Annotated in this window: 56 protein-coding genes, 1 tRNA gene and 3 rRNA genes (2 of these 60 cut by a window edge); 40 read left to right on the plus strand and 20 right to left on the minus strand. The window is 69.2% G+C overall.

Annotated features, from left to right (window positions below):
• The 6 genes from KZJ41_RS11395 to prfA form a co-directional block, all read left to right on the plus strand.
• Positions 1-152: the end of a homoserine dehydrogenase gene (locus tag KZJ41_RS11395; protein ID WP_006944383.1), read on the plus strand. It extends 1,174 nt beyond the left edge of the window; only the last 152 of its 1,326 coding nucleotides appear in the window; its start codon lies off the left edge, out of view; its stop codon occupies positions 150-152.
• Entirely contained in the window at positions 149-1,243 is a 1,095-nt protein-coding gene (gene thrC / locus KZJ41_RS11400; protein WP_006944382.1) for a threonine synthase, read from the plus strand. The genes KZJ41_RS11395 and thrC overlap by 4 nt, the downstream gene beginning before the upstream one ends.
• Before the next feature lie 35 nt (positions 1,244-1,278).
• Positions 1,279-2,208 carry a homoserine kinase gene (gene thrB, locus KZJ41_RS11405; RefSeq protein ID WP_029542933.1) on the plus strand — a complete coding sequence of 310 codons (930 nt, stop codon included), beginning with the start codon at positions 1,279-1,281 and terminating at the stop codon, positions 2,206-2,208.
• 356 nt (positions 2,209-2,564) lie between these two features.
• A complete protein-coding gene (gene rho / locus KZJ41_RS11410; RefSeq protein ID WP_251550796.1) occupies positions 2,565-4,529 on the plus strand; it encodes a transcription termination factor Rho in 1,965 nt (654 codons plus the stop codon).
• 141 nt (positions 4,530-4,670) lie between these two features.
• Positions 4,671-4,904: a 50S ribosomal protein L31 gene (rpmE, locus tag KZJ41_RS11415; protein ID WP_006944378.1), complete on the plus strand. Its 234-nt coding sequence runs from the start codon at positions 4,671-4,673 to the stop codon at positions 4,902-4,904.
• 111 nt (positions 4,905-5,015) lie between these two features.
• Positions 5,016-6,095: a peptide chain release factor 1 gene (gene prfA / locus KZJ41_RS11420; protein ID WP_006944377.1), complete on the plus strand. Its 1,080-nt coding sequence runs from the start codon at positions 5,016-5,018 to the stop codon at positions 6,093-6,095.
• Positions 6,096-6,119: 24 nt separating this feature from the next.
• Here prfA and KZJ41_RS11425 read toward each other — a convergent pair whose 3' ends face one another.
• Positions 6,120-6,590 carry a hypothetical protein gene (locus tag KZJ41_RS11425; protein ID WP_006944374.1) on the minus strand — a complete coding sequence of 157 codons (471 nt, stop codon included), beginning with the start codon at positions 6,588-6,590 and terminating at the stop codon, positions 6,120-6,122.
• 119 nt (positions 6,591-6,709) lie between these two features.
• Between KZJ41_RS11425 and prmC the strand changes: the two genes are divergently transcribed.
• The 13 genes from prmC (at position 6,710) to KZJ41_RS11490 (ending at position 17,935) form a co-directional block, all read left to right on the plus strand.
• Positions 6,710-7,630: a peptide chain release factor N(5)-glutamine methyltransferase gene (gene prmC / locus KZJ41_RS11430; RefSeq protein WP_029542938.1), complete on the plus strand. Its 921-nt coding sequence runs from the start codon at positions 6,710-6,712 to the stop codon at positions 7,628-7,630.
• Positions 7,631-7,666: 36 nt separating this feature from the next.
• A complete protein-coding gene (locus KZJ41_RS11435) occupies positions 7,667-8,329 on the plus strand; it encodes an L-threonylcarbamoyladenylate synthase (protein ID WP_029542940.1) in 663 nt (220 codons plus the stop codon).
• A gap of 18 nt (positions 8,330-8,347) precedes the next feature.
• Entirely contained in the window at positions 8,348-9,553 is a 1,206-nt protein-coding gene (locus tag KZJ41_RS11440; protein WP_006944360.1) for an MraY family glycosyltransferase, read from the plus strand.
• Between the two features lie 62 nt (positions 9,554-9,615).
• Positions 9,616-10,032, plus strand: coding sequence for a hypothetical protein (locus KZJ41_RS11445; RefSeq protein WP_202917562.1), 417 nt, complete (start codon positions 9,616-9,618; stop codon positions 10,030-10,032).
• Positions 10,033-10,291: 259 nt separating this feature from the next.
• Complete coding sequence (atpB, locus tag KZJ41_RS11450; protein ID WP_170914067.1) at positions 10,292-11,140, plus strand: F0F1 ATP synthase subunit A; 849 nt, start codon at positions 10,292-10,294, stop codon at positions 11,138-11,140.
• An 89-nt stretch (positions 11,141-11,229) separates the two neighbouring features.
• On the plus strand, positions 11,230-11,481 hold the full coding sequence (locus KZJ41_RS11455) for an ATP synthase F0 subunit C (protein ID WP_003935756.1): 252 nt from the start codon (positions 11,230-11,232) through the stop codon (positions 11,479-11,481).
• Between the two features lie 10 nt (positions 11,482-11,491).
• On the plus strand, positions 11,492-12,052 hold the full coding sequence (locus KZJ41_RS11460) for a F0F1 ATP synthase subunit B (protein ID WP_006944352.1): 561 nt from the start codon (positions 11,492-11,494) through the stop codon (positions 12,050-12,052).
• A gap of 5 nt (positions 12,053-12,057) precedes the next feature.
• Positions 12,058-12,897, plus strand: a complete 840-nt coding sequence (locus tag KZJ41_RS11465) for a F0F1 ATP synthase subunit delta (protein ID WP_006944350.1) — start codon at positions 12,058-12,060, stop codon at positions 12,895-12,897.
• Between the two features lie 64 nt (positions 12,898-12,961).
• Entirely contained in the window at positions 12,962-14,605 is a 1,644-nt protein-coding gene (atpA, locus tag KZJ41_RS11470; protein ID WP_006944348.1) for a F0F1 ATP synthase subunit alpha, read from the plus strand.
• A gap of 48 nt (positions 14,606-14,653) precedes the next feature.
• Positions 14,654-15,637, plus strand: coding sequence for a F0F1 ATP synthase subunit gamma (locus tag KZJ41_RS11475; RefSeq protein ID WP_006944337.1), 984 nt, complete (start codon positions 14,654-14,656; stop codon positions 15,635-15,637).
• Positions 15,638-15,641: 4 nt separating this feature from the next.
• Entirely contained in the window at positions 15,642-17,093 is a 1,452-nt protein-coding gene (gene atpD, locus KZJ41_RS11480; RefSeq protein ID WP_006944336.1) for a F0F1 ATP synthase subunit beta, read from the plus strand.
• Positions 17,094-17,099: 6 nt separating this feature from the next.
• Complete coding sequence (locus KZJ41_RS11485; protein ID WP_006944335.1) at positions 17,100-17,465, plus strand: F0F1 ATP synthase subunit epsilon; 366 nt, start codon at positions 17,100-17,102, stop codon at positions 17,463-17,465.
• A gap of 47 nt (positions 17,466-17,512) precedes the next feature.
• A complete protein-coding gene (locus KZJ41_RS11490) occupies positions 17,513-17,935 on the plus strand; it encodes a DUF2550 domain-containing protein (RefSeq protein ID WP_037200752.1) in 423 nt (140 codons plus the stop codon).
• Between the two features lie 19 nt (positions 17,936-17,954).
• On the opposite strand, the gene KZJ41_RS11495 is transcribed toward KZJ41_RS11490, so the two are convergent.
• Positions 17,955-18,527 (minus strand): cob(I)yrinic acid a,c-diamide adenosyltransferase, encoded by a 573-nt coding sequence (locus tag KZJ41_RS11495; protein WP_050036333.1) that lies wholly within the window; start codon positions 18,525-18,527, stop codon positions 17,955-17,957.
• A 56-nt stretch (positions 18,528-18,583) separates the two neighbouring features.
• Here KZJ41_RS11495 and murA point away from each other — a divergent pair, with 56 nt between their 5' ends.
• The 4 genes from murA to rrf all read left to right on the plus strand — a co-directional run bounded on the left by murA (position 18,584) and on the right by rrf (position 25,703).
• On the plus strand, positions 18,584-19,846 hold the full coding sequence (gene murA / locus KZJ41_RS11500) for a UDP-N-acetylglucosamine 1-carboxyvinyltransferase (protein WP_006944332.1): 1,263 nt from the start codon (positions 18,584-18,586) through the stop codon (positions 19,844-19,846).
• 638 nt (positions 19,847-20,484) lie between these two features.
• Positions 20,485-22,006: ribosomal RNA gene (locus tag KZJ41_RS11505) — 16S ribosomal RNA — on the plus strand.
• A 293-nt stretch (positions 22,007-22,299) separates the two neighbouring features.
• Positions 22,300-25,437, plus strand: a 23S ribosomal RNA gene (locus KZJ41_RS11510).
• A 149-nt stretch (positions 25,438-25,586) separates the two neighbouring features.
• Positions 25,587-25,703: ribosomal RNA gene (gene rrf / locus KZJ41_RS11515) — 5S ribosomal RNA — on the plus strand.
• The 16S, 23S and 5S rRNA genes sit together here, the layout of an rRNA operon.
• Positions 25,704-25,799: 96 nt before the next feature.
• Here the strand turns inward: rrf and KZJ41_RS11520 are convergent.
• Positions 25,800-27,341: an adenylate/guanylate cyclase domain-containing protein gene (locus KZJ41_RS11520; protein WP_043797348.1), complete on the minus strand. Its 1,542-nt coding sequence runs from the start codon at positions 27,339-27,341 to the stop codon at positions 25,800-25,802.
• Between the two features lie 43 nt (positions 27,342-27,384).
• Here KZJ41_RS11520 and nucS point away from each other — a divergent pair, with 43 nt between their 5' ends.
• Entirely contained in the window at positions 27,385-28,059 is a 675-nt protein-coding gene (gene nucS / locus KZJ41_RS11525) for an endonuclease NucS (protein ID WP_029542949.1), read from the plus strand.
• 1 nt (position 28,060) lies between these two features.
• Complete coding sequence (locus KZJ41_RS11530; RefSeq protein ID WP_029542951.1) at positions 28,061-28,381, plus strand: hypothetical protein; 321 nt, start codon at positions 28,061-28,063, stop codon at positions 28,379-28,381.
• 44 nt (positions 28,382-28,425) lie between these two features.
• Here the strand turns inward: KZJ41_RS11530 and KZJ41_RS11535 are convergent, their stop codons facing one another.
• Together KZJ41_RS11535 and mce are read right to left on the minus strand one after the other, a co-directional pair.
• A complete protein-coding gene (locus KZJ41_RS11535) occupies positions 28,426-29,511 on the minus strand; it encodes a hypothetical protein (RefSeq protein WP_065922701.1) in 1,086 nt (361 codons plus the stop codon).
• Between the two features lie 107 nt (positions 29,512-29,618).
• Complete coding sequence (gene mce, locus KZJ41_RS11540) at positions 29,619-30,101, minus strand: methylmalonyl-CoA epimerase (protein ID WP_029542955.1); 483 nt, start codon at positions 30,099-30,101, stop codon at positions 29,619-29,621.
• Positions 30,102-30,206: 105 nt separating this feature from the next.
• Here mce and KZJ41_RS11545 point away from each other — a divergent pair, with 105 nt between their 5' ends.
• The 3 genes from KZJ41_RS11545 (at position 30,207) to KZJ41_RS11555 (ending at position 32,851) form a co-directional block, all read left to right on the plus strand.
• Positions 30,207-31,397: an acetyl-CoA C-acetyltransferase gene (locus KZJ41_RS11545; protein WP_050034589.1), complete on the plus strand. Its 1,191-nt coding sequence runs from the start codon at positions 30,207-30,209 to the stop codon at positions 31,395-31,397.
• Positions 31,398-31,492: 95 nt separating this feature from the next.
• The gene (locus KZJ41_RS11550; RefSeq protein ID WP_006938400.1) at positions 31,493-31,864 is read left to right on the plus strand and encodes a DUF3817 domain-containing protein; all 372 of its coding nucleotides are present in this window, start codon (positions 31,493-31,495) and stop codon (positions 31,862-31,864) included.
• A 96-nt stretch (positions 31,865-31,960) separates the two neighbouring features.
• Positions 31,961-32,851, plus strand: a complete 891-nt coding sequence (locus KZJ41_RS11555; RefSeq protein WP_029542958.1) for a tetratricopeptide repeat protein — start codon at positions 31,961-31,963, stop codon at positions 32,849-32,851.
• A gap of 55 nt (positions 32,852-32,906) precedes the next feature.
• Here KZJ41_RS11555 and KZJ41_RS11560 read toward each other — a convergent pair whose 3' ends face one another.
• From KZJ41_RS11560 to KZJ41_RS11570, 3 genes are read right to left on the minus strand one after another with little or no spacing between them, the layout of a single operon-like run.
• Positions 32,907-34,346 (minus strand): metallopeptidase, encoded by a 1,440-nt coding sequence (locus KZJ41_RS11560; RefSeq protein WP_065922699.1) that lies wholly within the window; start codon positions 34,344-34,346, stop codon positions 32,907-32,909.
• Between the two features lie 31 nt (positions 34,347-34,377).
• A complete protein-coding gene (gene glgB / locus KZJ41_RS11565; RefSeq protein WP_006938391.1) occupies positions 34,378-36,576 on the minus strand; it encodes a 1,4-alpha-glucan branching protein GlgB in 2,199 nt (732 codons plus the stop codon).
• Positions 36,573-38,615, minus strand: coding sequence for an alpha-1,4-glucan--maltose-1-phosphate maltosyltransferase (locus KZJ41_RS11570; protein WP_029542960.1), 2,043 nt, complete (start codon positions 38,613-38,615; stop codon positions 36,573-36,575). Before KZJ41_RS11570 ends, glgB begins: the two co-directional genes overlap by 4 nt.
• Positions 38,616-38,921: 306 nt before the next feature.
• Here KZJ41_RS11570 and glgP point away from each other — a divergent pair, with 306 nt between their 5' ends.
• Positions 38,922-41,501, plus strand: a complete 2,580-nt coding sequence (gene glgP, locus KZJ41_RS11575; RefSeq protein WP_044476069.1) for an alpha-glucan family phosphorylase — start codon at positions 38,922-38,924, stop codon at positions 41,499-41,501.
• On the opposite strand, the gene KZJ41_RS11580 is transcribed toward glgP, so the two are convergent.
• Positions 41,502-42,077 carry a TetR/AcrR family transcriptional regulator gene (locus tag KZJ41_RS11580; RefSeq protein ID WP_006938382.1) on the minus strand — a complete coding sequence of 192 codons (576 nt, stop codon included), beginning with the start codon at positions 42,075-42,077 and terminating at the stop codon, positions 41,502-41,504. It abuts the gene before it with no gap.
• Between the two features lie 93 nt (positions 42,078-42,170).
• Here KZJ41_RS11580 and KZJ41_RS11585 point away from each other — a divergent pair, with 93 nt between their 5' ends.
• The 3 genes from KZJ41_RS11585 (at position 42,171) to KZJ41_RS11595 (ending at position 44,182) form a co-directional block, all read left to right on the plus strand.
• Positions 42,171-43,055, plus strand: coding sequence for an alpha/beta fold hydrolase (locus KZJ41_RS11585; RefSeq protein ID WP_065922698.1), 885 nt, complete (start codon positions 42,171-42,173; stop codon positions 43,053-43,055).
• 39 nt (positions 43,056-43,094) lie between these two features.
• A complete protein-coding gene (locus KZJ41_RS11590) occupies positions 43,095-43,601 on the plus strand; it encodes an HPP family protein (protein ID WP_251550798.1) in 507 nt (168 codons plus the stop codon).
• A 116-nt stretch (positions 43,602-43,717) separates the two neighbouring features.
• Entirely contained in the window at positions 43,718-44,182 is a 465-nt protein-coding gene (locus KZJ41_RS11595; protein ID WP_029542966.1) for an ATP-binding protein, read from the plus strand.
• Between the two features lie 154 nt (positions 44,183-44,336).
• Here KZJ41_RS11595 and KZJ41_RS11600 read toward each other — a convergent pair whose 3' ends face one another.
• Positions 44,337-44,534 (minus strand): hypothetical protein, encoded by a 198-nt coding sequence (locus KZJ41_RS11600; RefSeq protein ID WP_050035020.1) that lies wholly within the window; start codon positions 44,532-44,534, stop codon positions 44,337-44,339.
• Positions 44,535-44,579: 45 nt separating this feature from the next.
• Positions 44,580-44,774, minus strand: a complete 195-nt coding sequence (locus KZJ41_RS11605; protein WP_206530813.1) for a hypothetical protein — start codon at positions 44,772-44,774, stop codon at positions 44,580-44,582.
• A 277-nt stretch (positions 44,775-45,051) separates the two neighbouring features.
• Between KZJ41_RS11605 and KZJ41_RS11610 the strand changes: the two genes are divergently transcribed.
• Positions 45,052-45,753: a GAF and ANTAR domain-containing protein gene (locus KZJ41_RS11610; protein WP_029542970.1), complete on the plus strand. Its 702-nt coding sequence runs from the start codon at positions 45,052-45,054 to the stop codon at positions 45,751-45,753.
• A 28-nt stretch (positions 45,754-45,781) separates the two neighbouring features.
• Here the strand turns inward: KZJ41_RS11610 and KZJ41_RS11615 are convergent, their stop codons facing one another.
• The 4 genes from KZJ41_RS11615 to KZJ41_RS11630 all read right to left on the minus strand — a co-directional run bounded on the left by KZJ41_RS11615 (position 45,782) and on the right by KZJ41_RS11630 (position 50,079).
• Complete coding sequence (locus KZJ41_RS11615) at positions 45,782-45,985, minus strand: cold-shock protein (RefSeq protein ID WP_029542972.1); 204 nt, start codon at positions 45,983-45,985, stop codon at positions 45,782-45,784.
• Between the two features lie 128 nt (positions 45,986-46,113).
• Positions 46,114-48,144 carry an ATP-dependent DNA helicase gene (locus tag KZJ41_RS11620; RefSeq protein WP_065922697.1) on the minus strand — a complete coding sequence of 677 codons (2,031 nt, stop codon included), beginning with the start codon at positions 48,142-48,144 and terminating at the stop codon, positions 46,114-46,116.
• A 25-nt stretch (positions 48,145-48,169) separates the two neighbouring features.
• Entirely contained in the window at positions 48,170-48,748 is a 579-nt protein-coding gene (locus KZJ41_RS11625; protein WP_065923497.1) for an isochorismatase family protein, read from the minus strand.
• Positions 48,749-48,753: 5 nt separating this feature from the next.
• On the minus strand, positions 48,754-50,079 hold the full coding sequence (locus KZJ41_RS11630) for a nicotinate phosphoribosyltransferase (RefSeq protein ID WP_065922696.1): 1,326 nt from the start codon (positions 50,077-50,079) through the stop codon (positions 48,754-48,756).
• A 68-nt stretch (positions 50,080-50,147) separates the two neighbouring features.
• Between KZJ41_RS11630 and clpS the strand changes: the two genes are divergently transcribed.
• Genes clpS through KZJ41_RS11645 form a run of 3 tightly spaced genes read left to right on the plus strand, consistent with a single transcriptional unit; the run spans position 50,148 to position 52,268 of the window.
• Positions 50,148-50,531, plus strand: a complete 384-nt coding sequence (gene clpS, locus KZJ41_RS11635; protein ID WP_065922695.1) for an ATP-dependent Clp protease adapter ClpS — start codon at positions 50,148-50,150, stop codon at positions 50,529-50,531.
• Between the two features lie 55 nt (positions 50,532-50,586).
• Positions 50,587-51,165: a DUF2017 domain-containing protein gene (locus KZJ41_RS11640; protein WP_006937528.1), complete on the plus strand. Its 579-nt coding sequence runs from the start codon at positions 50,587-50,589 to the stop codon at positions 51,163-51,165.
• Entirely contained in the window at positions 51,162-52,268 is a 1,107-nt protein-coding gene (locus tag KZJ41_RS11645; RefSeq protein WP_065922694.1) for a P1 family peptidase, read from the plus strand. The genes KZJ41_RS11640 and KZJ41_RS11645 overlap by 4 nt, the downstream gene beginning before the upstream one ends.
• Before the next feature lie 16 nt (positions 52,269-52,284).
• Here KZJ41_RS11645 and KZJ41_RS11650 read toward each other — a convergent pair whose 3' ends face one another.
• Positions 52,285-52,437, minus strand: coding sequence for a hypothetical protein (locus KZJ41_RS11650; protein ID WP_168579503.1), 153 nt, complete (start codon positions 52,435-52,437; stop codon positions 52,285-52,287).
• 168 nt (positions 52,438-52,605) lie between these two features.
• On the opposite strand from KZJ41_RS11650, the gene KZJ41_RS11655 reads away from it, so the two are divergent.
• From KZJ41_RS11655 to rdgB, 4 genes are all read left to right on the plus strand, one after another.
• Positions 52,606-53,232 (plus strand): rhomboid family intramembrane serine protease, encoded by a 627-nt coding sequence (locus KZJ41_RS11655; RefSeq protein WP_065922693.1) that lies wholly within the window; start codon positions 52,606-52,608, stop codon positions 53,230-53,232.
• 124 nt (positions 53,233-53,356) lie between these two features.
• Complete coding sequence (locus KZJ41_RS11660; RefSeq protein ID WP_065923496.1) at positions 53,357-54,118, plus strand: cyclic nucleotide-degrading phosphodiesterase; 762 nt, start codon at positions 53,357-53,359, stop codon at positions 54,116-54,118.
• A 13-nt stretch (positions 54,119-54,131) separates the two neighbouring features.
• A complete protein-coding gene (gene rph / locus KZJ41_RS11665) occupies positions 54,132-54,920 on the plus strand; it encodes a ribonuclease PH (RefSeq protein ID WP_006937538.1) in 789 nt (262 codons plus the stop codon).
• Between the two features lie 10 nt (positions 54,921-54,930).
• Positions 54,931-55,539, plus strand: coding sequence for an RdgB/HAM1 family non-canonical purine NTP pyrophosphatase (rdgB, locus tag KZJ41_RS11670; protein WP_044476031.1), 609 nt, complete (start codon positions 54,931-54,933; stop codon positions 55,537-55,539).
• A 105-nt stretch (positions 55,540-55,644) separates the two neighbouring features.
• Here rdgB and KZJ41_RS11675 read toward each other — a convergent pair whose 3' ends face one another.
• The 4 genes from KZJ41_RS11675 to KZJ41_RS11690 all read right to left on the minus strand — a co-directional run.
• Entirely contained in the window at positions 55,645-56,031 is a 387-nt protein-coding gene (locus KZJ41_RS11675) for a DUF3817 domain-containing protein (protein WP_029542990.1), read from the minus strand.
• Positions 56,028-56,447, minus strand: a complete 420-nt coding sequence (locus tag KZJ41_RS11680; RefSeq protein WP_029542992.1) for a hypothetical protein — start codon at positions 56,445-56,447, stop codon at positions 56,028-56,030. Before KZJ41_RS11680 ends, KZJ41_RS11675 begins: the two co-directional genes overlap by 4 nt.
• Before the next feature lie 69 nt (positions 56,448-56,516).
• Positions 56,517-56,601 (minus strand) — tRNA-Leu (locus KZJ41_RS11685).
• 47 nt (positions 56,602-56,648) lie between these two features.
• Positions 56,649-56,881: the final stretch of an HNH endonuclease gene (locus tag KZJ41_RS11690; protein WP_080688517.1), read on the minus strand. Its footprint extends 250 nt past the window's final position; 233 of the gene's 483 nt are visible here — the last part of the coding sequence; the start codon falls outside the window, past its right edge; its stop codon occupies positions 56,649-56,651.

Consider the following 56,881-nt stretch of genomic DNA (forward strand, 5'->3'; position numbering starts at 1 on the left):
GCCAGGAGGGCGCCGGCGACGGAGCCCGCCTGGTGGTGCTGACCCATTGCGCCACCGACAAGGCGCTGTCGGACACCGTCGCAGCGCTCGACCAACTCGAATCCGTGATCGCTGTGACCAGCGTCCTGAGACTGGAGGGATCCGCCGAATGAGCGCGCCCGAGAAGAACACCGCCACCCCCGTGCACACCCCGTGGCCGGGTCTGATCGAGGCGTACCGTGACCGGCTCCCGATCGGCGAAAACTGGAAGACCATCACCCTCCGCGAGGGCGGCACCCCGCTGCTGCCCGCGGCGCACCTGTCGGAACTGACCGGTTGCGAGGTGCACCTGAAGGTCGAGGGCCTGAACCCGACCGGCTCGTTCAAGGACCGCGGCATGACGATGGCCGTCACCGACGCCCTCGCCCGCGGCCAGCAGGCCGTGCTGTGCGCCTCCACCGGCAACACCTCCGCCTCGGCGGCCGCATACGCCGTCAAGGCCGGCATGGGCTGCGCGGTGCTCGTGCCGGACGGCAAGATCGCGATGGGCAAGCTGGCCCAGGCGGTCATGTACGGCGCGAAGATCATCCAGGTCCAGGGCAACTTCGACGACTGTCTCGAGCTCGCCCGCAAGACCACCGCCGAGTTCCCCACCATCGGGCTGGTGAACTCCGTCAACCCCGTGCGCATCGAGGGGCAGAAGACGGCGGCGTTCGAGATCGCCGACGCGCTCGGCGACGCCCCCGACGTGCACGTGCTGCCCGTCGGCAACGCCGGCAACATCACCGCCTACTGGCGCGGCTACACCGAGTACTTCGCGGACGGCCTCACCACCCGCAAGCCGCGCATGCTCGGCGTCCAGGCCGCGGGCGCGGCACCGCTGGTGCACGGCGCCCCCGTCAAGGACCCCGAGACCATCGCCACCGCCATCCGCATCGGCGCCCCGGCGTCGTGGAACGGGGCGATGACCGCCAAGGAGGAGTCCGGCGGCGCGTTCCGGGCGGCCACCGACGAGGAGATCCTCGAGGCGTACCGGCTCGTCGCCGCCACCGAAGGCGTGTTCGTCGAACCGGCGTCCGCCGCGTCGATCGCCGGTCTGCTCGCCGCCCGCAAGGAGGGCTGGCTCGATTCCGGGCTGAAGGTCGTGTGCACCGTCACCGGCAACGGCCTGAAGGATCCCGACACGGCGCTGCTCGGGATGCCGCAGGTGGAGCCGATCCCGGTCGATCCGGTCGCTGTGGCCGCGGCGCTCGAGCTGGCCTAGTGACCGCCGCGCCCTCCTCCGTTGGGAAAGACGACATGACGCAGACGCTGCCCGTAGGGATCTCCGTGACCGCCCGGGTCCCGGCCTCGAGCGCGAATCTGGGCCCCGGTTTCGATTCGCTCGGGCTGGCCGTCGGGTTGTACGACGAGATCACGGTCACCACAACCGCATCGGGCCTCGAGGTGCGCGTCGAGGGCGAGGGCGCCGAAGAGGTGCCGTGGGGACCGTCGCACCTGGTGGTGCGGGCGGTCGAGCGTGGCCTCGAGGCCGCCGGAGTGTGGGCCGACGGCCTGGACGTGTTGTGCCGCAACGTTATTCCGCACTCGCGCGGCCTCGGCTCCTCGGCCTCGGCGGTCGTCGGAGGCCTGGCGGCCGCCAACGGGCTGGTGCGCAAGGTGGCTCCGGAGCGCGTGCTCGACGAGGCGCAACTCGTCCAGCTCGCCTCCGAATTCGAGGGCCACCCGGACAATGCCTCCGCCAGCATCCTCGGCGGCGCGGTCGTGTCGTGGAGCGAGTCGGTCGTCGGCGACGAACAGCGCACCTACCGCGCGGTGCCCCTCACGGTCCACCCGGCGATCCGGGTCGTCGTGCTGGTGCCGTCGTCGCGCTCGTCCACCGCGCACACCCGCGGGCTGCTCCCCGATCTGGTGCCGCACCGCGACGCGGCGTTCAACGTCAGCCGCGCGGCGCTGGCCGTCGTCGCCCTCACCGAGCGGCCGGACCTGCTGATGCCGGCGACGGAGGACCTGCTGCACCAGGCGCAGCGCGCCCCGGCCCTGCCGCTGACCACCAAGTGGATCGCCGCCCTGCGCGCGGCGGGCATTCCCGCCGCGGTCTCCGGTGCCGGCCCCACGGTCCTCGCCCTCACGACCGAGTCGTTCCCCGCGGACCTGCGCGCGGCCGCGGAGGCCGACGACATGACCGTGCTCGAACTCGACGTCGCGGACGGCGTGCAGGTCGTGTGAGCGAGCCCGAACCTCTCGAGTCGGGCGCGAACCCCCGGGCGACGCGCCCGGGGGCTTCTTCTTGCTCAACGTACAGTTCGTCGCTATTCTGTGCTTAGTCCGCACGTCGTGCGTTTCAGTCGCTGGCTTTTCCAGGGCATTCACTCCAGATCCATCGGGGCGATCGATCCTGGATCGATCCTCACCTGACCTCGTTTCGGGGAGATGGACCGACCGCACCTGCCGGAGGATGGCGTGATGGCGGACGTGCCGACCGTTCGATCCGTGAACACGTACGGCAATCCCAGATCGACGCAAGATCTGCGGAACGAACCCTCGACTCTGCGTGGCGCGAGTGAGGGAAGGAAAGGATCTCCGTGACAGATACGGACCTGATCGCTACGCCTGTTCTCGATACCACGGATTCGTCCGCGGGAGCGCAGGCCACCGATCCTGCACAGACTGCACCGCGTGCCGGGGGGCGGCGTGGCGCCGGTCTCTCCGGCATGGTGCTGGCCGAGCTGCGGACTCTCGCGGCCGAACTCGGCATCAAGGGAACCTCCGGGATGCGCAAGGGCGATCTCATCGCCGCGATCAAGGAGCGTCAGGGCGGCGGAGCCGCCGAGACGGCTCCTGCGCCGGAACAGCCGGCCCGGCCCGTCCGGGCTCGTCGCGCCCGTGGTGCCGCCCAGGACGCGGCCCCGGCCGACACCGCCGCCCCCGCCGCCGAGCCGGCCCAGGCGCGGCCCGCCGCGACGACGGCGCCCGAGCAGCCCGCCGAGGCGGCGGAGCAGCCCGCCGAGGGCGAGGCCGAGGGTGGCCGCCGGGGTCGTCAGCGTCGCGGTCGCCGAGGTGGCGACCAGGCCGCCGAGACGACCACCGCCGAGGCCCCGAAGGACGCCGCTGAGGCGCGGACCGACGAGAAGCCGCGCGCCGAGGAGAAGACCGAGGAGAAGGCCGAGCCGTCCGACGGCGGTCGGCGCGAGCGCGGTCAGCGCGACGGCCAGCGCGACCAGGGGGAACGCCGCCGCGAGGACCGTGGTCAGGGCCCCCGTCAGGACGGCCGCGACGGCCGGGGTGGCGAGGACGACGAGGACGGCCGCGGGCGCCGCGGGCGCCGCTTCCGTGAGCGTCGTCGCGGACGTGACCGCGGCGAGGCCGGCGGTGACACACGCGAGCCCGAGATCCGCGAGGACGACGTCCTGCAGCCGGTCGCCGGCATCCTCGACGTCCTGGACAACTACGCGTTCGTCCGGACCTCCGGGTACCTGGCCGGCCCCAACGACGTGTACGTCTCGATGAACATGGTGCGCAAGAACGGTCTGCGCCGGGGCGACGCCATCACCGGTGCGGTCCGCGTGCCGCGCGAGGGGGAGCAGGGCAACCAGCGCCAGAAGTTCAACCCGCTGGTCCGGCTCGACACGGTCAACGGCGGCGACGTCGAGGCCGCCAAGCGCCGCCCGGAGTTCAACAAGCTCACCCCGCTGTACCCGAACCAGCGGCTGCGGCTCGAGACCACCCCGAACATCCTGACCACCCGCGTGATCGACCTGATCATGCCGATCGGCAAGGGCCAGCGTGCCCTGATCGTCTCGCCGCCTAAGGCCGGCAAGACGACGGTGATGCAGGACATCGCGAACGCGATCACGACCAACAACCCCGAGTGCTACCTCATGGTCGTGCTGGTGGACGAGCGGCCCGAAGAGGTCACCGACATGCAGCGCTCGGTCAAGGGCGAGGTCATCGCCTCGACCTTCGACCGGCCGCCGTCGGACCACACGTCGGTCGCCGAGCTTGCGATCGAGCGGGCCAAGCGGCTCGTCGAGCAGGGCCGCGACGTGGTCGTCCTGCTCGACTCGATCACGCGCCTCGGCCGCGCGTACAACAACTCGTCGCCGGCGTCGGGCCGCATCCTCTCCGGTGGTGTCGACTCGACCGCCCTGTACCCGCCGAAGCGGTTCCTGGGCGCGGCTCGCAACATCGAGAACGGCGGCTCGCTCACCATCATCGCCACGGCCATGGTGGAGACGGGTTCGACGGGCGACACGGTGATCTTCGAGGAGTTCAAGGGCACCGGCAACGCCGAGCTCAAGCTCGACCGCAAGATCGCCGAGCGGCGCGTGTTCCCGGCGGTGGACGTCAACCCCTCCGGTACGCGCAAGGACGAGTTGCTGATGAGCCCCGACGAGTTCGCGGTGGTGCACAAACTGCGCCGCGTGCTCTCCGGTCTGGACTCGCACCAGGCCATCGATCTGCTCATCGACCGGCTCAAGAAGAGCAAGAGCAACATCGAGTTCCTCCTGCAGGTGTCGAAGACGGCACCGGGAGCGCTCGACGACTGATCGCCGCGGCAGCGGCGCCGCATGCCCGGGGGCGGAATTTCTTCCCCCGGGCATGCGTTTGGCATAATCGAACAGCTCAGTCCGGTCCCGGTTCACGTCTCCGATCCGCGGAGGCGACCCGGCGGCCACGAAAGGGACACCATGAAGGCAGGAATCCACCCGAACTACGTGACGACCACCGTCGTCTGCGGTTGCGGGAACACGTTCGAGACGCGCAGCACCGCAGAGTCGGGACGGATCACCGTCGAGGTCTGCTCGCAGTGCCACCCGTTCTACACGGGCAAGCAGAAGATCCTCGACACCGGCGGACGCGTCGCCCGCTTCGAGGCCCGCTACGGCAAGCGCGACACCAAGAAGGCTGCTGCCGACAAGTAGCTGTCTCGCCGACGCCCGGTTCTGTCTCAGCAACAGACCGGGCGTCGGCCTTTTTCCATCCCGATCCGGGCGCGGCACGGATCGGCACGACGGACGAGTGGAGCGAATCACATGGCGGGGCAGACCAAGCCGTCGGCCATCGACGACATCCTGGCCGAACACGCCGGTCTCGAGCAGCAGCTGTCCGATCCGGCGCTGCACAACGACCCGGCGACGGCCCGCAAGGTCGGCAAGCGGTTCGCCGAGCTCGCTCCCGTCATGGCCACCTACACCAAGCTGCGGGCCGCGCGCGACGATCTCGAGGCCGCGCGTGAGCTCGCCGCGGACGACGCCGCCTTCGCGACCGAGATTCCCGCCCTCGAGGAGCGGGTGAGCGAACTCGACAAGGCCCTCACCGACCTGCTCGCCCCGCGCGATCCGCACGACGGCGACGACGTGGTGCTCGAGGTCAAGTCGGGGGAGGGCGGTGAGGAGTCCGCGCTGTTCGCCGCCGACCTCGCCCGCATGTACATCCGGTACGCCGAGCGCGCCGGCTGGCGCGTGGAGGTCCTCGGCGCGACCATCTCCGACCTCGGCGGTTACAAGGACGCGACGCTGTCGATCAAGTCGAAGAGCGATGTGCGCGACGGCGTCTGGTCGCGCCTGAAGTTCGAGGGGGGCGTGCACCGCGTCCAGCGTGTCCCCGTCACCGAGTCCCAGGGCCGGGTGCACACCTCGGCGGCCGGCGTGTTCATCTACCCCGAGCCGGACGAGGTGGAGGAGGTCCAGATCGACGAGTCGGACCTGCGCATCGACGTGTACCGCTCCTCCGGCAAGGGTGGTCAGGGTGTCAACACCACCGACTCGGCGGTGCGCATCACGCACCTGCCCACCGGCATCGTCGTCACGTGCCAGAACGAGCGGTCCCAGCTGCAGAACAAGGCACGGGCGATGCAGGTGCTCGCCGCGCGGCTGCAGGCCGCGGCGGAGGAGGCCGCCGAGGCGGAGGCCTCCGCGGGCCGGGCCAGCCAGGTGCGCACGGTGGACCGCTCCGAGCGCATCCGCACCTACAACTTTCCCGAGAACCGGATCACCGATCACCGCATCGGCTTCAAGGCCCACAACCTCGATGGTGTGCTCGACGGCGACATGGACGCCCTGCTCGACGCCCTGGGCAAGGCCGACCGGGAGGCCCGGCTCGCCGCGGAGTGACGCCGTGAGCCGGGCCCCGGGCGGCTACTGCGCGGTCTCGCCGGGTTCGTCGCCCGGATCGTCGTCCCCGGGCACCTGCGAGATGTCGATGCCGGGAAGCAGGAAGCAGCTCTCGCCCTTCGCGTTCTGATGCGGTCCCCACACGGCGGACACGACGGTGCCCGGCCCGGTGTTCAGCAGCGCGACCGGGACGTCGCTGCTCTGCGGTGTCGCGGTCAACGAGGCGCCCCCCGTCTGCCAGGTGGCCGTGTTGACCCAGCCCACCTGACCGTTCTGCGCCTTCTGCTCGCCGACGGCGAAGAACAGCCGACCCTCCTCGAGGGCGTCGCTGTCCGTCTCGGTCACGCTGTGGATCGGCGCGACGTAGCTGCAGAGCAGCGGCGTGGGTTGGACGTCGATCGGCGATGCGGAGGCAAGTCCGGGCGCTGCGAGGCTGCCGGCGGCTCCGAGCGCGACGACGGCCGCTGCCCGAACCGCGAATCCCGACTTCGTCACAGGAAGATCCTTCCGTAGTTCCGTAGTGCTGCCTGACACGGACGATCTCGATCATGCCGCAGACCGGATGCGTGACCTGTCCGTTTCCGTGTGGTGACCGGCATGGCAGTCTGTACGCCGTGACTCGTCAACCCCTGCGCCTGGCGATCCTCGAAGCGGTGTCGGTGCTCGAGGAAGCCGGTGTCCCCAGCCCGCGTGTGGACGCCGAGCTGCTCGCCGCGCATCTGCTCGGCATCGAGCGCACCCGTCTCGGGCTCGTGCCGCTCGTCGACCCCGCCATGGTCGACGCGTACCGCGCGATGATCGCGCAGCGTGCCAAGCGGATCCCGCTGCAGTACATCACCGGCAGCACGGGGATGGGGGAGATCGACATCGAGGTCGGCCCCGGCGTCTTCGTCCCGCGGCCCGAGACCGAGCTGCTGCTGGCCTGGGCCTTGGCGTACCTGGAAGGACTCCAGGAGCATCCGCCGGTGGTGCTCGACCTGTGCACCGGCTCGGGCGCCCTCGCGCTGGCCGTTGCGCACGCCCGGCCCGACGCGGTCGTCCACGCCGTCGAACTCGAGCCCCACGCCCTGGCCTGGGCGCGGCGGAACGCGGAACGCTGCGCGGCGGCGGGGGACACGCCGATCCTCCTGCATCAGGGCGACGTGACGGACCGCAACCTGCTCACCTCGCTCGAGGGCCGGGTCGACATCGTGGTGTCGAATCCGCCCTACATTCCCGAGGGCACCGACCTCCCGCCCGAGGTGATCGAGCACGACCCGCACTCGGCGCTGTTCGGCGGTCCCGACGGGCTGTCGGTGATCAAGCCGATGGTGTCGAACATTGCCCGCTGGCTGCGGATCGGCGGTGCCGTCGGCGTCGAGCACGACGACACGAACGGTGCCCAGGTCGCGGAGCTGTTCGCGCAGCGCCGCGTGTTCGGTGACGTGACCGAGCACCCCGATCTGGCGGGCCGGCCGCGGTTCGTCGTCGCCCGCCGGGTGCCGACCGACGTGGAGGCGCGGCGCGGCGGATCCCAGGGCGGGACGGGTGTGTGATGCCGGACACGTTCGCGGCAGTGGAAGGATGAACCCGTGAGCACCGTCTACGACTGCAGTCGCCCCGATTCCCGCGCCGCCGGTCTGACCGCCGCCAAGGGTGCGCTCAAGGCCGGACGGCTCGTCGTCGTGCCCACGGACACGGTGTACGGGATCGCGGCGGATGCCTTCGACAGCGATGCGGTGACCAGTCTGCTGCGCGCCAAGGGCCGGGGCCGGGACATGCCGGTGCCGGTGCTGGTCGGCTCGTGGAACACGATCGACGGCCTGGTGAACACCGTTCGTCCGCAGGCGCGGGAACTCATCCGTGCCTTCTGGCCCGGCGGTCTCAGTCTCGTTGTGCACCAAGCGCCCTCGCTCGCATGGGACCTGGGGGACACGCGCGGCACCGTGATGCTGCGCATGCCGTTGCACCCCGTTGTGCTCGAGTTGCTGCGCGAGGTGGGCCCGCTGGCCGTGTCGAGCGCGAACGTCTCCGGCCGTCCGCCGGCCACCACGGTGGACGAGGCGCGCACCCAGCTCGGCGGGTCGGCGAGCGTGTACCTCGACGGCGGACCGGCCGAACACGCCGTCGCCTCCACCATCGTCGACCTGACCGCCGACCGGCCCCGCGTGCTGCGCGAGGGCGCCGTGGCGGTCGAGGACATCGCGGAGGTGCTGGGCGAGGACCCGGCGCAGCTGCGTGCCGGCGGGGAGTGACGGCGGGGACCGGGCGAAGTGACTGCCGCCGACACGGCATCCCTGGTGCTGGCCCAGTCGGGCCGCGGCGCCGGCGTGCCCATCCGTGAGCTGCTGCTCGTGCTCCTCACCGCCGCGGTCGTCACCTTCCTCTCGACCGGGGCCGTGCGGATCGCCGCGATCCGGTTCGGTGCCGTCGCGGTGCCCCGGGACCGCGACGTGCACGTCCAGCCGACGCCACGGCTCGGCGGCGTCGGCATGTACATCGGGCTGGTGGCGGGCCTGCTGTTCGCCCAGCAGCTGCCGGCGCTGACCAGAGGCTTCGAGTACACCCCCGACATGGGTGCGGCGCTGGTGTCGGGCACCATCATCGTGATCGTCGGGATCATCGACGACCGTTGGGGACTCGACGCCCTGACCAAGTTCGTCGGGCAGGTCACGGCGGCGGGCGTGCTCGTCGTGATGGGCGTGAGCTGGATCGTCATCTACGAGCCGTTCGGCGGCAGCACCCTCATCCTCGACCAGTTGCAGGCGGGGCTGTTCACCGTGCTGGTCGCGGTGGTGATGATCAACGCGATGAACTTCGTCGACGGCCTCGACGGGCTCGCGGCCGGCCTGGGACTGATCGCAGCCGTCGCGATCTGTGCGTTCTCCGTCGGGCTGTTGCACGACCAGGGCGGCGACGTCAGCGCGTATCCGCCCGCCCTGATCGCCGCGGCCCTCGCCGGCGCCTGCCTCGGCTTCCTGCCGCACAACTTCCAGCCGGCCCGGATCTTCATGGGCGACTCCGGATCGATGCTGATCGGCCTGATGCTGGCGGCGACCTCGACGAGCGCGTCGGGACGCATCCCCCTGGCCGCCTACGGCACCCGCGACCTGCTCGGCCTGCTCTCCCCGCTGATCCTCGTCGGGGCTGTCATGTTCATCCCCATTCTCGACCTGCTGCTGGCGATCGTCCGGCGCACCCGGGCCGGGGTCAGCCCCTTCAGTCCCGACAAGATGCACCTGCATCACCGGTTGCTGCAGATCGGGCACTCGCACCGCCGGGTGGTGCTGCTGATCTACCTGTGGGTCGGGGTGCTCGCGTTCGGGGCCGTCGGCTCCTCCCTGCTCGACCGGCGGGCCGTCGTGCTGCTCGTGGCGGGCGGACTGGTGTTCGCGCTGGTCGTCACGGCGGTGCCGTCGCTGCGTCACGAGGACGCCGACCGTCCCCGGCGACGTTGGGGCCGGCGCCGGGTCCGTTAGGCTTGATTCCCGTGACCTCCCCGGATCGGCCCCTGCCCGCCCTGCCCGACTCTTCCGCGCCGATGCGCGCCGCCGTCCGCTACGGCGTGCTCGGACTGATCGCACTGACGGTCGTCGCGACGGTGATCGGCGGCCTCGTCGCCGGCCTGCCGGGCGTGTGGGGCGCGCTGATCGGCGCGGCCGTGGGAGGGGGGTTCATTCTCTTCACCGCTCTCGGCGTGCTGCTCACCGCCCGGCTCCCGGCGACGACGGCGGGCGCGGTGCTGCTGGGCACCTGGCTGCTCAAGTTGATCCTCGCGATCGTGGTGATGATGCTGCTCAAGCCGCTCGATTTCTACGACAAGGGTGCGCTGGTGCTCACCATCGTCTTCGCGCTGCTCATCGTCCTGGGGGCCGAGACCTACGGTGTGCTGTCGCAGCGGGCGCTGTACGTGGAGCCTGCCGGTAGCGCTGAGCAGGGGAACAACGACGAGCGGTAGTACCGCCGTTGTCAATGACCTGGCGGTACGGGCACCCGCCTACACAACGTCGTAGAAGTGTTGATAAGGTCGTCCCAAGCGAGTGCGACTGCCTGCGATTCCGGAGGAGTCGAGTGCGGTTGTGCCCTCGCAGGCGGTCGTGTTCGAATGGCCGCCGAGTCGACGAGAGTCGCCGACACCGACAGACGCTGGCCCCGATCGGGAGCCGACAGCAGCTGGCGAATACGCGAGCCGACCTGGTCGACTTGTTGGATCGTCAATGTCCGATCGAACCGCAGACGGCAATGCCTGCGGCCGACTACGGGAGAGAGCGCTGAGCGTCACCACCTTGGCTGCCGGAGAATTCCACGCGCCGTCACTAGCCGATTTCTTCCCCCCAGCAGTTCTGTTCGAAGGCACCCCCTTCGAAATGGACCGCCTGATGCTCATCCGCGTCGTCGTGGCCGTGCTCGTGGCGCTGTTCTTCGCGCTCGCGATGCGCAGCCCGAAGATTGTGCCCCGCGGTGTGCAGAACGTCGCCGAGATCATGATCGACTTCGTGCGGATCAACATCGCCGAGGACATCCTCGGCAAGCAGCAGGGCCGCCGATTCCTTCCGGTGCTCGTGACCATTTTCTTCCTCGTGGTCGGTCTCAACCTGACGTCGGTCATCCCGTTCCTGAACATCTCGTCGAACGCGCGCATCGGTATGCCGATCGTGCTGGCCGCGCTGGCCTACGTCGTCTTCAACTACGTGGGCATCAAGAAGTACGGGTTCTTCCGCTACGTCAAGAGCAGCATCGTCGTCCCGAACCTGCCCCCCGCGCTGCACGTGCTGGTCATCCCGATCGAGTTCATCTCGACGTTCCTGCTGCGCCCGTTCACGCTCACCATCCGTCTCATGGCGAACATGCTGGCCGGCCACATCATGCTGGTGCTGTTCTTCAGCGCAACCCAGTTCTTCTTCTTCAGCTCCGAAGGCGCGATGAAGATCTTCGGCATCGGCTCGCTGATCGGTGGCGTCGCGTTCACCTTCTTCGAGCTGCTGGTGATCGTCCTGCAGGCGTACATCTTCTCGCTGTTGACGGCGGTGTACATCGACCTGGCGCTGCACGCCGAAGAGCACTAGCGCGCCGACCGGCACTACCCACACAACACACAGACTGACTCGGTTGCCGATCCCCGGGGCCGAGCCACAAGAAAGGGAATGGAACACCAATGAGCGTTGCGCTTCAGGCAGTTGACGTCCTCGCCCAGACGGAGAGCACCATCAGCGGTCTCGGTGCGGTCGGCTACGGCCTCGCGGCCATCGGCCCCGGCATCGGCATCGGCATCGTCGTCGGCAAGGCGATCGAGGGCATGGCCCGCCAGCCCGAGATGGCCGGCCAGCTGCGCACCACCATGTTCCTCGGTATCGCGTTCACCGAGGCCCTGGCGCTGATCGGTATCGTCGCCGGCTTCATCTTCTGATCTGACGACCATGGCTGACAGCATCCTGTTGCTCGCGGCGGAGGCGGAGGACCAAAATCCTCTGCTCCCCGCGACGTATGACATCGTCTGGTCGCTGGTCGCCCTGATCATCGTCGGGCTCGTCTTCTGGAAGTACGTGCTTCCGCTGTTCCAGAAGGTGCTCGACGAGCGTTCGGAGCTGATCGAAGGCGGCATCAAGAAGGCCGAGGAAGCTCAGGCCGAGGCAAAGGCCGCGCTCGAGCAGTACCGCGCGCAGCTCGCCGAGGCCCGCACCGAGGCGGCGCAGATCCGCGAGGAGGCCCGTGCCCAGGGCCAGCAGATCATCGCGGACATGAAGGCCCAGGCCCAGGAGGAGAGCGACCGCATCGTCGCTGCCGGTCACAACCAGCTGCAGGCCCAGCGCCAGCAGATCGTGACCGAGCTGCGCGGCGATCTCGGACGCACCGCCGTGGATCTGGCCGAGAAGGTCATCGGGGAGTCCCTCTCCGACGACGTCAAGCGTGCCGGCTCGATCGACCGCTTCCTCAGCGAGCTCGACTCCCTCAGCGCTGACTCTGCATCCCGAAAGTGAGCACCATGTACGCAGCAAGCCGTGAGGCACTCGCTCAGACGCGTTCCGCGCTGCAGGGCGCGTTGGCGTCGAGCACCGCATCCGCTGCCGCGGGTGCCGCAACTGCAGCTGCGGCGCAGGCCGGCTCCGAGCTGTTCTCGGTGGTCGAGGTGCTCGACGATCAGCGCACCCTGCGGAGTGCGCTGGCCGACGCCTCGGCCCCGGCAGCCGGTCGGCAGGCACTGGCCGAGCGGGTCTTCGGGAGCAAGGTCTCGCCCGTCACCCTCGCGACCCTGAAGGCGGCGGCCGGGCAGGACTGGTCGACCCAGTCCGACCTGACCAACTCCCTCGTTCAGCTGGGCCGCGAAGCCCTCCTGTCGGCGGCGGCGGACCAGAACCAGCTCGACACCGTCGAGGACGAGCTGTTCCGGCTCGGTCGCATCGTGGCCGGCAACGCCGAACTCGAACAGGCCCTCTCCGATCGCACCAAGCCGCTGGCGGCCAAGCGGGAGTTCCTCTCGCGTCTGCTCTACGGCAAGTCCACGGCGATCACCGAGGCCCTGGCCGTGCAGGCCGTCGGACGGCTGAAGGACAAGGCCCCGGCCGACGCGTTCGACGCACTGTCGAACCTCGCCGCCACCCAGCGGGACCGCGCCGTCGCCCACGTGCGCAGCGCGGCACCTCTCAGCGCGGCGCAGGCCGAACGGCTCACCGGTATCCTGACCAGAACGTACGGGAAACCGGTCACGGTGCACGTCGAGGTGGTTCCCGAGCTTCTCAGTGGATTGGTCGTCCGGGTGGGCGACGAGGTCATCGACGGCACCGCCGCGGGTCGACTCGCCGCAGTGCGCAAGAGCCTCACGTAGTCCACTACCGAACACACACACATAGCGATCTTTTCGAAGACCAGATACCGAGAGCAGGAAGAACATGGCGGAGCTGACGATCTCCTCCGACGAGATCCGTAGCGCGATCGACAACTACACCGCGAGCTACTCCCCGGAGGCCTCCCGCGAGGAGGTCGGCGTGGTCGCCGACACCAGTGACGGCATCGCGCACATCAGCGGTCTGCCGTCGGCGATGGCCAACGAGCTGCTGGAGTTCCCCGGCGGTGTGCTGGGCGTGGCCCTGAACCTCGACGCCACCGAGATCGGTGCCGTCATCCTCGGCGACTACCAGGACCTCGAAGAGGGCCAGGAAGTCAAGCGGACCGGCGACGTTCTGTCGGTGCCGGTCGGCGACGGCTACCTCGGCCGCGTCGTGAACCCCCTGGGCCAGCCGATCGACGGCCTCGGCGACATCGAGGCGACCGAGAACCGGGCCCTCGAGCTGCAGGCCGCGACCGTGCTGCAGCGCCAGCCGGTCGAGGAGCCGCTGCAGACCGGCATCAAGGCCATCGACGCGATGACCCCGATCGGCCGCGGCCAGCGCCAGCTGGTCATCGGCGACCGCAAGACGGGCAAGACCGCCGTCTGCGTCGACGCGATCCTGAACCAGAAGGCCAACTGGGCCTCCGGCGACCCGAAGCAGCAGGTCCGCTGCATCTACGTCGCGATCGGCCAGAAGGGCTCCACCATCGCGGGCGTCAAGGCCGCCCTCGAGGAGCACGGCGCGATGGAGTACACCACCATCGTCGCGGCCCCCGCCTCCGACTCCGCCGGCTTCAAGTGGCTCGCCCCCTACACCGGCTCGGCCATCGGCCAGCACTGGATGTACCAGGGCAAGCACGTGCTCATCGTGTTCGACGACCTGACCAAGCAGGCCGAGGCGTACCGCGCGATCTCCCTGCTGCTGCGCCGCCCGCCGGGACGTGAGGCCTACCCGGGCGACGTGTTCTACCTGCACTCCCGTCTGCTGGAGCGCTCGGCCAAGCTGTCCGACGAGCTCGGTGGCGGTTCGCTGACGGCCCTGCCGATCATCGAGACCAAGGCCAACGACGTCTCGGCCTACATCCCGACCAACGTCATCTCCATCACCGACGGCCAGGTCTTCCTCGAGTCCGACCTGTTCAACAAGGGCATCCGCCCCGCCATCAACGTCGGTATCTCGGTGTCCCGAGTCGGTGGCGCCGCGCAGACCAAGGGCATGAAGAAGGTGTCCGGCTCGCTGCGTCTGGAGCTCGCGCAGTTCCGTGAGCTCGAGGCCTTCGCCGCCTTCGCCTCCGACCTCGACGCGGCCTCGAAGGCGCAGCTCGAGCGTGGCCAGCGTCTGGTCGAGCTCCTCAAGCAGGACCAGTACTCCCCGGTCGCCGTCGAGGACCAGATCGTGTCGATCTACCTCGCGGGTGAGGGCGTCTACGACTCGGTTCCCGTCGGCGACGTGCGCCGCTTCGAGGCCGAGCTGCTCGAGGACCTGCACCACAGCGCCTCGGGCGTCTACGAGCAGATCGCCGGCGGCAAGGCGCTGACCGACGACTCCGCGTCCGCGCTGCTCGCCGCGACCAACAAGTTCAAGGAGGGCTTCATCGCCTCCGACGGAACCCGCGTCGTGAACGAGGCCGAGGCCGAGGCCCTGGGCGCCGACGAGGTCGAGCAGGAGCAGGTTTCCGTCAAGCGCACCACTGTTCGCAAGTGAGCGTGGAGACCATGACCCAGCGTCCTGTGAAGGGAGTGTGATCGACGAATGGCAAGCCTGCGCGAGCTCCGCTCGCGGATCAAGTCGGTCAACTCGACCAAGAAGATCACCAAGGCGCAGGAGCTGATCGCGACGTCGCGGATCACGAAGGCTCAGGCCCGAGTGGCAGCGTCCAAGCCGTACGCCGAGGAGATCACCAAGGTGCTCTCCGAACTGGCGAGCGCGTCCGCGTCGCTGGATCACCCCCTGCTCAACGAACGGCCCAACCCGAGGCGTGCCGCAGTCCTGGTTGTCACCAGTGACCGTGGCATGGCCGGCGGCTACAACGCCAACGTCCTCAAGGAGGCCGAGGAGCTGCGGCAGCTGCTGGTCAGCGAGGGCAAGGAGCCGGTGTTCTACGTGCTCGGTGCCAAGGGCCTGAGCTACTACACCTTCCGCGGCCGGCAGGTTGCGGGGGCGTGGACCGGCTTCTCGCAGGAGCCGCGCTACACGGATGCGGCCAAGGCGAGTCGTCACCTGGTGGAACTGTTCATGGCCGGGTCCGGCAACGAGGTGCCCGCGCCGAACGGTGAGGGCACGATCGAGGGCGTCGACGAACTGCACATCGTCTACACCCGCTTCGTCTCGATGCTGACCCAGACCCCCGAGGTGCGCCGGATGGCGCCGCTCGAGGTGACCGTCACCGAGGACGAGATCGACCTCGGCGAGGACATGCTCACCGACGGCCGGCACGTCGGCAGCAACGGCGGGCCCCGGCCCGGCTACAACTTCGAGCCGGAGGCCTCGACGCTGCTCGCGGCGCTGCTGCCGAAGTACATCAGCACCCGCATCTTCGCGTCGCTGCTCGATGCCGCGGCATCGGAGTCGGCTGCTCGGCGTACCGCCATGAAGGCGGCCACCGACAATGCCACGGAACTGGTGAACACCCTCAGCCGTCAGGCCAACCAGGCCCGCCAGGCGCAGATCACCCAGGAAATCAGCGAGATCGTCGGCGGTGCCAACGCGCTCGCCTCGAGTGCAGGAAGTGACTAAGCACATGACCGCAGCAGTAACCGATAACTACGGGGCGGGGGCGGCCTCGGCCACCGCCGGCCGCGTCGTTCGGGTCATCGGCCCCGTCGTGGACGTCGAGTTCCCGCGTGGTGCCGTTCCCGCTCTGTTCAACGCCCTGCACGCAGAGGTCACTCTGCCGTCCGTGGCGAAGACCCTGACCTTCGAGGTCGCGCAGCACCTGGGTGACAACCTGGTGCGCACGATCTCCATGCAGCCCACCGACGGCCTGGTGCGCGGCACCACGGTCGTCGACACGGGCCGTCCGATCTCCGTGCCGGTCGGCGACGTCGTCAAGGGCCACGTGTTCAACGCCCTCGGTGACTGCCTCGACGCCCCGGGCACCGGGCGCGATGGCGAGCAGTGGGGCATCCACCGCAAGCCGCCGGCCTTCGACCAGCTCGAGGGCAAGACCGAGATCCTCGAGACCGGCATCAAGGTCATCGACCTGCTGACCCCGTACGTCAAGGGCGGCAAGATCGGTCTGTTCGGTGGTGCCGGTGTCGGCAAGACCGTTCTGATCCAGGAGATGATCACCCGTATCGCGCGTGAGTTCTCCGGCACGTCGGTGTTCGCCGGCGTCGGCGAGCGCACCCGTGAGGGCACCGACCTCCACCTCGAGATGGAGGAGATGGGCGTCCTCCAGGACACCGCCCTCGTCTTCGGCCAGATGGACGAGCCGCCGGGAACGCGTATGCGCGTCGCCCTGTCCGCGCTGACCATGGCGGAGTACTTCCGCGATATTCAGGGCCAGGACGTGCTGCTGTTCATCGACAACATCTTCCGGTTCACCCAGGCCGGTTCCGAGGTGTCGACCCTGCTCGGTCGTATGCCGTCGGCCGTCGGTTACCAGCCGACGCTGGCCGACGAGATGGGTGAGCTCCAGGAGCGGATCACCTCGACCCGTGGCCGCTCGATCACCTCGCTGCAGGCGATCTACGTCCCCGCCGACGACTACACCGACCCGGCGCCGGCCACGACGTTCGCGCACCTCGATGCGACCACCGAGCTCTCGCGTCCGATCTCGCAGATGGGTATCTACCCCGCTGTGGATCCGCTGACGTCGACCTCGCGCATCCTCGAGCCCGGCATCGTCGGTGCCGAGCACTTCCGCGTCGCCAACGAGGTGAAGCGGATCCTGCAGAAGTACAAGGAGCTGCAGGACATCATCGCCATCCTCGGTATGGACGAGCTCTCCGAGGAGGACAAGGTCCTCGTCGGCCGCGCCCGTCGTCTGCAGAAGTTCCTCGGCCAGAACTTCATCGTGGCCGAGAAGTTCACCGGCGAGCCCGGCTCCGTGGTGCCGCTGCGCGACACCATCGAGGCATTCGACCGCGTCACCAAGGGTGAGTTCGACCACCTGCCCGAGCAGGCGTTCAACAGCTGCGGTGGACTCGACGACGTCGAGGCCGCTGCCAAGAAGATCGCCGGGAAGTAGTCCGCGATGGCTGAAATGACCGTGGACCTCGTTGCCGTCGAGGAGCGCCTGTGGTCGGGCACCGCCCGGCTGGTCAGCGCCCAGACGACCGAGGGCGAGATCGGTGTCATGCCGGGCCACGAGCCGGTCCTGGGCCAGCTCGTGGAGGGCGGCGTCGTCTCCATCACGACCGGCGACGGCGAGCGCGTCGTCGCGGCCGTGCACGGCGGCTTCCTCTCGGTGACCGCCACGACGGTGACGATCCTCGCCGAGGCCGCGGAGCTGACGGAGAACATCGACGTCGAGTCCGCGCGCGCCGTGCTGAGCGAAAGCCGGGACGAGGCCGAGATCGCCGCGGCGCGGGGCCGGCTCCGGGCTGTCGAGCGGGCCTGACCGGACACGAGAAGCCGCGACGGAGCCGACGAGCAGTGTCAGTTGGAATGATTGTTCTCATCGTTCTGGTGATACTGCTCGCGGCTGCCGTCGCGGCTTTTCTCTATCGCCTCGTCACCCTGCGGGGCGGCGGCACCGCCGCGATCCTGCGGCGCCTGCCCAACGGCGCCGGCGCCGGGTGGCGGCACGGCGTCATCCGTTACGGCGAGCGCACGCTCGTCTTCTACAAGCTCTCCAGCCTGCGCCCGGGCCCGGACTCGCGCCTCGCCCGGCAGGGAGTCGAGGTGCGCAGCCGTCGCGCGCCCGAGGGCAGTGAGCACGACATCATGACCGAGGACATCGTGATCCTCGAAATCCAGGACGGCGCAAACAACTTCGAGATCGCCCTCGACAGCGGTGCGCTCACCGCCTTCCTGTCCTGGCTCGAATCCCGGCCCTCGGACCGATCCCTGCGCGGTCGGCCGAACTGAGGTCCGGCCGACCGGGTCCTCACGCGCCCGCGCCCGGCTTCCAGAGCACGTCACCATCCGGGTTCGCGACGCGACCGAGGATGAAGAGCAGATCCGACAGCCGGTTGAGGTACTTCGCCGGCAGCACATTCGTGTCGTCCGGGTGGGCGGCTACCGCCGCCCAGGCGGAGCGCTCCGCCCGCCGTGCCACCGTCCGGGCCGTGTGCAGCAGGGCCGCCAGCGCGGTGCCGCCGGGGAGAATGAAGGAATCGAGCGGCGCCAGTTCCTCGTTGAACTCGTCGCACCAGCGCTCGAGCCGATCGATATACCCCTGCGTGATCCGCAGCGGCGGATACTTCGGCTCCGGCACCACCGGCGTCGACAGGTCGGCTCCGGCGTCGAACAGGTCGTTCTGGATCTGGCGCAGGACCGGCACCATCCGTTCCGGTACGTCGCCCACAGCCAGCGCCACGCCGAGCGCCGCATTCGTCTCGTCGCAGTCCGCGTAGGCGATCAGCCTCGGGTCGTTCTTCGACACCCGGGAGAAGTCGCTGAGGCCCGTCGTACCGTCGTCGCCGGTGCGGGTGTAGATCCGTGTGAGATGGACAGCCATGCAGGTCACGGTACCGCTCCCGTATTCCCGCAGTGTGGTCGATAGGCTGTGGCGTTGTGAGTGATCGCTTTCTTGTCTCCGGTGGTAACCGGCTTGTCGGTGAGGTAGTCGTCGGGGGCGCCAAGAACAGCGTGCTCAAGCTGATGGCAGCCGCCCTGTTGGCAGAGGGGACGAGCGTCATCACCAACTGCCCGGACATCCTCGACGTGCCGCTGATGGCCGAGGTTCTCCGCGGACTCGGATGCGACGTGGAGCTCGAGGGTGACGAGGTACGCATCACGACCCCCGCACAGCCGAAGTACCAGGCAGATTTCGCCGCTGTCCGGCAATTCCGTGCGTCGGTGTGTGTCCTCGGACCGCTGGTGGCTCGGTGCCGCAAGGCCGTCGTCGCGCTGCCGGGCGGCGATGCGATCGGCTCACGGCCGCTCGATATGCACCAGACGGGGCTCCGCCTGCTGGGGGCGCACAGCACGATCGAGCACGGCTGTGTGGTGGCCGAGGCCGACGACCTGCACGGCAACGCGATCCGCCTGGCCTTTCCGTCGGTGGGGGCCACCGAGAACATCCTGATGGCCGCCGTTCTCGCGAGCGGAGAGACCACGATCGACAACGCGGCTCGGGAGCCGGAGATCGTCGACCTGTGCACCATGCTGGTCCAGATGGGTGCCCGCATCTCCGGGGCCGGCACCTCGACGCTGACGATCATGGGCGTCCCCCGGCTCGAACCCACCACCCACCGCGTCATCGGGGATCGCATCGTCGCGGCGACGTGGGGGATCGCGGCGGCGATGACACGCGGCGACGTCCGCGTGCGCGGCGTCAACCCGAAGCACCTGAGCCTCGTCCTCGACAAGCTCCGTGCCGCCGGCGCGGAGGTGACGCCCGAGGTGGACGGCTTCCGGGTTGTTCAGCACGACCGTCCCCGGGCGGTCAACTTCGCGACCCTGCCGTATCCCGGCTTCCCGACCGACCTGCAGCCCATGGCGATCGGGCTCGCGGCGGTCGCCGACGGCACGTCGATGATCACGGAGAACGTCTTCGAGGCGCGGTTCCGGTTCGTCGAGGAGATGATCCGGCTCGGCGCCGATGCGCGCACCGACGGGCACCATGCCGTGGTCCGCGGTGTCGAGGAGCTGTCGAGTGCGCCGGTGTGGTCGTCGGACATCCGTGCCGGTGCCGGACTGGTCCTGGCCGGGCTGTGTGCGGACGGCGTCACCGAGGTGCACGACGTCTACCACATCGACCGCGGCTACCCGAGATTCGTGGAGATCATCGAGGAGCTCGGTGGCGTCATCGAGCGGGTCAACTCCGACTCCTGATGCGGAGCGCCGAAATCGGCTGTGCCTCAGTCATTTCGGGCTCAAACGGGCGGGTGGACGACATGGCTCGTCCGAATGTGCCGCGCATCACGGTGGAGTGACAGCGCGGAGGCGGGGCTGGGGGCGGCCCGCGAACTGGGAAAACAGTGCCGCATCGGAGCTTGACCAGCGGATTTGGCGCACGCTTGTTCCTCACGTAACTTATTCCAGGTCAGAGCGACACGGACACCGACCCGGCCCGCAGGGGCTCGGGACAACGAGGTTGGACGCAGGCGCCTGATTGTTCGGTTCGGAATCTTCTGGTAGGGTTCTGGGCCGTTGCCGATCCCACCGAGCGCGTCGGGTTTGTTTTCGCCGGGTGGTGTGGGTAGGCTGGAACGGTTGCCCCGGAACGCCGCGGACCTCGGTTCGTGGGTGATGGTGTGTGCGTGTTCTTTGAGAACTCAACAGTGTGCCGATGAATGTCAGTGCCAAAATATTTTTGGTGCGACCGCCTCTCTTTTCGGGGGGTGGTTGTTGCTGGCTGCCGCATTCTTCCGTCTGTGGTGGTCAGTGTTTTTTGCTGGTTTGAGTTTTTTGCTGGTGATTTGGCTCGATGTCTATGACTGATCGGCCCTTCGGGGTTTGATTGTGAGTCTTCAACGGAGAGTTTGATCCTGGCTCAGGACGAACGCTGGCGGCGTGCTTAACACATGCAAGTCGAACGATGAAGCCCAGCTTGCTGGGTGGATTAGTGGCGAACGGGTGAGTAACACGTGGGTGATCTGCCCTGCACTTCGGGATAAGCCTGGGAAACTGGGTCTAATACCGGATAGGACCTCGGGATGCATGTTCCGGGGTGGAAAGGTTTTCCGGTGCAGGATGGGCCCGCGGCCTATCAGCTTGTTGGTGGGGTAACGGCCCACCAAGGCGACGACGGGTAGCCGGCCTGAGAGGGCGACCGGCCACACTGGGACTGAGACACGGCCCAGACTCCTACGGGAGGCAGCAGTGGGGAATATTGCACAATGGGCGCAAGCCTGATGCAGCGACGCCGCGTGAGGGATGACGGCCTTCGGGTTGTAAACCTCTTTCAGTACCGACGAAGCGCGAGTGACGGTAGGTACAGAAGAAGCACCGGCCAACTACGTGCCAGCAGCCGCGGTAATACGTAGGGTGCGAGCGTTGTCCGGAATTACTGGGCGTAAAGAGCTCGTAGGCGGTTTGTCGCGTCGTCTGTGAAAACCCGCAGCTCAACTGCGGGCTTGCAGGCGATACGGGCAGACTTGAGTACTGCAGGGGAGACTGGAATTCCTGGTGTAGCGGTGAAATGCGCAGATATCAGGAGGAACACCGGTGGCGAAGGCGGGTCTCTGGGCAGTAACTGACGCTGAGGAGCGAAAGCGTGGGTAGCGAACAGGATTAGATACCCTGGTAGTCCACGCCGTAAACGGTGGGCGCTAGGTGTGGGTTTCCTTCCACGGGATCCGTGCCGTAGCTAACGCATTAAGCGCCCCGCCTGGGGAGTACGGCCGCAAGGCTAAAACTCAAAGGAATTGACGGGGGCCCGCACAAGCGGCGGAGCATGTGGATTAATTCGATGCAACGCGAAGAACCTTACCTGGGTTTGACATACACCGGACCGCCCCAGAGATGGGGTTTCCCTTGTGGTCGGTGTACAGGTGGTGCATGGCTGTCGTCAGCTCGTGTCGTGAGATGTTGGGTTAAGTCCCGCAACGAGCGCAACCCTTGTCCTGTGTTGCCAGCAATTCGGTTGGGGACTCGCAGGAGACTGCCGGGGTCAACTCGGAGGAAGGTGGGGACGACGTCAAGTCATCATGCCCCTTATGTCCAGGGCTTCACACATGCTACAATGGCCGGTACAGAGGGCTGCGATACCGCGAGGTGGAGCGAATCCCTTAAAGCCGGTCTCAGTTCGGATCGGGGTCTGCAACTCGACCCCGTGAAGTCGGAGTCGCTAGTAATCGCAGATCAGCAACGCTGCGGTGAATACGTTCCCGGGCCTTGTACACACCGCCCGTCACGTCATGAAAGTCGGTAACACCCGAAGCCGGTGGCCTAACCCCTCGTGGGAGGGAGCCGTCGAAGGTGGGATCGGCGATTGGGACGAAGTCGTAACAAGGTAGCCGTACCGGAAGGTGCGGCTGGATCACCTCCTTTCTAAGGAGCAACTCCCGTCGGTGGGTCACACAGGTGACTCCGCCGCGGGCAGAGCCATTTCGGATTCACACGTAATCCGGTGGTGCTCATGGGTGGAACGCTGACAGTCATCACCGCGCGGGAAGGACCCGAGTGTCCTTCTGCGGTGGTTATATCGGTGCACTGTTGGGTCCTGAGAGAACACGCGAGTGTTTTGTCAGCGACGATGATCGGGAACGAAGGGGTTGTTTCTTCTTCCGGTACCGGTTGTTGTGTGTTGTTTGAGAACTGCACAGTGGACGCGAGCATCTTTGTTGTAAGTGTTTATGAGCGTACGGTGGATGCCTTGGCACCAGGAGCCGATGAAGGACGTGGGAGGCTGCGATATGCCTCGGGGAGCTGTCAACCGAGCTGTGATCCGAGGATTTCCGAATGGGGAAACCCAGCACGAGTGATGTCGTGTTACCCGCGCCTGAATATATAGGGCGTGTGGAGGGAACGTGGGGAAGTGAAACATCTCAGTACCCACAGGAAGAGAAAACAACATGTGATTCCGTGAGTAGTGGCGAGCGAAAACGGAAGAGGCTAAACCGGATACATGTGATACCCGGCAGGGGTTGTGTGTTCGGGGTTGTGGGGTTCGATGTGTCGGTGCTGCCGCGCCGGCCGACAGTGAGAAATCGCCTGTGTTAGTCGAAATGGTCTGGAACGGCCTGTCGTAGAGGGTGAGAATCCCGTAGACGAAAACGCGGTGACTGTCGATTCGAATACCCGAGTAGCAGCGGGCCCGTGAAATCTGCTGTGAATCCGTCGGGACCACCCGATAAGCCTGAATACTCCCTGGTGACCGATAGCGGACTAGTACCGTGAGGGAAAGGTGAAAAGTACCCCGGGAGGGGAGTGAAATAGTACCTGAAACCGTGCGCTTACAATCCGTCGGAGCCTTCGAGCAGTTTGGTCTGCTGGGGGTGACGGCGTGCCTTTTGAAGAATGAGCCTGCGAGTTAGTGGCATGTCGCGAGGTTAACCCGTGTGGGGTAGTCGTAGCGAAAGCGAGTCCGAACAGGGCGTCTGTAGTGGCATGTTCTAGACCCGAAGCGGAGTGATCTACCCATGGCCAGGGTGAAGCGACGGTAAGACGTCGTGGAGGCCCGAACCCACTTAGGTTGAAAACTGAGGGGATGAGCTGTGGGTAGGGGTGAAAGGCCAATCAAACTCCGTGATAGCTGGTTCTCCCCGAAATGCATTTAGGTGCAGCGTCGCGTGTTTCTCACCGGAGGTAGAGCTACTGGATGGTCTAGGGGGCCCACAAGCTTACCGAAATCAGCCAAACTCCGAATGCCGGTGAGTGAGAGCGCGGCAGTGAGACTGCGGGGGATAAGCTTCGTAGTCGAGAGGGAAACAGCCCAGATCGCCGGCTAAGGCCCCTAAGCGTGTACTAAGTGGAAAAGGATGTGGGATCGCTGAGACAACCAGGAGGTTGGCTTAGAAGCAGCCACCCTTGAAAGAGTGCGTAATAGCTCACTGGTCAAGTGGTTCTGCGCCGACAATGTAGCGGGGCTCAAGTACACCGCCGAAGCCGCGGCACTCGCACAACACCCCGGAGGGTCCACGGATCGTCCGGCAGTGGTGCGGGTGGGTAGGGGAGCGTCGTGCAGCCGGGGAAGCGCCGGAGTGATCCAGGTGTGGAGGCTGCGCGAGTGAGAATGCAGGCATGAGTAGCGAAAGACGAGTGAGAAACTCGTCCGCCGAATGACCAAGGGTTCCTGGGCCAGGTTAATCCGCCCAGGGTGAGTCGGGACCTAAGGCGAGGCCGACAGGCGTAGTCGATGGACAACGGGTTGATATTCCCGTACCCGTGTGAACGCGCCCCTGGTGAATCATCGGTACTAACCGTCCAAAGGGTGATCGAGTTCCTTCGGGAGCCGAGAGCCTGCTGCACGGGACCTTCGGTGGTAGTAGCCAAGCGATGGGGTGACGCAGGAAGGTAGTGGGGCCGGTCAGTGGTTGTACCGGTGTAAGCCCGTAGGGCGCGGCACAGGCAAATCCGTGTCGCACACAGCCTGAGAGGTGATGCGTAGCCGAATGAGGCGAATTCCATGATCCTATGCTGCCGAGAAAAGCCTCTAGCGAGCTTTCACACGGCCCGTACCCCAAACCGACACAGGTGGTCAGGTAGAGAATACCGAGGCGATCGAGAGAACTGTGGTTAAGGAACTCGGCAAAATGCCCCCGTAACTTCGGGAGAAGGGGGACCAGTCCCGGTGACCGGACTTGCTCCGTGAGCCGGGGGTGGTCGCAGAGACCAGAGAGAAGCGACTGTTTACTAAAAACACAGGTCCGTGCGAAGTCGTAAGACGAGGTATACGGACTGACGCCTGCCCGGTGCTGGAAGGTTAAGAGGACCGGTCAGCGGAGTTCACTCCGCGAAGCTGAGAATTTAAGCCCCAGTAAACGGCGGTGGTAACTATAACCATCCTAAGGTAGCGAAATTCCTTGTCGGGTAAGTTCCGACCTGCACGAATGGCGTAACGACTTCTCTGCTGTCTCAACCACAGACTCGGCGAAATTGCACTACGAGTAAAGATGCTCGTTACGCGCGGCAGGACGAAAAGACCCCGGGACCTTCACTACAGCTTGGTATTGGTGTTCGGTTCGGTTTGTGTAGGATAGGTGGGAGACTGGGAAGCCCGCACGCCAGTGTGGGTGGAGTCGTTGTTGAAATACCACTCTGATCGTATTGGACCTCTAACCTCGGACCCTGATCGGGTTCAGGGACAGTGCCTGGTGGGTAGTTTAACTGGGGCGGTTGCCTCCCAAAATGTAACGGAGGCGCCCAAAGGTTCCCTCAGCCTGGTTGGCAATCAGGTGTCGAGTGCAAGTGCACAAGGGAGCTTGACTGTGAGACCGACAGGTCGAGCAGGGACGAAAGTCGGGACTAGTGATCCGGCACCGGCATGTGGAAGCGGTGTCGCTCAACGGATAAAAGGTACCCCGGGGATAACAGGCTGATCTTCCCCAAGAGTCCATATCGACGGGATGGTTTGGCACCTCGATGTCGGCTCGTCGCATCCTGGGGCTGGAGTAGGTCCCAAGGGTTGGGCTGTTCGCCCATTAAAGCGGCACGCGAGCTGGGTTTAGAACGTCGTGAGACAGTTCGGTCTCTATCCGCCGCGCGCGTTAGAAACTTGAGGAAGGCTGTCCCTAGTACGAGAGGACCGGGACGGACGAACCTCTGGTGTGCCAGTTGTCCCGCCAGGGGCACGGCTGGTTGGCTACGTTCGGAAGGGATAACCGCTGAAAGCATCTAAGCGGGAAGCCTGTTCCAAGATGAGGTTTCTCACCCCCTCGAGGGGGTAAGGCCCCCGGCAGACCACCGGGTTGATAGGCCGGAACTGGAAGTGCGGTAACGCATGCAGGTGACCGGTACTAATAGGCCGAGGACTTACCACAAAGAAGCTACGCGTCCACTGTGCGGTATCTGAAACAACACACTCACACTCGCTGCGCGAGGAGTCGGAGTAAACGCTGCCCCCCAAAGAATGGGTGGGCCTGCGGCCCCCGACCCACGCGAACAGCGTGCGTGGGTCGTTTCACAGAGTTACGGCGGCCATAGCGGAGGGGAAACGCCCGGTCCCATTCCGAACCCGGAAGCTAAGCCCTCCAGCGCCGATGGTACTGCACCCGACAGGGTGTGGGAGAGTAGGACACCGCCGAACACCCGTTACCGGAAGCCCCCCAACCTCGTTGGGGGGCTTCCGGCATTTCGGCGTTCCCTGTGGGGCGCAGCCGAACCCGTCGGTCCTTCGTCGGGATCAGTCCACCGGGACCGCAAGGCGGGTGACCTCCGACCGCCCGCGCAGGGTGACTTCACCTTTCAGCGACCATCGGATGCGCTCCGCTTCCGCGGCCACCTCTACCGCCCGGGCCGACGCCACCACGTGGCCGGGGAACGTCTTGGCCACGTCCGACAGCCGAGCCGCTTCGTTCACCGGATCGCCGATCACCGTGTACTCGAATCTCTCGTGAGCGCCCACGTTTCCGGCCACCGCGAGACCCTCGGTGACCCCGATTCCCGCCTCGCACTCGGGGACCTCGGTGCGCAACCGGCGGGCCATCTCCCGGGCGGCCGCGAGCGCACTGCCCGCCGCGTCGTCCATTGCGACCGGAGCGCCGAAGATGGCCAGTGCCGCATCGCCCTCGAACTTGTTGACGAACCCGCCGGCCCGGTGCACCTCCTCGACCACCACTTCGAAGAAGCGGTTGAGCAGATGTACGACCTCGGTGGGCGGCCGATCGGCCGCCATTGCCGTCGAGCCGATGATATCGATGAACAGCACCGCGACATGGCGTTCCTCGCCGCCCAGGCGCGGCGACGACGCCAACGCCGCCCGCGCGACGTCCTGCCCGACGTGCCGGCCGAAGACGTCGCGGATCCGTTCGCGCTCGCGGAGGCCGTCGGCCATGCGGTTGAATCCCGCCTGCAGTTCTCCCAGTTCGGTTCCGTCGTAGACGACCACTTCGGCATCGAGGTCGCCCCGCTCGATGCGGGCCATGCCGGACCGCACCGACTCGATCGGCGCGACGCTGGTCCGGGCGGTGAGGAGCATAAGCAACGCCCCCAACAACAAGGCGAGTCCGCCGATCGTCAGGATCGTCACCGCGAACCGGACGGGTGATACGGGACGGACGAAGCTGAAGACCGCCACGAGCATCAGCCCGACGACGGGAACGCCGCTGCCCAGCGCCCAGGCCACCATGATGCGGCCGCTGGTGCCGGTGAGTCGGCGTCGCGGCGTCGCCCCGGCCTCCAAGGCCCGGGCCGCGATCGGCCGCAGGGCGAATTCGCTGAACAGATAGACGAAGCCGCAGACCGTCAGGCCCGCGAGGGCGATGGTGAGGGCGACCTTCGGGATCGTGCGCGGATCCACTACACCGAACGCGGTCGCGAACAGCACCAGCCCCAGCGCCCAGAATGCACCCTGCTGGGCGGTGAGGCGCATCGGCAGCCGCATGGTTGCACGTCGTTCGTCGGGGGTGGGATCCCGGTCCTCGAGGATCCACCGCAGTTGTGCAAGGCCGAGCCGGGTCCCGAAGGCCGTTCCCAGGAGGATGGCCCCGCCGACGTAGACGGGTGCTATGACGCCGGTGACGACGACGAACTCCGGACGCAGCACCGAGGGGCCCGGGACGACGACGTTGATCAACAACGCCGTGATCGCGGCCCCCGCGATGTTCGTGCCGAGCAGCAACAGGGTGAGCAATGTCTGCACGCGAACACGTTGGCGCCGGACGGATTCCGCGGGCGCGCCGAGCAGCGGCGAGCCGAGGGGCGAGGTGCGGCGGGTGCGAGGCATGGTCGTTCGAGAGTAGTCCGGAGCGATCCTCTAGGGTGGCAACGTGCGCCTTGTGATTGCCCGCTGTCGAGTCGACTACGTCGGACGTCTGACGGCACACCTGCCGATGGCGCGTCGGCTGCTCTTGGTCAAAGCCGACGGATCGGTCAGTGTGCACGCCGACGACCGTGCCTACAAGCCGCTGAACTGGATGAGTCCGCCGTGCTGGCTGGTCGAGGAGTCCGCAGACGAGGCGCACGCCCTGTGGGTGGTGACCAACAAGACGGGTGAGCAACTCCGGATCACCATCGACGAGATCGAGCACGATTCGAGCCACGAGCTGGGTGTGGACCCGGGCCTGATCAAGGACGGTGTCGAGGCGCATCTGCAGGAACTGCTCGCTGAGCACGTCGAAACCCTCGGCCCCGGCTACACCCTCGTCCGCCGGGAATACCCCACGGCCATCGGTCCGGTGGACCTGCTGTGCCGGGACGCGGACGGCGGCACGGTGGCCGTCGAGATCAAGCGACGCGGCGAGATCGACGGTGTCGAGCAGCTCACCCGGTACCTCGAGTTGCTCAACCGGGACCCGTTGCTCGCGCCCGTCAGCGGTGTCTTCGCGGCGCAACAGATCAAGCCACAGGCCAAGACCCTTGCGACCGATCGCGGTATCCGCTGCCTCGTGCTCGACTACGACGCCCTGCGCGGCACCGAGAGCAACGAGTTCCGGCTGTTCTGATATGCCCCGCCGCAACGTTCCCCGATCGCAGCGCCGGCGCCGGCCCGATATCGGCGGGTCGACGTTCTCCGGGGCCACCTCCCGCACCGAATGGGGGCCGTCCGGCGCGGAGTCCGAGCGCTACACCGTGCGCACCGTCCCCGGGTCGCGAGCAACGAAGGCGTACCGGTGCCCCGGCTGCGATCACGAGATCGCGCCGGGAACCCCCCACGTGGTCGCCTGGCCCACCGACGACATCGGGGGCGCCGACGAACGCCGACACTGGCACAACGGATGCTGGGCCGGCCGCGGTACCCGCGGACCGACCCGGCGGTGGTCCTAGTGACGGCTCAGCCGTCGGGTCCTAGTGACGGCTCAGCCGTCGGGTCAGTTGCGGACCTTGCTGGCCACTGCAGGTGAGCGGCCGAGGCGATCGGTGGGCGGTGCCTCCTCGTCGGACCGTGCCTCCTTCGCCGAGCCGGCTTCGCCGTCGCTGCCCTCCGGCTTGCCGCCGGCCGCCGGGAGTTCCTTGGTGGCCGGTTCCTTCTCGGATTCCCCGGTGGCGATCTCCTTGGTCGCGTCGGCCTCGCCCTCGGTGGTGAGCGCATCCCGGTCGCGGTCGAGCAGCTCGCCCTCGCGCGTCACGGCGGCGAGCATCGACGGCACGGCCTCGAGCTGACCGCGTACCCCGTCCAACTGGCTGAGGATGCGGCCGCGCAGCACCCGCAGTTCCTCGGTCAGATCGCGGGCGTTGGCGATCTTCCGCTCGGACTGTTCGGTGGCGATCTCGAGCCGGCGTGCCGCTTCGCGGGACGCGATCTCGAGACGCTGCTCGGCCTCGGCCTTGCTGGTGCGCTCGAGCTCGTCGAGGGCGCCGAGGACCTTGCTGCGGCGCTCGCTCATGGCGATCTCGAAGTCCTGCTGGACCCGGTCCCGCTTGGCTTCCGCCTCCGCCGCCAGGCGATCGCGCTCCGCTTCGGCGGCGGCGATGATCCGCGCGGCCTGGGCACGCGCCTCCGCCATCGTGCGGGCGTGCTCCGTCTCGAATGCCTTACGCCGCTCGGCGAGCTCGGCGATCATCGCTTCGTAGTCCCCGCGCAGCCGGATGCCTTCCTGCTCGGCCAGGGAGATCATCTCGGCTGCGTCGGCCTCGGCCCGTGCCCGCAGCTCGGACGCCTCGTCGGAGGCGAGGCGCAGCATGCGGGAGATGCGGTCGCTCATGCCCTCGGCCGTGGTGGGCGGCACCGACAGCCGATCGACGTCCTTGCGCAGCTCGTCGATCTCGTTGCGGGCGTTCTCGAGCTGTCGAGCCAGGTCGCGAGCCTGCGCGGCGGCCGCATCCCGGTCCGTGGCGGTCACGCGCAGCTCGGCCTCGAATCTGGCGAAGTAGTTGGTCACCTCGTCGCGGTCGAATCCCTTGCGCACGATGGAGAAGGGCAGGTGGCTTGGGGTGCGATCGCGATCGAAGACCATGGCGCCAATCTACCTGCTCGAAGCGGCCGGAGCTGCGCGTGCCGCCGCGTTGTGCTAATGCTGCGGCGGTGTGAACCCGGCGAGTCGGCCGGGTGAGATGGGGGCGGTCAGTGCGATCCGTGCGCAGCAGGTTCGACGAGCTCGACGAGCACGCCGCCGGCGTCCTTGGGGTGGAGGAAGTTGATGCGGGAATCGGCGGTGCCGCGTCGCGGGGCGTCGTACAGCAGGCGCACGCCGCGCGCGCGGAGCTCGGCGGACACCGCATCGAGGTCGCTGACGCGGTAGGCGAGCTGCTGCAGGCCGGGCCCGCTGCGGTCGATAAACTTCGCGATCGTCGAGTTCTCGTTCAGCGGGGCGAGCAGCTGGATCGCGGTCGCGCCCTCCGGCGAGCCGGGAACCGACAGCATCGCCTCGCGCACGCCCTGCTCCTCGTTGACCTCCTCGTGGGTGGAGACGAGCCCGAGGTTCTCGGCGTACCAGGTGAGGGCGGCGTCCAGGTCGGGGACCGCGATGCCGACGTGGTCGATGGCGGTCACGAGGCCGGAGGTCAGCGCCGCGAGCGGAGTCGGAGTGGGGGAGGTCTCAGTCATGAATAAAGACGGTAGCGCTAACGTTAGATCAGTATGCGTCGGGATGGGCTTGCCGGCCTCGAGCCCGCGCGGAAGCCGTCACTCCCACCACCGGAGGAAATCCTCGTGACCAGTTCTGTCATCGTTGCCGGAGCCCGGACCCCGATGGGGCGTCTGCAGGGCGCCCTGAAGGACTTCTCCGGTTCGGACCTCGGCGGGGTCGCCATCGCCGGTGCCCTCGCCAAGGCCGGGGTGGCCCCGGAGCAGGTCGAGTACGTGATCATGGGTCAGGTGCTCACCGCCGGCGCCGGCCAGATCCCGGCCCGGCAGGCCGCGGTGGCCGCCGGCATCCCGATGGACGTGCCCGCCCTGACCGTGAACAAGGTGTGCCTGTCCGGGATCGACGCGATCGCGCTGGCCGACCAGCTCATCCGCGCCGGCGAGTTCGACATCGTCGTCGCCGGCGGCCAGGAGTCGATGAGCCAGGCCCCGCACCTGCTCGAGCACTCCCGGGCCGGGTTCAAGTACGGCGATGCGACCCTGCGCGACCACATGGCCTTCGACGGGCTGCACGACATCTTCACCGACCAGGCCATGGGCAACCTCACCGAGGCCGCCAACACCGGCACCCGGTTCGTCTCCCGCGCCGAGCAGGACGCCGTCGCCGCCGCCAGCCACCAGCGGGCGGCCCGCGCGCAGAAGGACGGGCTGTTCGACGCGGAGATCGTGCCGGTGTCGATCCCGCAGCGCCGCGGCGAGCCGGTCGTGGTCACCGCCGACGAGGGCATCCGCCCGGAGACCACCGCCGAGTCGCTGGCGGCGCTGCGGCCGGCGTTCGCGAAGGACGGCACCGTCACCGCCGGGTCGGCCTCGCAGATCTCCGACGGGGCGGCCGCGGTGGTGGTGATGAGCCGGGCCAGGGCCGAACAGTTGGGTCTGTCCTGGCTCGCCGAGATCGGCGCGCACGGGGTGGTCGCCGGCCCGGACTCGACGCTGCAGTCCCAGCCGGCCCGGGCGATCGCCAAGGCCTGCGCCCGGGAGGGCCTGGACCCGGCCGGGCTGGACCTGGTGGAGATCAACGAGGCGTTCGCCGCGGTCGGGATCGCCTCCGGCCGCGAGCTGGGGCTGGACCCGGCCCGGATCAACGTCAACGGCGGCGCCATCGCGCTGGGGCACCCGCTGGGGATGTCCGGGGCCCGGATCGTGCTGCACCTGGCGCTCGAACTGGCCCGCCGCGGCGGCGGTGTCGGGGCCGCGGCCCTGTGCGGCGGCGGCGGCCAGGGCGACGCCCTCATCGTCCGCGTCCCCAAGGCGTAGACCGCGTCCAATACTCTCGTCGCCGCCCCCGCGCACCGCGTGGGGGCGGTGACGTCTCTCACAGCAACGACAGCTCGTCGTAGCCGATCGGCACAATGGTGTGCATGGCGAACTTCTTCGATCTCAGCACCCCGGCCAAGCGGTTCCGCTTCGTCGCCGTCCTCGAGGCCTTCACCTGGGCCGGCCTGCTCGTCGGCATGGCGTTCAAGTACCTGCCCGAGAACGGCAACGAGATCGGGGTGAAGATCTTCGGCCCGCTGCACGGCGGCGTGTTCGTGGCCTTCGTCCTCGTCGCCCTCCTCACCGCGCGGGCGCTGAAGTGGAACCTGGTCACCACGGGCCTGGCCCTGATCTCGTCCGTCCCGCCGTTCGGCACGATCGTCTTCGAATGGTGGGCTGTGCGCACCGGCCGGCTCGCGGAACTGTCCGCGCAAGCGCGTCCGGTGGACGCGCCCGCACTCGCCTGACCTGCTGTCCCCTGTCGCGCGGAACGTGACAGACTGGACGGCGTGACTCGACCAGGTTCCCGTCCTGCAGCACGTTCCGCCGCGACCGCCGCGGCGATGTCCGGCGCGGTGGATCTCGCGCCCCTCAAGGAGCGGTCTACCGCGCCCCCACCTCCGTCGCAGCCCGGCTCCGGCACCGGCCCCCAGTCCGGTTTCACGCCCGTCGTCGACGTTACCGAGGCCACCTTCGAGGCCGAGGTGCTGCAGCGCTCGATGCAGGTCCCCGTCATCGTGGACCTGTGGGCCACCTGGTGTGGCCCGTGCAAGCAGCTCTCGCCGGTCCTCGAGAAGCTGGCCCACGAGGGCGGCGGCAGCTGGGTCCTCGCGAAGGTCGACGTGGACGCCAACCCGCGGATCGCGCAGGCGTTCGGTGTGCAGTCCGTGCCGACCGTCGTCGCGATCGCCGCCGGGCAGCCCCTCGCCGACTTCCAGGGCGTGCAGCCCGAACCGCAGCTTCGGCAATGGCTCGCCGCCATCCAGGACGCGGTCGCCGGAAAGCTGTCCGGCCCGCCCGGCGCCGAGCCCGTCGAGGAGCAGGAGGATCCGCGGTTCGTCGCCGCCGAGCAGGCCCTCGAGGCAGGGGACCTGGCCGGTGCCGAGGCGGCGTACGAGCTGATCCTGAACTCCGAGCCCGCCAATGCCGACGCTCTGGCCGCGCTGCGGCAGGTCCGGTTCCTCGCCCGCGCTCAGTCGGTGCCCGAGGACGCGATCGCCGCGGCCGACGCCGCCCCGGCCGACCTCGAGGCGCAGCTCGTCGCGGCCGACGCCGAACTGTTCGCCCAGCAGCCCGAGGCTGCCTTCACCCGGCTGATCGGGTTCGTCGCCCGCAGCGCCGGCGACGAGAGGAACGCCGCCCGCACGCGGCTGCTGGAGCTGTTCGAGCTGTTCGATCCCGCCGAGCCGTTCGTCGTCACCGCGCGCCGCAAGCTGGCGTCGGCGCTGTACTGATCGGTTCCCGACCCGCGGTGGCGGTCCGGCTTCCCGGGCCGCCACCGCGCGTCGGTCAGTGGTAGCGGCCCGAGCAGGCGGCCTCGCCGCCGAGAACCCCGGTGCGGAACGCGTCCACCCGGGAGAATCCGCTCGGCACGGTGTTGCCGTTGACGTCGCTGGCGGCGAGGCCGTCGGTCAGCAGGCCGGAGACCGCCTCGTCCAGATCGCCCGGCGACAACCACACCATGTCCTCGGCCGGCTGGGCGCCGGTGCTGTCGGGGCTCAGTTCCGCGCTGATCACGCCGGCGAGGCAGGCAGCCCGCAGCGCCGTCTGGGGGTCGACGAGCGACTGGCCGGCCGCGTTCTGCACGGCCAGGGCGTACCGGGAGGCGAGCAGCACGTAGGCGGCGTAGTCGCCCCGCACGTCGGTCGTGATCCCCCCGGCGCCGGTCTGCAACGGGGTACCGCGGTCCGCCAGCTCGTCGACGTCCACCCCGATGGTGTTGGTGGCGGGACAGTACGACACCGGCGACGTGGCCTTCGCGTCCGGACAGCCGAGGTCGGCGCCGGACAGGTCGAGCTCCGGTTGTTCCGGCAGATCGAACACCCGGCGGAACGAGGCCATCAGCGCCTCCACCGACTCCTCGGTCACGGGAAGTTCGCCGTCGTCGGAACTGTCGAAGAACTGCGGCAGATCGGCGCGCCGGGACTCGATCTCGGCGGCGTCGATGCGGGTGCACGATCCCGCACCGTCGGTGAAGCCGATCTGGAACGCGGTGACCCGCTCGAATGCCGACCCGTGGATCGCGTCCGGGTCGTTGGGGTCGCTGTCGCGGAAGGAGACCATCGACGCCAGCACCGAGTTCAGCCCGTCCGAGGTGTTCAACCGGAAGTGCTCCGAGTTGCCGGCGGCGACGTGCCGCATGAAGGCGCCTGCGAAGCAGTCCGCCTGCTGCTCGAACACGATGCCCGGATCGTCCTCGGCGACCGTCCCGGCCTTGAACTGGACGGCGTGCCCGTACTCGTGGGCGAGCACCGTCACGGCCGCCATCGGGCCGAACGTCTCGATGAGCTGCGGCATCAGGTAGGTGCGGTCCCACCCGATGACGTCGTCGCGGTTGCAGTACGCGGCGTTGATGAACTCGAAGGTGGATTCGCCGCAGAACCTCGGGCCGCGCTCGTCGGGATCCCACGAGGCGATCGTGCCGACGGGCTCGAACGCGCCCCGGGCGATGCGCGGGAACTCCTCGTTCCAGTAGGCCTCGATGTCGGCGACCGCGTTGCCGGCGAGGACGTCGACGTCCCCGCCGTCCGAGTTCTCGATCGTCACCTGTGCGTCCGGGGCGGCGGGCCGCGGGCCGCTCGGGCCCGAGGACACCGGCAGGCCCGCCACCGAGAACGGGTTGTCGTAGATGGAGACGGCGGTGCCCTCGATGCGAGCGGCACATCCGGCGAGCACCATCACGGCCAGCGCCGGTACCGCGAGGCGGAACGGCAGCCGCGTCCGAGTCACCTGTTCTTCTCCTGTCGTCCGAGGACGGCGGTCACCGCTGCAACGTCAGCCAGATCGCACCGTAAGCAGGCAGCGTCACCTCCGCCGACGCCGGGCGCCCGTGCCAGGAGCGTGCCGTGGCCGTCACGGCGCCGAGGTTGCCGACGCCGTTGCCCTGGTAGGCCGTCGAATCCGTGTTGAGGATCTCCGACCACTGTCCTGTTTCGGGTAGTCCGACACGATAGTCCGAATGCGTCGATCCGGAGAAGTTGAACAGGCACGCCACGACGGAACCGTCGCTCCCGTGACGGAGAAAGCTCAGCACGTTGTTCGCCGAGTCGTTGGCGTCGATCCACGAGTACCCGCTCGGCGAGGTGTCCAGCGTCCACAGGGCGGGGTGCTCACGGTAGATCCGGTTGAGGTCGGCGACGAGCCGGTGCACGCCCTGGTGCAGCGGTCCGTTGTGCGGATCGTCGAGCTGCCACCAGTCCAGGCCCCGCTCCTCGGACCATTCCGCGGTCTGGCCGAACTCCTGCCCCATGAACAGCAGTTGCTTGCCGGGGTGGGCCCACATGTACGCGAGCAGGCCGCGCAGGCCGGCGGCCTGCTCGCGGTCGCCACCCGGCATCCGGGTCCAGAGCGTGCCCTTGCCGTGCACGACCTCGTCGTGGCTGACAGGCAGGACGAAGTTCTCACTCCAGGCGTACACCAGCGAGAAGGTGATCTCATGGTGGTGGTACGTGCGATGCACCGGGTCCCGGCCGATGTACCCGAGGGTGTCGTGCATCCAACCCATGTTCCATTTCATGGAGAACCCGAGCCCGCCCGCATGGGTGGGCCGGGTGACGCCGGGCCATGCCGTGGACTCCTCGGCGACGGTGACGACGCCGGGGTGGAGCTTGTGCACGGTGGCGTTCATCTCCTGCAGGAAGGCCACCGCCTCGAGGTTCTCCCGGCCGCCGTACACGTTGGGGGTCCAGCCGCCCTCGGGCCGCGAGTAGTCGAGGTACAGCATCGAGGCGACGGCGTCGACGCGCAGGCCGTCGATGTGGAACTCGTCGATCCAGTACAGCGCGTTGGCGACGAGGAAGTTGCGCACCTCCCGGCGGCCGAAGTCGAAGACGTAGGTGCCCCAGTCCAGCTGCTCGCCACGCCGGGGATCGGGGTGTTCGTAGAGGGCGCTGCCGTCGAAGCGGGCCAGGGCCCACTCGTCCTTCGGAAAGTGGGCGGGCACCCAGTCCACGATCACGCCGATGCCGGCGGCGTGCAACCGGTCGACGAACGCACGGAACTCGTCGGGCGTGCCGAAGCGGGCGGTGGGGGCGTAGTACGAGGTGACCTGGTATCCCCACGATCCGCCGAAGGGATGCTCAGCCACCGGCAGCAGCTCGACGTGGGTGAAGCCGGCCGCCGCGACGTACTCGGCGAGCTGGTCGGCCAGCTCCCGGTATCCGAGACCGGGACGCCACGAGCCGAGGTGCACCTCGTAGACGCTCATCGGCTCCTGCCACGGCCGGGAGTCGGCCCGGGCGGCGAGCCACGCGTCGTCGCCCCACACGTAGCTGCTGTGGTTGACCACGGAGGCCGTCGCCGGCGGCACCTCGGTGGCGAACGCCATCGGGTCGGCCTTGTCCTGGACCGAGCCGTCGCGGCCGTGGACCCGGAACTTGTACAGCGCACCCGGCTCCACGTCGGGCAGGAACAGTTCCCACACGCCGCTGGAGCCGAGCACCCGCATCGGCGCGAGCCGGCCGCTCCAGCCGTCGAAGTCGCCGACGACCGTGACGCCGCGCGCGCCGGGCGCCCACACCGCGAACGACGTGCCGCGGACCGTGCCGTCGGGGGTCTCGTACGAGCGCTGATGCGCCCCCAGGATCTCCCACAGCCGCTCGTGCCGGCCCTCGGCGAACAGGTGCAGGTCCAGCTCCCCGAGCGTGGGCAGGAACCGGTACGGGTCGGCGACGACGACGGTGTGCTCGAACGGGTAGGTCACCACGAGCCGGTAGTCCGACAGGTCGTGCACCGGGACGAGCGCGCTGAACACGTCGTGGCCGAGAGGCTCGAGTGGGTGATCGATGCCGCCGATGCGCGCCGCCACCTTCTCCGCGTGGGGACGCATGGCCCGGATGATCGTGCCTTCCGGATGCGGGTGGGCGCCGAGCACCGAGTGCGGATCGTGGTGCTCGCCGGCCGCCAGCCGGGCGAGGTCGTGCGGGTTGGGGGAGTGGCGTCGAGTCGGGGGCACTGTCACGAGTTGCTCCTGTAGGCGAGGGTGGTTCGCGTCGGTACACCGATCGGGGGCAGCGCCAGGATGTGCGCCACCGCGCGCCAGGGTTCGAGCCGGACGAAGTTGGCCTGGCCCCACGAGTACTGCGCGCCGGACACCTCGTCGAACACCGTGAGCTGGTCGTGCCATTCGTGGCCGAGCGCCGGCATGTCCAGCCAGACGGTGCCCTGCTCGGCGCCGAACGGGTTGAGGTTGATCACGGTGAGGACCGAATCCCCGGTCCGGGGATCGAATTTCGAGTACGCGATGAGGGCGTCGTTGTCGATGTGGTGGAAGTGGATGTTGCGCAGCTGCTGCAGGGCCGGGTGGGCGCGCCGGATCCGGTTGAGCGTGGCGATCCACGGCTCGAGGGATTCGCCGCGGCGGCGGGCCTCGTCGAACCGTCGCGGACGCAGCTGGTACTTCTCCGAGTCGAGGTACTCCTCGCTGCCGGGTCGCAGCGGGACGTGTTCGTAGAGTTCGTAACCGGAGTACACCCCCCACGACGGGGCGAGCGTGGCCGCGAGGGCCGCGCGCAGAGCGAACATTCCGGGCCCGCCGTGTTGCAGCGACTCGTGCAGGATGTCGGGCGTGTTGACGAACAGGTTCGGGCGCGCCTCGTCCGCCTTCGCCGCGATCTCCTGTCCGAATTCGGTCAGCTCCCACTTCGCCACGCGCCAGGTGAAGTACGTGTAGGACTGCGTGAACCCGCGTCGGGCGAGGCCGTACATGCGGGCGGGACGGGTGAAGGCCTCGGACAGGAACAGCACGTCGGGATCGGTGCGCTTGACCTCGGCGATCAGCCACTCCCAGAAGTTCGGCGGCTTGGTGTGCGGGTTGTCGACCCGGAAGATCTTGACGCCGAAGCTGATCCAGTGCCGCACCACGCGCAGCACCTCGGCGTAGATGCCGTCCGGATCGTTGTCGAAGTTGACCGGATAGATGTCCTGGTACTTCTTGGGCGGGTTCTCGGCGTAGGCGATCGTGCCGTCCGGCAGGACCGTGAACCACTCGGGATGCTCCTTCGCCCACGGGTGGTCCGGGGCGCACTGCAGCGCCAGATCGAGGGCCACCTCGAGGTCGAGTTCGCGCGCCCGGGCGACGAAGGCGCGGAAGTCGTCCTCCGTGCCGAGCTGCGGGTGGATCGCGTCGTGGCCGCCCTCGTCGGAGCCGATGGCCCAGGGGGAGCCCACGTCGTCCGGGCCGGCGGTGAGGGTGTTGTTCGGTCCCTTGCGGTTGACCTTGCCGATCGGGTGGATGGGCGGCAGGTACACCACGTCGAAGCCCATCGCGGCGACCCGCGGCAGTTCCTCCGCGGCGGTGGCGAAGGTGCCGTGCCGTGGCGTGCCGTCCTCGTTCCACCCGCCCGTCGAGCGGGGGAAGAACTCGTACCAGGAACCGAACAGGGCCCGTTCCCGATCGACCACGGCGGTGTACGCCTTCCCGCGGGTGATCAGCTCGCGCAGCGGATTGGCCCGCAGGATCTCGGTGATGTCGGCGGCGAAGGCAGGGGCGATCCGGTCGGCGAGCGGCCGCTCCGAACGCAGCGCCGCGGCCACGGCGAGCAGGGCCGGCCGGTTGGGGCGCGGCGCGGTCTTCGCGGCCTTCTCGAACAGGCGGGCGCCGATCTCGATGTCGTTCGCCAGGTCCTCCGGACCCTGGCCGGCGTCGACCTTCGCGTCCACCGCGTGCCGCCACGTGCTCACCGGATCGCTCCAGGCCTCCACCCGGTACGTCCACAGTCCCGGACTGGTGGGGGTGAACACGGCGTGGAAGGTGTCGGGCACCTCGCCGGGAACCATCGGGATCCGGATCAGCTTCCCTTCGCTCTCCGGGTCCGATCCCGGCCCGCGCACGGCCAGGGTGGCGGCGACGGCGTCGTGGCCTTCTCGCCACACGACTGCCGACACGGGAACCACCTCCCCGACAACGGCCTTGACCGGATGTCGCCCTCCCGAGATGTCGGGACGGACATCGTCGATGCCGAGGCGGCCTGTCGCGCTGGCTCCGATTCGACCTGTCACGCTCGCTCCGTTCCGTCTGTCATGCCGGCTCCGTTTCCCTCGCACGGACTGCTGACGAGCCTTCGGATGCGGCCCGTCCCCAACCGTAGTGGAGGTACGCACCGCCGTCCCCTCATGCGACGCGCAATGTCGTCGACGCCCCGCAATAGCTGTTACCCGGGGTCGACGCGACGGAACGAGCGAGCCCCGCGGCGCCGTGTGCCGCGGGGCTCGCGCGTCCGCTCGCGGGGAACGTGGCCCGGCCGCCGGACGGCCGCCGCATTTGCCGGTCTTCCCGGCCGGCCGAATGTCGGTAGTCTTCCCGGGGTGAGAGCCTTGCGTCGGTTCACCGTACGAGCCCACCTTCCCCAGCGGCTGGCCGGACTGGGCCCGCTCGCCGTCAACCTGCGCTGGTCGTGGCACACGCCCACGCAGGACCTGTTCGCCTCGATCGACTCCGCGCTGTGGCGTCGCGTCGAGCACGACCCGGTGCGGATGCTCGGCGAGGTGCCGCCGGCCCGTCTCGACGCGCTCGCCGCCGACGAGGAGTTCCTCGCGCGGCTCGACGCCGAGTCGGCCGACCTCGACGACTACCTCGCGAGGCCGCGCTGGTACCAGCACCAGCAGCAGGAGGGCACCGGGCTGCCGTCCGGCATCGCCTACTTCTCCATGGAGTTCGGCGTTTCCGAGGTTCTGCCGAACTACTCCGGCGGACTCGGCATCCTGGCCGGCGATCACCTCAAGGCGGCCTCGGACCTCGGCCTGCCGCTCATCGGTGTCGGCCTGCTCTACCGCTCCGGCTACTTCCGTCAGTCCCTGACCGCCGACGGATGGCAGAGCGAGCACTACCCGAACTACGACCCGCAGGGCCTGCCGCTGCGGCTGCTGACCGAGGCCGACGGCACCCCTGCCCTGATCCAGGTCGCCATGCCCGGCAATCGCACCCTCACCGCCCGGGTGTGGATCGCCCAGGTGGGCCGCGTCCCGTTGCTGCTGCTCGACTCGGACATCGCCGAGAACGACGAGGAACTGCGCGGGGTCACCGACCGCCTCTACGGCGGCGACCAGGACCATCGCATCAAGCAGGAGATCCTGGCCGGGGTCGGCGGGGTGCGCGCCGTCCGCGCCTACACCCGGATCGCGGGACTGCGCGATCCCGAGGTGTTCCACATGAACGAGGGACACGCCGGGTTCCTGGGCGCCGAACGCATCCGCGAACTGGTCACGGGCGCCGGTCTGGACTTCGACGAGGCGCTCGCCGCCGTGCGCGCCGGCACCGTCTTCACCACCCACACCCCGGTTCCCGCGGGCATCGACCGGTTCCCGGCGGAACTCGTCCGGCACTACTTCTCCGGACCGAACGGCGAGAACGAGTCGGCGCTGCTGCCCGGCCTGGGGGTGGACCGCGTCCTTTCCCTCGGCCGGGAATCGGACCCCCGTGTGTTCAACATGGCCCACCTGGGTCTGCGGCTCGGCCAGCGCAGCAACGGCGTGTCGAAGCTGCACGGCCGGGTCAGCCGCGAGATGTTCGTGGGCCTGTGGCCCGGCTTCGACGCCGGCGAGGTGCCGATCGGGTCGGTCACCAACGGCGTGCACGCCCATACCTGGGCCGCCCGCGAGTGGCTCGAGTTCGCCAACCGTCTCGCCGGTCCCGACCGGGTCGAGGAGGCCCAGGGCTGGGAACTGCTGCAGACGGTCGAACCGCGCGAGCTGTGGGCCACCCGCAACACGTTGCGTGCGCAGCTGGTGGAGGAGATCCGTCGGCGGCTGCGCCGGTCCTGGCTCCAGCGCGGCGCCACCGAGGCCGAACTCGGCTGGGTGGACGGGGTCTTCGATCCGCACGTGCTCACCGTCGGCTTCGCCCGCCGGGTGCCGACCTACAAGCGGCTCACCCTGATGCTGCGCGACCCGGAACGACTGCGGGCCCTGCTGCTCGACGAGGAGCGCCCCGTGCAGCTGGTCGTCGCCGGCAAGAGCCACCCGGCCGACGACGGCGGCAAGGCACTGATCCAGCAGGTGGTGCGGTTCGCCGATGCCGCCGACGTGCGGCACCGCATCGTTTTCCTGCCGGACTACGACATGTCCATGGCCCGGTACCTCTACTGGGGCTGCGACGTGTGGCTGAACAACCCGCTGCGCCCGCTCGAGGCGTGCGGCACCTCCGGGATGAAGTCGGCCCTCAACGGCGGGCTCAACCTCTCCATCCGCGACGGCTGGTGGGACGAGATGTACGACGGCGAGAACGGCTGGGCCATCCCCACCGCCGACGGTGTGATCGACGAACACCGCCGCGACGACCTCGAGGCCAGCGCCCTGTACGAGCTGCTCGAGCGCTCGGTCCTGCCGCGGTTCTACGACCGGGACGGCAGCGGTGTGCCCACCCGCTGGATCGAGATGGTGCGGCACACGCTCCAGAACCTCGGTCCGAAGGTGCTCGCCTCCCGCATGGTCCGGGACTACACCGTGCAGTACTACGCGCCGGCGGCCGCGGCCGCGCGCGAGGCGGTCGCCGACGGGTTCGCCGGAGCGCGCGAGCTCGCCCACTACCGGCGTCGCGTCGAGGCGGCATGGCCGGCCGTGCGGGTGGCCCAGGTCGACAGCGCCGGACTGCCGGACATCCCGGAGATCGGCTCCAAACTGGCCCTGACCGCCCACGTGTACCTCGACGGTCTCCGGGTGACCGACGTGGTCGTTCAGGCCGTCGTCGGCCGGGTCGGGGTCGACGACACCCTGTCCGACGTGGTGACGGTGCCGATGCGGCACACCGGCACGGACCCGCTGGGCGAGGTCTTCGAGGTCGAGGTCGCGCTGCCGATGGCCGGGTCGGTCGGCTACACGGTGCGGGTGCTGCCGCACCACGAGCTGCTCGCGTCGGACGCCGAACTCGGCAAGGTCGTGCTCGCCTAGCTAGCTCTCCGCGCCGGGCCCGCGGCCGCTCGCGTCGAGCAGGACGCGCGCGGCGTCGCGGGCCTGCCGCGCGACGGCGGGAGAACCGGAGATCGCCGCCGTCGCCATCGCCCCGTTGGCCAGGATCGCCAGCTGGTCGCCCAGTGCCGGGGGGCTGCCCGCGTCCGCCACGAGTCCGCGCAGGTAGCGCCGGAACGCGTCCTTGTGCGTGCGGGCGATCTCGGCGACGTCACCGGAGATTCCGCCGAGTTCGCCGAACGTGTTGATGAAGGTGCAGCCGCGGAAGTCGCTGCAGGCGAACCATTCCTCGAGAAAGTCGAACACCGCGAGAACCCGCTCGCGCGGATCGGTGCGGGCATCGACATACCGGCGCAGATCCGTCAGCACGGTGTGATCGCGCCGGGTCAGAACGGCCTCCACGAGCCGGTCCTTGGCGGGGTAGAGCTGATAGAGCCGCTTGAGCGACACCCCGGAGCGGGCCCGGATCGTGTCCATTCCGACGGCCTGGATGCCGTGCTCGTTGAACAGTTCCTCGGCGGCGTCGAGCAGCCGGGTCTGCGCGGTGTCCGCGTCCATCGGGCCCCTCCCTCTTGCATCGAGAACCATCGTTCTCTACGCTACACCACGTACCGGAGAACGCTCGTTCTCCGACCGATCCGAGGAGGACTCATGTCCGCTTCCGTTGTCCGCCACCGCACCGAGACCATCGACGGGCTCGACGTTTCCTACCGCGAGGCCGGGGACCCGGGTGCGCCGGCTCTCGTTCTGCTGCACGGCTTCCCGTCCAGCTCGCACATGTTCCGCCACCTGCTCGGCGAGCTCGCCGACCAGTACCACCTCGTCGCCCCCGACCACATCGGCTTCGGGCGATCGGCGATGCCCGCCGTCGACGAGTTCGACTACAGCTTCGACCGTCTCGCGCAGATCACCGATGCGCTGCTCGACCGGATCGGGCTGACGCGCTTCGCCCTCTACCTCCACGACTACGGCGCCCCGATCGGCCTGCGGATCGCGGCCGGGAACCCCGAGCGCGTCACCGCGCTGATCACCCAGAGCGGCAACGCCTACCGCGAAGGGTTCACCCCGTTCTGGGAGATCCTCTTCGCCCACGCACAGGACCGCGCCGCCCACGAATCCACCGTCCGTGCCCTCCTCGAGCCCGAGGCGACCCGGTGGCAGTACGTCCACGGTGTCCCCGAGGACCGGCTCGACCGGATCGCCCCGGAAGCCTGGCTGCTCGACCAACTGGGCCTCGATCGGCCCGGCAACAAGGAGATCCAGCTCCAGTTGTTCTGGGACTACCAGTTCAACCTCGACGCGTACCCGGCATTCCAGGAGTACTTCCGCGCCTGGCGGCCGCCGACCCTGGTGGCGTGGGGCCGCGGCGACGAGATCTTCGGTCCCGCCGGTGCGGAAGCATTCGCCCGCGACCTCCCCGACGCGGAGATTCACCTGCTCGACGCAGGCCACTTCGCCCTCGAGACCCACGGGCCGGAGATCGCGGACCTCGTCCGTGGATTCCTGGGCCGCACTCTGAACCCGGCCGCACTCTGAGCCCGGCCGCACACTCCGAGACCGAAGGAGAGTAATCGGATGCCACCGCTTCTCGGTGATGCACCGGACGGGTCCCGCCGTGCCCTGGCCGCCGCCCTCGCCCCGGGGGCCGTCGCGCTCGGCGCGGCCGGCGCGCTCGCCGCCCTCGAGAACCTCGCCCACTGGGCGGTGTTCGGGTTGCCGTACGTCGCGTCCGCAGCCCTCATCGCCCTCGCACCCGGCACCCCGGCCGCCCGGCCCGGAGCGATCGTGCGGGCCTACCCTGCGGCCGCGGCCGCGGCGCTCGTCGTCGCGGCCGTCGCCGGTCCGTCGCAGGCCGGCGCCGCCGTCGCAGCGGGACTTGCGGTCGTCGCCATGGCGCTGCTGCGGGCGCCGCATGTGCCCGCCGCGGTGTGTGCCGGGGCGATCGGGCTCACGGACCCGGGGATCGGCTACGTGGGAACCACGCTGGTGCCGGCGCTCCTCGTCGTCCTCGACGTCGCGACCGTCGCCGGGCGGGTGCTGCCCGGATTCGTCTATCCGGCGCGGGTCGCCCGTGCCGGCTGACCGGGACGGTCGCCCGTCGCTGTGCGCACGCCCTCGCTTCGAGGTATAGGACCGCGGGGCGGTGGGTATACACCCGATGCGTCCGACCGAGGACGCATCGGAAATCGAGGAGGAGGATGCACTCGCGACACGCCTCTCAGGCGTTCACATCGACCGGGTTGTTCTACCGCGGGGTCCGCGCCGAGCCGAGCCAGGTGACGATGCTCCGGCAGGCCCTGGACCGGTGGCTGGACCGCCTCCACCTCGAGGTCGAACTCGGGCAGGATGTGCTGCTGGCCAGCTACGAAGCGCTGGCCAATGCCGTCGAGCACGCGTATCCCGACGGGTACGGGGATCGTGTCGGTGCGGTCGACCTGGAGGCCGTCTATCGACCGGGGGAACGTTCCGTCGAAGTGATCGTCACCGATCACGGCCGCTGGCGCACCCCGGAGGATCCGTCCGGCGACAGCTGCCGTGGCCACGGGCTCGCGCTGATCCGGACCCTGACGTCCCACACGGATGTCGTCACCGTCCCCGACGGCACCTCGGTCTCGATGAAGTGGGACGTCTCGACCTCGCCCGCGCTCGTCGCGGCGCCGTGACCCCGTAGTGACGCATCAGCGGTGACCCGGCAGTGACACATCGGCCGTGACCCGGCAGTGACGGACCACCGGCTTCCGGAAGCGCCCCCCTGCGGCGCTGTCCGGAAGCCGGTGGTCCGGTCGGAGACCACCGACGCCGGGAGAACGTCGGTGGTCAGCTCCTGCGGCCGCGCCGGCTCGACGCCCATCCGGGGCGCCGGGGCGAGGCCGCGGTGGCCCTGCGATCGTCGCCGGTCACAGTGTTCCCGTGGTCGTCCGCGAACATCGCGTCGATACGAGCCTTGATCTCGGCCGTGCTCATCGCCGAACCCGGGACGGTGCTCGGGTCGGCGACGTGATTGAGGTGGTTCATCGGTTCCTTGCTCGGGCGGGCCGTCGGAGTCGGGAGTGGGCGAGGTCAGGAGCGGATCATCACCGCTGCGACCGCGACCGTCGCCACCGTGAGAAGGGCGGCCAGCACGCCGAGGGTGAGGGATCGGCTGATCGCGACGGCCAGCCCGCACGAGAGGGTGCCGGCACCGACGATGATGGACGGTACCGAGAGCAGCGGCGAGTTGTCGCTGTGGGGAGCCGGATGGGCGAGGTGAGCCATGGGTGTTCCTTCTTCGCGGATCGTGTCCGGGAGGTACACCTGCTCGGAGCGACGGGCAACCGGGCCTCGAGCGGTGTTCTCCCGAAAACCTGTCCACACGATTCGTGGAGAGTGAGAGAGGAGCACCGGGGGTCGGGGCGGCTCCGATTCGGGCGTCGCCGGGATCTGGGGCGGACGCTCTGTGTACCAGGATATGTGATGTGACGCGTGCGACGCCACCCAAGAACTGTGATGTGTGTCACTATCGAGGGTGTTGCCGACCGGAGGGGGCGCGCCGGTGTTCGACCAGGACGAGTTCATGGCGGTGCTGTCGCGGTTCGCGCGCCTGCTGCCCACCCCCTACGACGTCGGCGCAGCGCTCGACGAGCTCGTCGACGGCGTGACCGCCGTTCTGGGTCTCCTCGGGTGCGGCGTGAGCCTGCAGTGCGAGGGCCGGCTGCAGTTCGTCACCGCGGCCGCCGAGGTGGTGGGGGAGATGGAACGCTGCCAGGAGGAGGCCGGGGTGGGGCCGTGCCAGTACGCGTTCGATCGTGGCGAGCCCATCGCGGTCGCCGACGTGCGGACACGATCAGACCTGTGGCCGGACTACGCCGAGAAGGCCCGCGAGCACGGGATCGCGGCGGTGGCCGGCATACCGATGCAGCTCGCGGACGAGAAGATCGGCGCTCTCGACCTGTACGCGTGCGAACCGCGCGAATGGGCGGATCGTGAGATCGCGGCGGCGCAGATCTTCGCAGACATGGCCACCGGCTACATCGTCAACTCCAACAAGCTGCGGCAGCACGAGCAGCTGAACGCGCAACTGCAGGCGGCGCTCGATTCGCGCATCGTCATCGAACAGGCGAAGGGCATCATCGCCCACGCCCGGAGCACCACCCCCGACGAGGCGTTCCGGCTCATCCGCGGCCACGCCCGCAGCAACCAGGCACCCGTGCGGTCGGTTGCCAAGGCGATCGTCGAGGTGGGCCTGCGGGTCTGATCACCGGGTGCCGCGGCGGCCGCGGTTCTCACACCGGTCGGACGTTCTCCGCCTGAGGTCCCTTCACACCCAGTCCGATCTCGAACTCGACGCGCTGACCCTCTGTCAGCGAGCGGAAGCCCGTCCCCGCGATCTCCGAGTAGTGGACGAAGATGTCGGGCCCGCCGCCCTCCTCCGCGATGAAGCCGAACCCCTTCTCCTCGTCGAACCACTTCACAACGCCCTGTGGCATATCCGAAAAGCCCCCTGTCCCTGCGACCCTCGACTCCGGCGCCTGCGCCGCCTTCGATGCTGCCGCGAAACGGCCGGAAATTCCGGGAAAGTCGTGAACGTTTCGGGATCGGACGCGTCGCGGCCCGGTCAGCCCCGCAGACGGACGAGCGCCTTGCGCACCACCCGCGGATCGGCTGTCTCCCAGAACGGGGGCAGCGACGCGCGCAGATACCCGCCGTACCGTGCGGTCGCCAGGCGGGGATCGAGCACCGCCACGACACCCCGATCGTCCGTGCTGCGCAACAACCGGCCCACGCCCTGCGCGAGCAGCAGCGCGGCGTGGGTGGCCGCCACCGACAGGAAGCCGTTGCCCCCGCGCGCCTCCACCGCCCGCTGCCGCGCCACCAGCAGCGGGTCGTCCGGTCGCGGGAACGGGATCCGGTCCAGGATCACCAGCGACAGCGACGGTCCCGGCACGTCCACGCCCTGCCACAGCGACAGGGTCCCGAACAACGACGTCGGTTCGTCGGCCGCGAACTTCTCCACCAGGGCGCCGGTCGCGTCCTCGCCCTGGCACAGGACCGGCGTGTCCAGGCGCTCCCGCATCGCCTCCGCCGCCGCCTTCGCGGCGCGCATCGACGAGAAGAGCCCGAGCGTGCGGCCGCCGGCGGCCTCGACCAGCTCCGCGATCTCGTCCAGGTACGCGGGGGAGAGCCCGTCGCGGCCGGGGGCCGGCAGGTGCTTGGCGACGTACAGGATGCCGGAGCGGGCGTGATCGAACGGCGATCCCACGTCCAGGGAATTCCACCGCAGGTCCCCGTCGTCCGACGGTGGTTCCGTCCCCGACGCCGCGCCGGTGTCGCTGCGGGCCGGCGACTGCGGCGGCAGCCCCCAGTTGACGGCGAGCGCGTCGAACGAGCCACCCACCGTCAACGTCGCCGAGGTCAGGACGACCGTCGACGCGGCGAACAGCCGGGACCGCAGCAGTCCGCCGACGGACAGCGGCGCCATCCGCACCGTGTGGCGGGTGTTGCCGCGGAACTCGTCGGCGGCGTGCCAGACGACGTCCCGGCGGGCAGCGGGATCCGTCTCCTCGAAGGCGGTCAGCACGCGAACCGCGCAGTCGTGCACCTCGTCGACGTCCGCCAGCGCCTGGTTGCGGGCCGCGGCGGCCTCGGCGTCGAGCCCCGCCTTGGGTGGTCCGATCGCCGTGCACACGGCCCACGCCGCGTCGCGGATCGCGGCCAGCGCCGCGCCCGCGCCCTCGGGCAACTCGTCCCACCGCCCCGGCGGCAGCTCCTCGAGCAGCGCCTCCCAGTTCTCGGCGGCCCCCTCGAGTCGGTCGACGTCCTCGTCCTCGATCAGCTTCACGCAGCGCCGCGCCGCGGCCGAGACGGTGCCGCCGGACAGCTCCGCCGTCGCCACCCCGGTGACGCGGTCCACGAGTTCGTGCGCCTCGTCGACCACCACCACGTCGTGCTCGGGCAGGATCGAGATGCCGCTGATCGCGTCGATCGCCAGCAGCGCGTGGTTGGTGACGACCACGTCGACCTGCCCGGCCTCGGCGCGGGCGATCTCCGCGAAACAGTCGTCGCCGACCGGGCACCGCGACTTGCCCAGGCATTCGCGGGCGGTGACACTCACCTGACGCCACGCCTCATCCGACACGCCGGGGACGAGGTCGTCGCGGTCGCCGGTGCCGGTGGTCGACGACCACTCCGTGATCCGACGCACCTCCCGGCCGATCCGCGACAGGGCGAACGCGTCGAACAACTGGTCGTCCGCAGGCGGCTCCTCGGCCAGACCGGTGTGGATCTTGTTCAGGCACAGATAGTTCCCGCGGCCCTTGAGGATCGCGAAGCGGGGGCGCCGGCCCAGCGCCGACTCCAGCGCGCCGGCCAGCCGCGGCAGGTCCCGGTCCACCAGCTGACGCTGCAGTGCGATCGTCGCGGTGGAGACCACCACCGTCCGGCCCGTCTGCACCGCATACCGCACGGCCGGCACGAGGTAGGCCAGCGACTTGCCGGTGCCGGTGCCGGCCTGGACCGCGAGGTGCTCGCCGGTGTCCAGCGAATGCGCCACCGCCGAGGCCATGGTCAGCTGGTTGCGCCGTTCCTTGCCGCCCAGCGCGTGCACCGCGGTGCGCAGCAGTTCCGGCACATTCGGGAGTTCGGGCACCGCGTCAGGGTACTGGGCACCACCGTCAGGTTCGCGGCCCGACCTGTCCGACCAGGTCCACACCCGCCCCCCGGAGCGCCGAGAGCGCCGACTCGACGGTCGCCTCGCTCACCCCGGCCGTGTACGGCAGCAGCACCCGCGTGTCGAACCCGGCGGCGGTGGCATCGAGCGCGGTCGCCCGCACGCAGTGATCGGTGGCGATACCCACGATGTCGACCGCGGTGACCCCGTGCCCGCGCAGCCACCCGTCGAGGGACTCGCCCGTGTCGTGGCTGCCCTCGAAGCCCGAGTACGCGGCCTCGAACGCCCCCTTGGAGAAGACCGCCTCCACGCGGGTGGTGTCGAGGGCCGGATGGAACTCGGCACCCTCGGTTCCCGCCCGGCAGTGCGGCGGCCACGAGTCCACGAAGTCCGGCTCCTCGGCGAAGTGCGCACCCGGATCGACGTGGTGATCCCGGGTGGCGACCACGTGCGCGTAGTCCTGCGCGTGTGCGGCCAGATACCGGCTGATGTCCGCGGCGACCGCGGCGCCGCCGGCCACGGCCAGCGACCCGCCCTCACAGAAGTCGTTCTGCACGTCGACGATGATCAGCGCCCGCGACAACGTCCTCACCTCACGAATCGGGTCGGCACCGCGGCCTCGCCCGCCGACAGGGTCAGGGCCTCCCACGGGAGACTGATCAGCCCGTGCGCGAGCAATGCCCGGCTCTCCTCCAGCGTAGGCCCGTCGCCGACCCGCTCGCCGTTGCAGACCAGCGGAACCATCAGCTCGTGCACCACCTCGCCGTCGCCCCCCGGTGCGGGCGCGTCCGCCGGGTAGATCACCTCTTCCACCAGCGTGCCGGTCGGGCGGGCGAACCGCACCGCGCGCTTGGCGCCGCCCCGGGACTCCTTGTGCGCGCTGCGCTTCTCCACCGGGATGCCGTCGACCTCGACCAGCTTGTAGACCATCCCGGCCGTGGGCGCGCCCGAGCCGGTGACCAGCGACGTCCCGACGCCGTACACGTCGACCGGCTCGGCGCGCAGACCTGCGATCGAGTACTCGTCCAGGTCACCCGACAACACGATCTTCGTGTTCGTCGCGCCCAGGCCGTCGAGCTGCTCCCGCACCTGCCGGGCCAGCACGCCGAGATCGCCCGAGTCGATCCGCACGGCCCCGAGTCCGGTGCCGGCCACCTCGACGGCCGTGCGCACCCCGTTGGTGATGTCGTACGTGTCCACCAGCAGCGTGGTCCCCACCCCGAGCGTCTCGACCTGGCTCCGGAACGCCGCCGCCTCGTCGCGGCCCGCCCCGGTGGTGTGCACGAGCGTGAACGCGTGCGCCGCGGTACCCGTGCCCGGCACCCCGTACCGGCGCACCGCCTCGAGGTTCGACGTCGCGTCGAAGCCCGAGAGGTATGCCGCCCGCGCACACGCGACCGCCGCCTCCTCGTGGGTGCGGCGCGACCCCATCTCGATCAGCGTGCGGCCGTCCGCGGCGCTGACCATCCGCGCCGCCGCCGACGCCACCGCGCTGTCGTGGTTGAGGATCGACAGGATCAGGGTCTCGAGCAGGACGCACTCGGCGAACGTGCCGCGCACCGCCAGCACCGGCGAACCGGGGAAGTAGAAATCGCCCTCCCGGTAGCCCTCGATGTCGCCGGAGAACCGGTAACCGCGCAGCCACTCCACGGTCGAGGCGTCGAGGAACCGTGCCGCTACGGCCAGTTCCTCCTCGCCGAAGTGGAACGTCTCCAGCGCATCGATCAGCCGGCCGGTCCCACCGACCACGCCGTACCGGCGCCCGGGCGGCAGACGCCTCGCGAACACCTCGAACGTGCAAGGGCGGGAACCGGTGCCGTCCGCGAGCGCGGCCTCGAGCATCGTCAGCTCGTAGACGTCCGTGAACAGGGCGGTGCTCGCCGTCGCGGTGCGCGGCAGAAGGGAATCGGGCACCCGATCACTGTAGAGCGCGGGCCGGGATGCGGCTGTATTGCCGGGCGCCGACGCCGTACCCTGGAGACATGGCGACGTGTTCCCCGACAAGCCCGTTCGGCACCGCCCCCCCGGAGCCGTCCGACGCAGTCACCGTGGCCTCGTTTCCCGCCCTCACCATGGCGGCAGGGCAGGCAATGCCGGCGGAAGCCGAAACCGTCGAGGAGATCGAAGCAGTCGACCGGCCCTGGGTCACCGTCGTGTGGGACGACCCGGTCAACCTCATGCACTACGTCGCGTACATCTTCCAGAAGCTGTTCGGGTACAGCAAGGCCAAGGCCACCGAGCTGATGCTCAAGGTGCACAACGAAGGCAAGGCGGTCGTCTCGAGCGGCTCGCGTGACAAGATGGAACACGACGTGCAACGCCTGCACGCCGCCGGGCTGTGGGCGACGATGCAGCGGGCCGAGTGACCGGCCGCCCGCTCGCCGACCATCCCGACCGCGAAGCCAGGAGGAGCCGACCGACGTGCGGCAGTGGAGCAGGAAGAACTCGCTCGGAGGCGTGAAGCTGCGATCCGAGATGGACGCACACGAGGCGTCGGTGCTGCGCTCGCTCGTCGCATCCGTACTCGGCATGCTCGAAGAACGCGCCGCCGGCGCCCCGCAGGACGACCTCGCCGCCCTCACCGGCCTGCGCACCGGCAACTGCACCCCGCCGGACGTCCCCGCCCTGCAACGGCTGCTGCCCGACTTCCACCGGCCCGACGCCGACGCCACCGTCCATCCCGACGACGAATCCGCCGACCTCAACGGTGCCCTGCGCAGCCTGCACGAACCCGACATCATCGACGCCAAGCTCGCCGCCGGAGCCGTCATCCTGCGCACCGTCCCCGAATCCGGCGGCAAGGTGGTGCTCAGCCCGGAACAGGCCGATGCCTGGCTGTACGGGCTCAACGACCTCCGGCTGGCCCTCGGCACCACCCTCGGCATCGACGACGACACCCCCGAGACGCTCGACGAAGACGACCCGCGGGCCCCGCACCTCGACGTCTACCACTGGCTGACCTGGATGCAGGACTCCCTCGTCCAGGCGCTGCTGCCGTGACGGCCACGCCCGGACCCACCGACTCGCTCACCGACGTCGCCGGCCTGCGCGTGGGGCACTGGCAGGCCCTCGACGCCGACGTCACCCTCGGCTCCGACCACGCCTTCGGCACCGGGCGGGCCACCGGATGCACCGTCGTCGTTCCCGACCGTGCCGTCACCGCCGCCGTCGACGTCCGCGGCGGCGGGCCCGGCACCCGCGAAACCGACCTGCTCGACCCCAGCCACTCCGTCCAGCGCGTCGACGCGGTGCTCCTCACCGGAGGCAGCGCCTACGGGCTCGCCGCCGCCGACGGCGTGATGCGGTGGCTCGAGGAACAGGGCCGCGGCATTCCGATGGGGCCGCCGGGGGCCGTGGTGCCCATCGTGCCGGGCGCGGTCGTCTTCGACCTGCCCGTGGGGGAGTGGTCCGCCCGGCCCACCGCCGACAGCGGATACCGGGCCGCCGCGGCCGCCGGCACGACCGTCGCCCGCGGCACCGTCGGCGCCGGAGTCGGCGCACGCGCCGGCACCCTCAAGGGCGGCATCGGCACCGCGAGCCTGTTCCTGACCGAGGGCCCCGCCGCCGGCGTCACCGTCGCAGCCCTCGTCGTCGCCAACCCCGTCGGAGCGGTGTTCGACCCCGAGACCGGCCTGCCCTGGGGCCTCGGCCCCGCCCGGGCCGCCCGGCTCGGGCTCGTCGCGCCCACCGCAACCGACCTCGCCGCCGCCAACGCCCTCGCATCCAAGGGCACCGCCCTCAACACCACCATCGGCGTCGTCGCCACCGACGCCGACCTGACCGCCGCGGCCTGCCGCCGTGTCGCCGTCGCCGGGCACGACGGCCTCGCCCGGGCCGTCCGCCCCGCCCACTCGCCCCTCGACGGCGACACCCTCTTCGCCCTGGCCACCGGCACCGCGACGCCCCCCGGCGCGAGCCGACCGATCCCGGAGGCCTTCGCGCCCGAACTGCCCGTGCTGGCCGCCGTGTGCGAGGCGGCCGCCGAGGTCGTCCAGCGCGCCGTCGTCGACGCGGTGCTGCAGGCCACCGCGGTCGCGGGTATCCCCGCCTATCGTGACGTGTTCCCCTCCGCCTTCACGGCCGGGATTCCCACGTCGCGCTGAGGACCGCGCTGAGGGCTCAGCCCGGCGTGCCCTCCGACACGCGCTTCATCTGGTCGCCGCAGCAGATCTCCGAATGCGGCATCCCCTCGGTGCAGGGACACGGCTTCTCGTAGACGATCTGCGCGCCGCACTTCTCGCAGGCGTAGCGATCTCCGACGTTTCTCGGCACGACTGCCTCCCGGGTCCGACGGTGCCTCCCACAGTAGCCACCGGGCCGCCGGTCGACAGGGCTTTCACGGCGAAGCCCGACCGTCGCCGCGCACGTGTCGAGCGGTGCGCACGTCGGTAGGCTCGAAAGCCAGGAACACAGCACAGGACACACGCGAAGGGCGAGCGCATGACCGTACCCGACGGTTCCCGTCCCGGGCCCCGGCCCGTCTGGCAGCGCGCGGCGCTCCTGATCGCCGGATTCGTCGCCCTGCTATACGGCATCGAAGCCGTCGACGCCGCCGCGCCCGCCGACCTCGACTCCGCCGGTATCGAACCGAGAACCGCCGACGGGCTGTGGGGCGTGGCGTTCGCACCCGTGCTCCACGCCGACTGGGCGCACCTGAGCGCCAACACCATTCCGCTGCTCGTGCTCGGCTTCCTCGTGCTCGTCTCCGGCATCGGCCGCGGTCTGGCCGCCACCGCGATCATCTGGGTGGTCGGCGGGCTCGGCACCTGGCTCACCGCCGGGTCCGGCTTCGTGCACATCGGCGCGTCGATCCTCGTCTTCGGCTGGCTCACCTACCTGATCACACGCGGCATCTTCACCCGGCAGTCGAGCCAGATCGTCATCGGGGTGATCGTGCTGTTCGTCTACGGCAGCATCCTGTGGGGCGTGCTGCCCAGCGATCCGCGCGTCTCCTGGCAGGGGCACCTCTTCGGCGCCGTGGGCGGCGTCCTGGCCGCCTGGCTGCTCTCCGCCGACGAGCGTCGCCGCCGCCGCCCGCCGGCCGTGCCCACCTCCTCGTTCGGGTGAGACGCACCCCCGCGCAACAACTGACCGATCGGTAGGCTCACAGCGTCGCCGCAACTGTGACATCTCTCGATCAAAACCTGCGTTGGCTTCGTCGCAGCCACAGGGACGTGGCAGCATGACCCCCATGCGCATGACCGTCCTGGGGTGTTCCGGCAGCGTGGCCGGGCCGGATTCCGCCGCGTCGGGCTACCTGATCACCGCCCCGGGCACCCCGCCCCTGGTGATCGACTTCGGTCCCGGCGTCCTCGGGGCCCTCCAGCGCTACGCCGACCCCGGCGAGGTCTCCCTGTTGCTCTCGCACCTGCACGCCGACCACTGCCTCGACATCCCCGGCCTGCTCGTCTGGCGGCGCTATTCCCCGAACCGCCCCACCGGGCGGACCCTCGTCTACGGCCCCTCGGACACCAGCGTCCGCATCGGCGCCGCCTCCGCCGAGATCGCCGGCGAGATGGACGACGTCAGCGACACCCTCGACGTGCGCCCCCTCGCCGACGGCGAAGCCTTCCGCTTCGGCGCGCTCACCATCCAGCCCGGCCGGGTCAACCACCCGCCCGAGGCCTACGGATTCCGCATCACCAGCGACTCCGGGCGCACCGTCGTCTACACCGGCGACACCGGCATGTGCGACGAGGTCGTCGAGCTCGCGCGCGGCGCCGACGTCCTGCTGTCCGAGGCCTCGTGGACCCACGCACCCGACGACCGCCCCGACGGTATCCACCTCTCCGGCGCCGAGGCCGGCATGCTCGCCGCTCGCGCCGAGGTGGGCGAGTTGCTGCTCACCCACATCCCGCCGTGGACCTCGCGCGAGGACGTCATCGCCGAAGCCAAGGAGCAGTACTCCGGGCCCGTCCACGCGGTGTCCGCCGGGGACGTCTACCCCATCTAATAGGCTCGTCCGGGTGACCACACGAGAAGACGGCAGAGCGGACGACGAACTCCGCCCCATCCGGATCACCCGAGGATTCACCAACCACCCCGCGGGCTCGGTGCTCGTGGAATTCGGCCAGACCCGCGTCATGTGCACCGCCAGCGTCGAAGAGGGCGTGCCGCGCTGGCGCAAGGGCTCCGGTCTCGGCTGGCTCACCGCCGAATACGCGATGCTCCCCGCCGCCACCCACACCCGCAGCGGACGCGAATCCGTCAAGGGCAAGCTCGGCGGCCGCACCCAGGAGATCAGCCGCCTCGTCGGCCGCGCCCTGCGCGCCTGCATCGACCTCGCCGCCATCGGCGAGAACACCATCGCCATCGACTGCGACGTCCTGCAGGCCGACGGCGGCACCCGTACCGCCGCCATCACCGGCGCCTACGTGGCCCTCGTCGACGCCGTCGCGTGGCTGAGCGCGGCGGGCCGCCTCACCGACCCGCAGCCGATCTCGTGCGCCATCGCGGCCGTGAGCGTCGGTGTCGTCGACGGCCGCGTCCGCCTCGACCTGCCCTACGAGGAGGACGTGCGCGCCGAGGTCGACATGAACGTCATCGCCACCGACACCGGCACCCTCGTCGAGGTCCAGGGGACCGGCGAAGGTGCGACCTTCGCCCGGTCCACCCTCGACAAGATGCTCGACTCCGCGCTCGCCGGCATCGCCGAACTGTGCGAGATCCAGAAGCAGGCGCTCGACGCCCCCTACCCGGGCACGCTGCCGCAGCCCGTGACCCCGGAGCGGACCAGGAAGAAGTTCGGTGTCTGACAGGGTGCAGGTGCTCGTGGCGAGCCGGAACGCGAAGAAGTTGCGCGAACTGCGGCGCGTCCTCGACGCCGCCGGGATCGAGGGGATCGACCTCGTCGGACTCGACGCCGTGCCGCCCTACGACGAGGCGCCCGAGACCGGCGCGACGTTCGAGGAGAACGCGGCCGCCAAGGCGCGCGACGGCGCGGCGGCGACCGGAATGCCGTGCGTCGCAGATGATTCCGGACTCGAGGTCGATGCCCTCAATGCGATGCCCGGGGTGCTCTCCGCCCGGTGGTCGGGGCGGCACGGCAACGACCACGCCAACACCGAACTGCTGCTCGGGCAGCTGCAGGACGTTCCCGACGAGCGCCGCGGCGCGGCATTCGTCTCCGCCTGTGCCCTCGCCGTCCCCGGTGACGACGGCGAGATCGCGGTGCACGTCGTGCGCGGTGAGTGGCGCGGCTCCATCGTCCACAGCCCGCGCGGCGCCAACGGTTTCGGCTACGACCCGGTGTTCCGGCCCGAGGGGGAGGAGCGCACCGCCGCCGAGCTCAGCGCCGAGGAGAAGGACGCCTCGTCGCACCGCGGGCGCGCACTGGCACGATTGGTGCCCGATCTCGCAGCGCTCGCCCGCTGACGCCCGCCGCCGCGGCGCGAAGCCTGCGCTCCCACGCGAAACAAGAAGCCGCCCACGCAATCGCGTGGGCGGCTTGCTGTTTCGCGCGCCGATCGGCCGGCCGGATCAGACGCCGAAGTCGGCCTTGACCTGCTTCGTGCGCTGGTGCTCGACGAAGAACGACAGGAACGGGATCGTGCCGGCGAGGAGGGTGCCGATCGTGCGGCCCGCGGGCCAGCGCACCTTGATCGCCAGGTCGAGCGTGAGCACCAGATACACCGCGTAGACCCAGCCGTGGACCACGGCGATCCAGCCGGGGACGTTCTCGACCTTCAGGATGTACTTCGCGACCATCTCGCCGGTGAGCACAAGCAGCCACACGCCGGTGATCCAGGCGAGCGCGCGGTACCGCGTCAGGGCCGAGGCAATCTTCTTCCGGTCGGCCTCCGGACGGGACTGCGGCGCGGTCGAACCGCTCGTCTGGTCGGGTGCCTGCTCGGGGGTCGTGCTCACTGAGCGCTCCTATCGGACCTGCGCGCAAGCTGCGCGAGGTAATCGTTGTACTCCAGCATCTGCCGAGCCTCCGGGTCGTCCGGATCGACGGCCGCGTTCGGATCGAGCCCAGTGCGGGGCCGCTGGGGGAGGAGATCCTCGGGGATCTCGGTGGGTTCCTTCGGTTCCGACGCGCGCGGCGCACCCGTGGCCTGGCTCTCGGCGTCCTCGGTCTCGAGTTTCACGAACCGGCGGTAGGCGTAGACGCAGAAGAAGGCGAAGGCGGGCCACTGCAGGGCGTAGCCGAGGTTCTGGAACGTGCCGCCCACGGCCTCGAACCGTGTCCATTGCCAGAAACCCAGACCGAGACAGCCGGCCGTGGCGACCGCCACCAGTACGACGAGGGCAAGGCGACGCGGCGGACGGTTCTCGGACACGTCATCAAAAGTACCCGAGCGGCCCCTCGACCTGCCAAGAGCGGTCGGGGGGCCGTGGGCGAGGTCACGTGGTGCGCGAGGGGGGACTTGAACCCCCACGTCCGAAGACACGGCGTTCTAAGCGCCGCGCGTCTGCCTGTTCCGCCACTCGCGCTTACCAGCGTCACCATACGCGACTACATCCGTCCCTCCTCGCTCGACCTATCGGGCGCCAAAGCGTTTTCTCGCGGCCCAGGTCGGGGTTTGGCTGTGGCAGTTGGGGCACAGGAAGCGGATGTTCTCCGGACGGGAATCATTCGGATTCCCATCGATGTGGTCGACATGGAGTGTTATCGGGTAGTCGCACCATTCAGTGCCGATGCCACACCCCTCGCACTTGTAGGGACGACCGGACTCGATGAGGGCGCGGCGAAGCAGATTCGGTCTCTGTCGGG

Source organism: Rhodococcus sp. 11-3, assembly GCF_023704055.1.
GTDB lineage: Bacteria > Actinomycetota > Actinomycetes > Mycobacteriales > Mycobacteriaceae > Rhodococcus > Rhodococcus aetherivorans.

Bases quoted from the DNA above. Each gene is read 5' to 3' on its own strand.
- KZJ41_RS11585 (WP_065922698.1), top strand. From the start codon at position 42,171: ATGTCCGCTTCCGTTGTCCGCCACCGCACCGAGACCATCGACGGGCTC.
- thrB (WP_029542933.1), top strand. From the start codon at position 1,279: ATGACGCAGACGCTGCCCGTAGGGATCTCCGTGACCGCCCGGGTCCCG.
- KZJ41_RS11595 (WP_029542966.1), top strand. From the start codon at position 43,718: ATGCACTCGCGACACGCCTCTCAGGCGTTCACATCGACCGGGTTGTTC.
- KZJ41_RS11590 (WP_251550798.1), top strand. From the start codon at position 43,095: ATGCCACCGCTTCTCGGTGATGCACCGGACGGGTCCCGCCGTGCCCTG.
- KZJ41_RS11465 (WP_006944350.1), top strand. From the start codon at position 12,058: ATGTACGCAGCAAGCCGTGAGGCACTCGCTCAGACGCGTTCCGCGCTG.
- KZJ41_RS11555 (WP_029542958.1), top strand. From the start codon at position 31,961: ATGTCCGGCGCGGTGGATCTCGCGCCCCTCAAGGAGCGGTCTACCGCG.
- KZJ41_RS11535 (WP_065922701.1), bottom strand. From the start codon at position 29,511: ATGGTCTTCGATCGCGATCGCACCCCAAGCCACCTGCCCTTCTCCATC.
- prfA (WP_006944377.1), top strand. From the start codon at position 5,016: ATGGCGGGGCAGACCAAGCCGTCGGCCATCGACGACATCCTGGCCGAA.
- KZJ41_RS11530 (WP_029542951.1), top strand. From the start codon at position 28,061: ATGCCCCGCCGCAACGTTCCCCGATCGCAGCGCCGGCGCCGGCCCGAT.
- KZJ41_RS11495 (WP_050036333.1), bottom strand. From the start codon at position 18,527: ATGGCTGTCCATCTCACACGGATCTACACCCGCACCGGCGACGACGGT.
- KZJ41_RS11655 (WP_065922693.1), top strand. From the start codon at position 52,606: ATGACCGTACCCGACGGTTCCCGTCCCGGGCCCCGGCCCGTCTGGCAG.
- rpmE (WP_006944378.1), top strand. From the start codon at position 4,671: ATGAAGGCAGGAATCCACCCGAACTACGTGACGACCACCGTCGTCTGC.
- KZJ41_RS11605 (WP_206530813.1), bottom strand. From the start codon at position 44,774: ATGGCTCACCTCGCCCATCCGGCTCCCCACAGCGACAACTCGCCGCTG.
- KZJ41_RS11615 (WP_029542972.1), bottom strand. From the start codon at position 45,985: ATGCCACAGGGCGTTGTGAAGTGGTTCGACGAGGAGAAGGGGTTCGGC.
- KZJ41_RS11460 (WP_006944352.1), top strand. From the start codon at position 11,492: ATGGCTGACAGCATCCTGTTGCTCGCGGCGGAGGCGGAGGACCAAAAT.
- atpB (WP_170914067.1), top strand. From the start codon at position 10,292: ATGTCCGATCGAACCGCAGACGGCAATGCCTGCGGCCGACTACGGGAG.
- KZJ41_RS11475 (WP_006944337.1), top strand. From the start codon at position 14,654: ATGGCAAGCCTGCGCGAGCTCCGCTCGCGGATCAAGTCGGTCAACTCG.
- KZJ41_RS11455 (WP_003935756.1), top strand. From the start codon at position 11,230: ATGAGCGTTGCGCTTCAGGCAGTTGACGTCCTCGCCCAGACGGAGAGC.
- KZJ41_RS11550 (WP_006938400.1), top strand. From the start codon at position 31,493: ATGGTGTGCATGGCGAACTTCTTCGATCTCAGCACCCCGGCCAAGCGG.
- KZJ41_RS11490 (WP_037200752.1), top strand. From the start codon at position 17,513: ATGATTGTTCTCATCGTTCTGGTGATACTGCTCGCGGCTGCCGTCGCG.
- atpD (WP_006944336.1), top strand. From the start codon at position 15,642: ATGACCGCAGCAGTAACCGATAACTACGGGGCGGGGGCGGCCTCGGCC.
- KZJ41_RS11445 (WP_202917562.1), top strand. From the start codon at position 9,616: ATGCGCGCCGCCGTCCGCTACGGCGTGCTCGGACTGATCGCACTGACG.
- KZJ41_RS11485 (WP_006944335.1), top strand. From the start codon at position 17,100: ATGGCTGAAATGACCGTGGACCTCGTTGCCGTCGAGGAGCGCCTGTGG.
- KZJ41_RS11600 (WP_050035020.1), bottom strand. From the start codon at position 44,534: ATGAACCACCTCAATCACGTCGCCGACCCGAGCACCGTCCCGGGTTCG.
- clpS (WP_065922695.1), top strand. From the start codon at position 50,148: ATGGCGACGTGTTCCCCGACAAGCCCGTTCGGCACCGCCCCCCCGGAG.
- mce (WP_029542955.1), bottom strand. From the start codon at position 30,101: ATGACTGAGACCTCCCCCACTCCGACTCCGCTCGCGGCGCTGACCTCC.
- KZJ41_RS11580 (WP_006938382.1), bottom strand. From the start codon at position 42,077: ATGGACGCGGACACCGCGCAGACCCGGCTGCTCGACGCCGCCGAGGAA.
- atpA (WP_006944348.1), top strand. From the start codon at position 12,962: ATGGCGGAGCTGACGATCTCCTCCGACGAGATCCGTAGCGCGATCGAC.
- thrC (WP_006944382.1), top strand. From the start codon at position 149: ATGAGCGCGCCCGAGAAGAACACCGCCACCCCCGTGCACACCCCGTGG.
- KZJ41_RS11660 (WP_065923496.1), top strand. From the start codon at position 53,357: ATGCGCATGACCGTCCTGGGGTGTTCCGGCAGCGTGGCCGGGCCGGAT.
- KZJ41_RS11520 (WP_043797348.1), bottom strand. From the start codon at position 27,341: ATGCCTCGCACCCGCCGCACCTCGCCCCTCGGCTCGCCGCTGCTCGGC.